The organism is Cellulomonas xylanilytica, from assembly GCF_007989805.1.
Lineage (GTDB): Bacteria > Actinomycetota > Actinomycetes > Actinomycetales > Cellulomonadaceae > Cellulomonas > Cellulomonas xylanilytica.
The window spans coordinates 1-54,349 of sequence record NZ_BJUB01000016.1; the positions used below are offsets into that span (position 1 = coordinate 1).

The following is a 54,349-nucleotide window of genomic DNA, read 5'->3' on the forward strand; positions in this document are numbered from 1 at the left end:
GACGTCTACCGCGGCACCACCCTGGTGGGCACCTCCACCACGACGAGCTACACCGTGACCGGCCTGACCGCCGCCACCGCGTACTCGTTCACGGTCCGTGCCAAGGACGCCGCCGGCAACGTGTCGGCAGCGTCGGCGGCTGCCACGGCCACCACGCAGCCCGGTACCTCCACGGGTGCGTGCTCGGTCAAGTACACGGCGAACAGCTGGAACTCGGGCTTCACGGCCTCGGTGAAGGTCACCAACACCGGGACCACCGCCCTGTCGGCCTGGAGCCTCGGCTTCTCGTTCGCCAACGGCCAGAAGGTCACCCAGGGCTGGAGCGCCGACTGGTCGCAGTCGGGGACGACCGTGACGGCGAAGAACGCGGCCTGGAACGGCACGCTCGCTGCCGGCCAGTCCGTGGACATCGGCTTCAACGGCTCGCACTCCGGCACCAACAACGCACCCACGGCCTTCACGGTCAACGGTGCAGCCTGCACCAACGCCTGACCCAGTGGCACGACGAGCGGGGGTCCTCCACGGAGGGCCCCCGCTCGTCATGCCGGGACACCCAGCCGTCAGAACCTGAGGAGAACCGTGTCTTCCACCCACCGCCTGCGCGCGATAGCCACGAGCGTCGCCGCCACGGCCGCGCTGGCCGCACCACTCGTGCTCGGAGCCGTTCCCGCCTACGCCGCCCCGGGCGACGACTGGCTGCACGTCTCCGGCAACAAGATCGTCGACGAGTCCGGCAAGGAGGTGCTGCTCACCGGGACCAACTGGTTCGGGTTCAACGCGAGCGAGCGCGTCTTCCACGGGCTCTGGTCCGCGAACATCACCACGATCACCAAGAGCATGGCCGACCGCGGCATCAACACCGTGCGCGTGCCGATCTCGACGCAGCTGCTGCTCGAGTGGAAGGCGGGGACGTTCCTCAAGCCGAACGTCAACACGTACGCCAACCCCGAGCTCGAGGGCAAGAACAGCCTGCAGATCTTCGACTACTGGCTGACGCTCTGCGAGAAGTACGGCATCAAGGTCTTCCTCGACGTGCACAGCGCCGAGGCGGACAACGCGGGCCACGTGTACCCGGTCTGGTGGAAGGGCGCCATCACGACCGAGGACGTGTACGCGGGCTGGGAGTGGGTGGCCGAGCGCTACAAGAACAACGACACGATGATCGGCGCGGACCTCAAGAACGAGCCGCACGGCACGCAGGGGTCCGCCGAGCGGGCCAAGTGGGACGGCTCGACCGACAAGGACAACTTCAAGCACTTCGCGGAGACGGCCGGCCGCAAGATCCTGGCCATCAACCCGAACTGGCTGATCTTCGTCGAGGGCGTCGAGGTGTACCCGAAGGAGGGTGTGCCGTGGACGTCGACGGGCCTGACGGACTACCACGGCACGTGGTGGGGCGGGAACCTGCGCGGTGTGCGGGACTTCCCGATCAACCTCGGGGCCAACCAGGACCAGCTCGTCTACTCCCCCCACGACTACGGACCGCTCGTCTTCGAGCAGAAGTGGTTCCAGGGCACGTGGGACCGCTCGACCCTCGAGCGCGACGTGTGGGACCCGAACTGGCTGTACCTGCACAAGGAGAACACCGCACCGCTGCTCATCGGCGAGTGGGGCGGCTTCATGGACGGCGGCCGCAACGAGAAGTGGATGGTCGCCATCCGCGACCTCATCGTCGACCGTCGGCTGAGCCACACGTTCTGGGTGCTCAACCCGAACTCCGGTGACACCGGCGGTCTGCTCGGCTACGACTGGGCCACGTGGGACGAGGCGAAGTACGCGCTGCTCAAGCCGTCGCTGTGGCAGGACGGTGGCAAGTTCGTCGGCCTCGACCACCAGGTGCCGCTCGGTGGGGTCGGGAGCACCACCGGCAAGTCCGTGTCGGACGTCGGCGGGCAGCCCGGTGACACCACCGCGCCGTCCGTGCCGGCGAACCTGGCCGCCGGCACCGCGACGGCGACGAGCATCCCGCTGACGTGGTCGGCCTCGACCGACAACGCCGGGGGCTCCGGCGTCTCCGGCTACCAGGTGTACCTGGGCACGGCGCTGGTCGGCAGCACGACGTCGACGAGCCTGACGGTCACGGGGCTGGCGGCCGACACGGCGTACCAGTTCTCGGTGCGCGCGAAGGACGTCGCCGGGAACGTGTCCGCGACCTCCGCCGCCGTCACCGCACGGACCGCGGCCGGCTCCGGGTCGGACACCGTCGCGCCGAGCGTCCCGACAGGGCTCGAGGCGGGGACCGCGACGACGACGTCGATCCCGCTGCGGTGGACCGCGTCGACCGACAACACGGGCGGCTCGGGTGTGGCCGGCTACGACGTGTACCGCGCCGGCACCCTGGTCGGCAGCAGCGCCACCCCCAGCTACACGGCCACGGGTCTGGCCGCGGGGACGTCGTACGTGTTCACCGTCGTCGCGAAGGACGCAGCCGGCAACCGGTCGGCCGCGTCGTCGGCACTGACGGCGTACACCGCCCCGGACGTGGCCACCGGCTCGTGCTCGGTCACGTACACGGCGAACAGCTGGAGCACCGGGTTCACCGGCGCGATCCGGATCACGAACACCGGGACCAGCCCGCTGGCCGGGTGGTCGCTCGCGTTCACCTACGCGAACGGCCAGAAGGTCACGCAGGGCTGGAGTGCCACGTGGGCGCAGACCGGCTCGGCGGTCACCGCGACCGGGGTCGCGTGGAACTCGACGCTGGCGCCGGGCGCGAGCACCGAGATCGGCTTCAACGGCACCCACTCCGGCACGAACACGGCACCGACCGCGTTCACGGTGAACGGCGCCACCTGCACGGTGCGGTGACCGGTCGACGCGCGGGGGTCCGTCACCGGACCCCCGCGCGTCAGCCCACCGCGTCGGCGACCGCGGCCACGAGCTCCTCGACGTCGGTCTCCGTGGTGTCGAACGAGCACATCAGCCGGACCTCGCCGGTCTCGACGATCCAGTCGTAGAAGCGCCACCGCCGGCGCAGGATGTCGGCGACCCCCGGCGGGAAGATCACGAAGACGCCGTTCGCCTGGGTCGGGCGGGTCACCTGCACGCCCGGCAGGTCCGCGATCCCGGCACGCAGGCGCGCCGCCATCGCGTTGGCGTGCTGGGCGGACCGCAACCACAGGTCCCCCTCGTACAGGGCGACCAGCTGGGCGGACACGAAGCGCATCTTCGAGGCGAGCTGCATGTCCATCTTGCGCAGGTAGGTCAGGCCCCCGTCCGCCGTGGGGTCGAGGACCACGACCGCCTCGCCGTACAGCAGGCCGTTCTTGGTGCCGCCGAGCGACAGCAGGTCGACGCCCGCGTCGGTGGTGAACGCGCGCAGCGGCACGCCGAGGCTGGCGGCCGCGTTCGAGATCCGGGCACCGTCGACGTGCAGGCGGAGCCCGTGCTCGTGCGCCTGGTCGGCCAGGGCGCGCACCTCGTCGGGGGTGTACAGCGTGCCCAGCTCGGTCGACTGGGTGATCGACACGACCCCCGGCTGGGCGCGGTGCTCGTCGCCGAAGCCCCATGCCTGCGTCGCGACGAGCTCCGGGGTCAGCTTGCCGTCGGGCGTCGGGACGGTGAGCAGCTTGATGCCGCCCATCCGCTCCGGGGCGCCGTTCTCGTCGGTGTGGATGTGCGCCGTGTCCGCGCACACCACGGCGCCCCACCGCGGCAGGACGGACTGCAGGGACAGCACGTTGGCGCCGGTCCCGTTGAAGACGGGGAAGACCGTGGCCCCCTCGCCGAAGTGCTGGGCGACCACCTCGTGCAGGCGGGAGGTGTAGACGTCCTCGCCGTACGCGGTCTGGTGGCCGCCGTTGGCCTCGGCGATCGCGGCGAGCACCTCGGGGTGCACCCCCGCGTAGTTGTCGGAGGCGAAGTCGCGGCGGTCGGCATCGTGCAGTCGGGTCACGGGAACAGTCTCTCCGACGTCTGCCGTTCACCTGCGCACGACGGGCGAGTGCGGCATGATCCGTGCAGACCTGAGGAGGACGACGTGCACGAGCACGAGGCGCAGCCGGGCGACGACGGCCGGGACGAGACCCACAACGAGCGAGCGGACCGCAACTGGAACGAGCTGCTCCAGGAGCTGCGCGTCACGCAGACGGGCACGCAGATCCTCACGGGATTCCTGCTCACCATCCCGTTCCAGCAGCGGTTCGAGGACCTCGACGCCTACCAGAAGGATCTCTACCTGGTGCTCGTCGTCCTCGCGGTGCTGGCGACAGCGCTGTTCGTCGCGCCGGTGAGCCTGCACCGGGTGCTCTTCCGCCGCCGGCTCAAGCCCGAGCTCGTGACCGCCGGGAACCGGTTCGCGCGAGCGGGTCTGGTGGTCCTCGCGCTCGTGATGGCGGGCAGCGCGATGCTGATCTTCGACGTCGTGCTGACGCGTGAGGCCGGCATCACCGTCGGGATCTCCTCGATCGTGCTCCTCGTCGCGTCCTGGTGGGTGGTGCCCAAGCTGCTGGCCAGGCGCGCGCCGGACTGACTCGCGGCCGTCAGGACGCAGCGGCCGCCCGGCACGTGGAGCAGGTGCCGACCAGCTCGATCGTGTGGTCGACGTCGTCGAACCCGTGCGCGGCACCGACCTGCGCAGCCCAGGCCTCGGCCTGACCGGCCTCGATCTCGACCGTGCGCCCGCAGCTGCGGCAGACCAGGTGGTGGTGGTGGCTGCGCTGCTCGCAGCGGCGGTAGACCGACTCCCCGTCCTCGGTGCGCAGCACGTCGACGTCGCCGTGCTCGGACAGGCTCTGCACGGCCCGGTACACGGTGGCCAGCCCGACGCTCGACCCGCGGGCCCGGAGCATCTCGTGCAGCTGCTGGGCACTGCGGAACTCGTCGACGTCCTCCAGCAGATCCAGGATCTCCGCCCGCTGCCGGGTCTGACGTGGGATCACGACCATGGTGCCGCTCTCCTTCCTGAGAGTGGTTCCCACTATAGCGCGAGCGAGCCCCCGACCCGTGAGGATCGGGGGCTCGCTCGAGGTGCTGAGGTCAGCCCTGGACGGCGCGCTTGAGGGCGCTGCCGGCGGTGAGCTTCACGCGGTAGCCCGCGGGGATCTCCAGCTTCTCGCCCGTCTGGGGGTTGATGCCGGTGCGAGCACCACGCTCGGCGCGGGCCACGGCCAGGAAACCGGGGATCGTGACGGCCTCGCCGGCGGCGAGGTTCTCGACGAGAACCTCCTGGAAGGCCTTGAGGGCCTTGTCCGCGTCGGTGTTGGTCAGGCCGGTCTTGGCCGCGACGGCCTGGACGAGCTCGGTGCGGTTCACGCTCACTGGATGTGCTCCTCTGTGTTCACTCGGACATGCAGACCCTCTACCGGGCCGTTCCCTGCGCGCGCGGCAGTAGCCGCGAGCAACGGGGGCGATCGGCTGACACTAACCCGGGAACCGCAGGAATTCCTGCATAGGGCGTGTCGCGTCACCGGTGGGTACGCGCCAGGAGGTCCTCCACCGGCCAGGTCGTGATCACCCGCACGGGGTCCAGGTCGTGCTGCGCGGCACGCTCGCACCCTGCCCCCAGCCAGTCCAGCTGGCCGGGCGCGTGCGCGTCCGTGTCGATCGAGAAGTCGCAGCCCGTCTCGATCGCGATGGCCAGGAGGTCGTGCGGCGGGTCGAGGCGGTCCGGGCGGCAGTTGATCTCCACGGCGACACCGTGCTCGGCGCACGCGTCGAACACCGCGCGCGCGTCGAACTCGCTCTGCGGACGGCTCTTGCCCTTGACCTGGCGTCCCGTGCAGTGCCCCAGGACGTCGGTGCGGGGGTTGCTCACCGCCGCGATCATCCGGCGGGTCATGGGCCCGGACTCCATCCGGAGCTTGGAGTGGACCGACGCGACCACGACGTCGAGCTCGTCGAGCAGGTCCGGGTCCTGGTCCAGACCGCCGTCGTCGAGGATGTCGCACTCGATGCCGGTGAGAACGCGGAACGGGCCCACCACGCCGTTGAGCGCCCGGACCTGCTCCAGCTGGGCGCGCAGCCGGGCGGCGGAGAGCCCGTTGGCCACCGTCAGCCGGGGCGAGTGGTCGGTGATCGCCAGGTACTCGTGCCCGAGCTCGAGGGCCGCGAGGACCATCTCCTGGATCGGCGTGGCGCCGTCGGACGCCTCGGTGTGCGCGTGGAGGTCGCCGCGCAGCCGATCGCGGAGAGCGGCCGCGCGGGCGTCCACGTCCTGCCCCGCCGTCGCGTACTCCCGCTCGAGCGTGTCCAGGTACTCCACCGGCTTGCCGCGCATCGCGTGCGCGATCACGTCCGCCGTGCGCGCCCCGACCGCCGGGAGGTCGGTGAGCGACCCCGACGCCGCCAACGCAGCCAGCCGGTCGGCGTCCTGGCGCTCGATGCTGCGCGCCGCCCCGCGGAACGCCTCGGCCCGGTAGCGGCTCGCCTGGGCGCGCTCCAGCAGGAACGCGATGCGGCGCAGGGCCGCGACGGCCTGCGACTGCCGGTCCGCTGACAGCCCGCTCACGACGCCTTGCGGCGCGTCTTGCGCGGCGTCGGCTCGTCCTCGTCGGCGTCGGCCTTCGCCTTCTTCGGCTTCGCCTTGGCCTTCGGCTTCTCGTCGGCCTCGGCCGCCGGCTCCTCACCGCGAGAGCCGCGGGCCTTCTCGACGCTGCGCTGCAGGGCCGCCAGCAGGTCGACGACGTCGCCCCCGCCGTCGCCCGCACCCTCCTCGCCGGCCGGCACGGGGACGGCCCGGGTGCTGCCCGACGAGACCTTGGCCTCGATCAGCTGCTCGAGCGCACCCGCGTAGCGGTCCTCGTACTGCGACGGGTCGAAGTCGGCGGCGAGCGACTCCACCAGCGACGCCGCCATCGCGAGCTCCTGGGGACGCACCGAGACGTCCTCCTCGAGGACCGGGAAGTCGGCCGCCCGCACCTCGTCGGGCCACAGGAGCGTCTGCATGACGATGACGTTGTCGCGCACCCGCAGGATCGCCATCGACTCGCGCTGCCGCAGCGCGACCTTCACCACGGCCACCCGGTCCGCCTGCTCGAGCGCCCCGCGCAGGAGCGCGTACGGCTTGGCGGCGGTCTTCTCCGGCTCCAGGTAGTACGTCTTCTGCAGGAGGATCGGGTCCACCTGGTCCACCGGCACGAACTCGAGCACCTCGATCTCGCGCTCGGTGGACAGCGGGAGCGACTTGAAGTCCTCGTCCGTGAGGACGACGAGCTCGCCGTCGTCCGTCTCGTAGCCCTTCGCGATGTCCGACATCTCGACCGGCTCGCCGTCGATGCTGCAGAACTTGCGGTAGCGGATGCGCCCGCCGTCCTCCTTGTGGACCTGGTGCAGCGTGACCTCGTGCTCCCCCGTCGCCGAGTACAGCCGCACCGGGACGTTGACCAGCCCGAAGGCGACCGCGCCCTTCCAGATCGCTCGCATGGCCGTGTCCTCCAGTGATGGCTGCTGGGCGGGTTGGGACGAAGCCGCGCCCGGCGCGGCTCGCTATGGGCAGGATGGACCCGTGGAGCCCATGCTCGCCACCCCTGCGGCCGGTCCGGCGGAGCTTCCGCGCGGGCCCGCGTGGGCGTACGAGGTGAAGTGGGACGGGGTCCGCGCGCTCGCGGACACCACGTCGGACCGACTGCGTCTGTGGAGCCGCAACGAGCGCGAGATCACGGCGGCGTACCCGGAGCTGCAGGGTCTGGCGGCGCTGCCGGGCGCGCTTCTCGACGGCGAGATCGTGCTGATGGCGGACGGGATCCCGTCCTTCACCGCCCTAGCGGAGCGCATGCACGTGCGGGATCCACGCCGTGCGGAGGCCCTCGCCGCCCAGCGACCGGTCACGTTCCTCGTGTTCGACGTCCTCCGGCTGGACGGCATCGACCTCACCCGGAGCACCTACGACGAGCGCCGCGACACGCTGGCCCGGCTCGCGCTCCCCGACCGGGTCGAGCTCTCCCCCGTCTACCCGGACGGGCAGGAGCTGTGGGAGGTCACCAAGCAGCTCGGGCTCGAGGGCGTCGTCGCCAAGCGCCGCTCGTCGCCGTACGTGCCCGGACGACGTTCACCCGACTGGGTCAAGGCACCGCACCGCCGCACGCGCACCGCGCTCGTCGGGGGCTGGCGCGAGGAGACGAACGGGTCGGGCCGCATGGGTGCCGTGCTCTTCGGCGCCCGGGACGCCGCCGGGGACCTGCGCTTCCTCGGCCGTGCGGGCAGCGGCCTGACGGGCCGACGTGCCGCCGAGCTGCAGAAGCTCCTCGTGCCGCGCGACAACTCCCCGTTCGACGACGAGGTGCCGGCCGTCGACGCCCGGGGCACGCGGTGGTGCGAGCCGACCGTCGTCCTCGATGTCCTCTACCTCGCGCGCAACCCGACCGGTCGGCTGCGCCAGCCGGTCGTGCGAGCCGTCCGCACCGACACCGACGCCGACCCGTGGGAGCAGCAGTGACGCCAGAACGCCAGATGGTCGACGTCGAGGGTCGCCAGGTCCGGGTGAGCCACCTGGAGAAGGTCATGTACCCGGAGACGGGGCTGACCAAGGCCGAGGTCATGAACTACCTCGTCCGGGTGGCCCCCGCGCTGCTCCCCCAGCTGCGCGACCGCCCGGTCACCCGCATCCGGTGGCCCGACGGCGTGGGCGGCGAGAAGTTCTTCGAGAAGAACACGCCGCGAGGAGCGCCCGACTGGGTCCGGCGGCAGACGCTGCGCGCAGCGCCCGGGGCCGACGACGAGGGTGCCCAGCTGGAGCTGCCGTTCCTGGACGACCTCGCGGGCCTGGTGTGGGCGGCCAACCAGGGTGCGCTCGAGCTGCACACCCCGCAGTGGCGGGTCGGACCGCGCGGGAAGATCCACAAGCCCGACCGGCTCGTCGTGGACCTTGACCCGGGTGCACCCGCCGGGCTGGCCGAGTGCGCCGCGGTGGCGCACCTCGTGGCGGACCGGCTGCGCCAGGACGGCCTGGGCACGACGGTGCCGGTCACGTCCGGCAGCAAGGGCATGCAGCTGTACGCGCCGCTGCCCGGGAACCAGACGGTGATGGAGATCCGCCAGTACGCGCGGGACATCGCCTACGAGATCGCCGCCGCGCACCCCGACCAGGTGGTCGCGATCATGAAGAAGGACCTGCGCGGGGGGAAGGTGCTGATCGACTGGTCGCAGAACCACCCCGCCAAGACGACCATCACGCCCTACTCGCTGCGGGGTCGTGATGTCCCCCACGTCGCCGCGCCGCGCTGGTGGGACGAGGTGGGACCGGGACTGCAGCAGCTGACTCCCGACGAGGTGGCGGACAGGCTCGCCGACCGCGGCGACCCGTTCGCCTGACCTGTTCCGATGGCGACATCGGCGCAGGTGGGGCAGCGTGGGTGCGAGTCGGGATCGACCCGCACGAACCGAGAAGGAGCAATCGATGGCGCTGCCGAAGTACACCGTCCCGTCCCTCACCCTCCAGCAGGGTGCTGACGTCGCCGCAGTGCTGCAGCAGCGGCTGGACGCCCTGAACGACCTGGCGCTGACGCTCAAGCACATCCACTGGAACGTCGTCGGCCCGCACTTCATCGCGGTCCACGAGATGCTCGACCCGCAGGTGGACGCGGTGCGCCTCATGGTCGACGCGATCGCCGAGCGCATCGCGACCCTCGGTGTGGCGCCCGTCGGCACGCCCGGCGCGCTGGTGGCGAACCGCACGTGGGAGGACTACTCGATCGGCCGTGACGGCGCCATCGCCCACCTGGGCGCCCTCGACGTCGTGTACATCGGCGTGATCGAGGACCACCGCAAGGCCGCGAAGGACGTCGAGGAGATCGACGACGTGACCAACGACCTGCTCGTCGGGCACCTGCACGAGCTCGAGCTGTTCCACTGGTTCGTCCGCGCCCACCTGGAGTCCGCGGGCGGCACCCTGACGACGGGCAACGCGCAGAGCGAGAAGGCCGCCGCGCGGAAGGCGTCCGTCAAGGACGACGCGTGACGTCTCCCCCCAGCGCCCGGCCCGTCGTCGGCTCGTCCGACGGCGGGCCGGTGCTTCGTACCGCCCGCCCCGGCGGACCCTCGACCGCCTCGGCCAACCCCGCGTCGTCCGTCCCGCGCACGCACCTCGCCGCGCGCCTGGAGAACGGGTTCGACCGAGCGGTCGCGCACCAGCTGCGCCGCCGCGGCTGGACCGTGCGGATCGAGCCGTACGCCGGCTACGGCTCGACCGGGTGGGTGCGCGTGCTCGCCCGGACGCTCCTGGCGGCGCCGCAGGTGCGGGACGACGAGCTGCCCGGCGCGGGCAGCAGCGCGCAGGCGGGCGCACGGTCCGCCGCCGCGCTGCGCGGCTGGCGCAGCTTCGCGACGGCCCAGGTGTCGGGCGCCGAGCTCGAGGTGCGGGTCGGGGACCGGACGCACCACGTCGTCACCGACCGAGGCGGGTACGTCGACGCGATCCTCGAGTCCGACCTGACACCCGGCTGGCACGACGTCCGGCTCACGACGAGCGACGGGTTCACGGCGACCGCCCCGGTGCACGTGATCGGCCCGGACGTGCGGTACGGGATCGTGAGCGACATCGACGACACGGTCATGGTGACCCGTCTGCCCCGACCCTTCGTCGCCGCCTGGAACGTCTTCATGCGGCACGAGAGCGCGCGCGAGGCGGTGCCCGGGATGGCGCGGCTGTACGCGGAGCTGCGGGCGGGCGGGCAGGACGTGCCGGTGGTCTACCTGTCGACGGGAGCCTGGAACGCCGCGCCCACCCTCGCGCGCTTCCTGCGCCGGCACCGGTACCCCGCCGGACCGCTGCTGCTCACCGACTGGGGGCCCACGAACAGCGGCTGGTTCCGCAGCGGGCCGACCCACAAGGTCACGCAGCTCAAGCGGCTCTTCCACGAGCTGCCCGACATCGAGTGGGTCCTGGTCGGCGACGACGGCCAGCGCGACCCGCAGATCTACGCCGGTGCCGCACAGCGGTTCGGTGACCACGTCCGCGCGATCCTCATTCGGCAGCTGACCTTCGGTGAGCACGTGCTCGCGCACGGCGTGCCCATGCCGACCGTCGACTCCGTCCGGGCCGAGGAGCAGGCGGCGCGCAGGCCGGACGGCATCCCCGTCCTGCAGGGGGCCGACGGCCAGGAGCTGCTGCGCGACGTCCGCGCGGAGGGGCTGGACCTCTCCTAGAGGCGCTCGGGGTCGTCCCAGTCGTCGCTGCTGGCGATGGCCTCGTCGTCGGCCGCGAGCTCGACGGCGTGCAGCGAGCGGGGCGCGTTCTCGGGGTTGCCCCCGGACCGCGCGTCGGCGGCGTCGAGCTCGGCCTGCCGGAGCTCAGGGTCGGCGAGGTGCTCGGCGGACGGGTCGGACGTCAGGTCGCGGTCGCGGCTCATGGTCCGGTTCTACCGCTCCGCGCGCCCCGGTGCACGCGCGGACCACGCCGTGGTCGGCGGCGTCCCGCCCTGCGCCCGTGACGGACTAAACGATTCGCGCCCTGCTGCGTTCTCGAAGCGCTTCGATACGGTCGCGGCGGCCGTCGCTCAGCGCCGGTCCGCAGGGCTCCCGGCACCGTCGCCGGGAGCCCTCCGCCCGCCTTCACGAAGGAGTGCCGCGGATGTCCGCCCCCTCGCTCGTCCCCCGCGCACCAGCCCGGCTCGCGGCGCTCGCCGCCGCCGGCGCCCTGGTGGCCAGCGCGTTCGTCGCCCTCTCCGGCCAGGAGCCAGCCCACGCCGCCGACTCTCCCTACTCGTGGGGCAACGTCGAGATCGTCGGCGGCGGGTTCGTCCCCGGCATCGTCTACAACCAGTCGGAGAAGGGGCTCGTGTACGCCCGCACCGACATCGGTGGCGCGTACCGGCTCGACAAGGCGACCCAGCGCTGGATCCCCCTGCTCGACCACGTCGGCTGGGACGACTGGGGCCACAACGGCGTCCTGTCGCTCGCGACCGACCCGGTGAACCCGGACAAGGTGTTCGCCGCCGTCGGCATGTACACGAACAGCTGGGACCCGAACAACGGCGCGATCCTGCGGTCATCGGACCGCGGAGCCACGTGGTCGAGGACCGACCTGCCGTTCAAGGTGGGCGGCAACATGCCCGGCCGCGGCATGGGCGAGCGCCTCCAGGTGGACCCCAACGACAACCGCGTCCTGTACTTCGGCACCGAGGGCGGCAACGGCCTGTGGCGGAGCACCGACTCCGGCGTCACCTGGGGCAAGGTCTCCAGCTTCACCAACGTAGGCAACTACGCGCAGGACCCGACCGACCCCAACGGGTACCTCACCACGAACCAGGGCGTGGTGTGGGTGACCTTCGACCCGACGAGCGGCACGAAGGGGTCCCCCACCAGGACGATCTACGTCGGGGTGGCCGACAAGGAGAACACCGTCTACCGGTCGACCGACGCGGGCGCGACGTGGTCGCGGATCGCCGGCCAGCCCACCGGGTACATCGCGCACAAGGGCGTGTTCGACGCGGTCGGCAAGCAGCTCTACATCGCGACCAGCGACACGGGCGGACCGTACGACGGCGGGCACGGCGACCTGTGGCGGCTCGACGCGGCGACCGGCGCCTGGACGCAGATCAGCCCGGTGCCGTCGTCCAGCACGGACAGCTACTTCGGGTACTCGGGCCTGACGATCGACCGTCAGGACCCGGACACGATCATGGCGGTCACGCAGATTTCGTGGTTCCCCGACATCCAGGTGTTCCGGTCCACCGACCGCGGTGCCACGTGGTCCCGGATCTGGGACTGGAACGGCTACCCGGACCGCACGCTGCGGTACACGCTCGACATCTCCGGGTCGGGCTGGCTGACGTTCGGCAAGCAGCCGGCCCCGCCCGAGCCCAGCCCGAAGCTCGGCTGGATGACGGAGTCCTTCGAGATCGACCCGTTCGACTCCGGCTCGTTCCTCTACGGCACGGGCGCCACCATCTACGGCGGCTCCAACCTCACCGCCTGGGACACGGGCGGCAAGGTGGCGATCGGCGTCCGGGCGCAGGGCCTCGAGGAGACGGCCGTGCTCGACCTGGCCGCTCCCCCGGGCGCCGTCCAGCTGGTCTCCGGCCTCGGTGACATCGGCGGCTTCGTGCACACCGACATCACGAAGGCACCGTCGGCGTACTCGGCCACCGCTCCCTTCATGGGCTCGGTCAACGGCACCGACTTCGCCGAGAAGACGCCGGCCACCATGGTCCGCGTCGGCTCGGGAGACGCCGGCAGCTCCCACATCAGCGTCTCGACCTCGAGCGGCAGCTCGTGGTGGGCCGGGCAGGAGCCGGGCGGCGTGACCGGCGGTGGCACCGTCGCCCTGAGCGCCGACGGGAGCCGGATCGTGTGGAGCCCGGACGGCGCCGGCGTGCACACGTCCTCGACGCTCGGCTCGAGCTGGGCGAGGTCCACCGGCGCGCCGACCGGCGCACGCGTCGAGGCCGACCGCGTCAACCCGCTGAAGTTCTACGCGTTCTCCGGCGGCACCTTCTCCACCTCGACCGACGGCGGCGCCACGTTCACGGCCTCGTCGGCCACGGGCCTGCCCACGACCGGGAACGTGCGGTTCGCCGCGGTGCCGGGCCGGGAGGGCGACATCTGGCTCACGGGCGGGACCACGAACGCGACCTACGGCATGTGGCACTCGACCGACTCGGGGAAGTCCTTCACCAAGGTCACCGCGGTGGACGAGGGGGACGCGATCGGTTTCGGCAAGGCGGCACCGGGAGCGTCGTACCCGGCGATCTACACGTCGTCGAAGATCAACGGGGTCCGTGGGATCTTCCGGTCCGTCGACGCGGGCGCGACCTGGGTGCGCCTGAACGACGACAAGCACCAGTGGGGCTGGACCGGGTCCGTCGTCATCGGCGACCCGGACGTCTACGGACGGGTCTACGTCGGCACCAACGGTCGCGGGGTGATCGTCGGCAACCTCACCGGCACCGACCCGACGACGTCGCCGACACCGACGCCGACCACACCCACCCCCACGCCCACCACCCCGACCCCGACTCCCACACCGACACCGACAGCGACACCGACGCCGACGCCGACGGCGCAGCCCGGCGTGTGCTCGGTGCGGTACACGACGTCCGACTGGAACACCGGCTTCACGGCGACGGTGCGGATCACCAACGGCAGCACGTCAGCGATCACCGGCTGGTCGCTCGGCTTCACGTTCCCGGCCGGGCAGAAGGTCACCAACCTCTGGTCGGGTGCCGTCACGCAGACGGGAGCAGCGGTCACGGTGACCAACGCCCCCTGGAACGGGACGATCGCCGCCGGCGGCAGCGTCGAGCTGGGCTTCAACGGGACCCACACGGGGACCAACACGAGGCCGACCGCGTTCACGCTGAACGGCACCACCTGCACCGCCGGGTGAGCCGCGGTGCGGGCGGCGTGTGACACGGACACGGCCGCCCGCCCCGCACCGGCCCGGCCTGCCGCACCGACCCCGCGGCAGGTCGGGCCTTCTTTCCTCCCCGGTGTGACGCAGCAGCGTGCGCAACGTCACACATCCCAGGACTGGAGGTATCTCGACGTCAACATACGATCGATCTCGTGCCAGAACGCGAAGAGACTGTCGACGTCGTCCTCGTCGGGGGCGGGATCATGAGCGCCACCCTCGCCGCTCTGATCACCACCCTCGAGCCCACGTGGACCGTCGAGATCCACGAGCGCCGCGCCGAGCTGGCGCAGGAGAGCTCGAACGCCTGGAACAACGCGGGCACCGGCCACGCGGCCCTCTGCGAGCTCAACTACACGCCGCAGCGGCCCGACGGCTCGATCGACATCACCAAGGCCGTGACCATCAACGAGCAGTTCGAGCTGTCGCGCGAGCTGTGGCACCACCTGGACACCCACGACCGCCTCCCCGGCGGCGAGGGCTTCCTGTCCACCACCCCGCACATGACCTTCGTGCGCGGTGCCGAGAACGCCGAGTACTTGCGCCGTCGCTTCGAGACGCTGCGCAAGCACCCGCTGTTCTCCGACCTGGAGTTCAGCACGGACCCGGCCCAGATCGCGCAGTGGGCACCGCTGCTCGTGGACGACCGCGACCCCGACGAGGTCATCGCTGCCACGCGCTCGGCCGCCGGCACGGACGTCGACTTCGGCCGCCTGACGCGCGCGATGATCGGCGACGCGGTGGACCGCGGCGCACGGCTGCACCTCGAGAGCGAGATCACGGGGCTCCGGCAGAAGAAGGACGGCACCTGGTCGCTGCGGGTGGCCGACCGTCGCTGGAACGGGCACCTGCGCAGCCGCAGGGTCCGCGCGCGCTTCGTCTTCGTCGGGGCCGGCGGTGGCGCCCTCCCGCTGCTGCAGAGCTCCGGCATCCCCGAGGCCAGGGGCTACGGCGGGTTCCCGATCAGCGGCCAGTTCCTCAAGACGACGAACCCGCAGATCGTCGCGCAGCACCAGGCCAAGGTCTACGGCAAGGCCGACATCGGCGCTCCCCCGATGTCGGTGCCGCACCTGGACACCCGCGTCGTGGACGGCGGGACCGCGCTGCTGTTCGGGCCGTACGCCGGATGGAGCATGAAGTTCCTCAAGCACGGCTCGTGGACCGACCTGATCCGCTCGATCCGGCCGGGCAACCTCATCCCGATGCTCGCCGTCGGCGTGCGGAACCTGGACCTGGTGAAGTACCTCGTCGGCGAGGTCACCGCGACGGACACGGACCGCCTGCGCACCCTGCGCGCGTTCATGCCCACCGCGCACCCGCGCGACTGGGAGCTCGTCACGGCCGGTCAGCGCGTCCAGGTCATCAAGAAGGACGAGGCCAAGGGCGGCATCCTCGAGTTCGGCACCGAGCTGGTGACGGCGGCGGACGGCTCGATCGCCGGGCTCCTGGGTGCCTCTCCCGGCGCCTCGACGGCCGTGGCGACGATGCTCGACCTGCTGGAGCGGTGCTTCCCCGACCGCGTCGACGGCTGGCAGCCGCAGCTGCGCGCCATGATGCCGAGCCTCGGCGGCGGCGAGTGGGACGAGTCGTTCGAGCTGGAGCAGCTGGTGGACGACGAGCAGGTCGGGTCCGAGCGCTGATCGCTGCTCCCACCGTGCGGCACGATGGGACCATGAGCGACCCTGTCGAAGCCGTCAGCGCGGAGATGCGCCACGCGAAGGTCCGCGCAGCCACCGAGCACACGACGGTCGGTCAGGTCACGACGACCGGCGACGGTCGCGTCTCGATCGCGTGCGCGTGCGGCATGGACCTGACCAACGGGCCGACGTGGTCCCTCGACGAGCACATCCGGCTGCACCGCGCCGAGGCCCGGTTCCTCGCGCTCGCCGCGGTCGCCCCGGCGGGGATCCCTCGGCTGGTGCGCTGGCCGCTCTAGACCGACGCGTGCTCGTGCTCGTGCGCCTCGTCGTCCTCGTGCTCGTGCGGCAGGCCGAGCTCGTGCGCCCGCTCGTGCGCCTCCCGGGCCGCGATCCTGGCCTGCACGTCGGCCCGCCGCAGGGGCGGGACCGTGGTCGGCGGCTGCCGACGCGCGGGCAGGTCGTCCAGCAGCCGTGCGGTGATCTCGGCGACCTGCCGTACGGCGTCCTCGAACGGCTCGCGGGTGGCGTCGCTGAGCGACTGCACCCCCGTCACCTTCCGGACGTACTGCCGCGCGGCGGCCTCGATCTCCTCCGAGGTGGCGGGCGGCTCGAGCCCTCGGAGCGTGGTGATGTTCCGGCACATGCCTCCCGACGTTACGCCGCCGCTCCGACGCGCGTCTCGAGGTCCAGGAGCGTGAGCTTGGCCGCGGCTCCGCCGGCGTACTGGCCGGGCGTGCCGTCCGAGCGGACCACGCGGTGGCACGGCAGCACCACGGGCAGCGGGTTGAGGGCGCACGCGGTGCCGACCGCCCGCACCGCCCGAGGGCTCCCCGCCAGGCCGGCCATCTGCGCGTAGCTGGCGGTGCGCCCGTACGCGATGTCGGGCAGGTGCAGGACGACGTCACGGCGGAACCCGCGCAGCAGCTGCAGGTCGAGCGGCAGGTCGAAGGCGGTCCGCCGGCCGGCGAAGTACTCGTCGAGCTCGCGTGCGGCGTCGTCGAGCTGTCCGGGTGCCTCGAGGACCCGCGGGCTGACCTGCTGGGCGAGCGTGGTCAGGACGGCCTCGTGGTCCTGGACCCCGAAGGCCACGCGGACCAGCCCGGCAGGCGTGCGTGCCAGCAGGAGCGGCCCGACCGGGCTGTCCACCGTCCGGTAGGCGACGTCGAGCAGGCCGTCGGCGGCTGCCCGTGCGACGAGGGTGGCGCGCAGACGCCGGAGATCGGTGTCGGCCACGTCCGGGAGGTAGGTCATGACTGCTCCTGGTCGATCGTCGGGTAGGTCCGCCGCAGGGTGGCGACGCCGTCGGAGCCGGCGCGGCGGGCAGCGGCGGCGGTGCCACCGACGAGCGCGGCGACGTCGTCGTAGGGCAGCCCGCCGAGGTGGTGGTAGGCGACGACCTGCCGCTGCTTGGTGGGCAGCGCGGCGATCGCCGCCCACAGGTCCAGGTCCCGGCCCTGCGGAGGCAGCACCCGGTCCGGCACGTCGGCCACGGGCACCGCGTGCCGGGCGGCGCGACGCACGACGTCGATCGCCTTGCGGTGCGCGATGGTGACGAGCCAGGCCTCGACGTTGGCGTCGGCCGGCAGGTCCGGGTAGGCGCGCAGGGCGGCCAGGAACGTCTCCGACCAGGCGTCGTCCGCGTCGACCGGCCCGACCACCGCGCGGCAGACGCGCAGGACCGTCGGGCCGTGCACGACGACCACGCGCTCGAAGGGTTGCTTCACCGTCACAGTGTGCAGACGCGCCGGGTCTCCCGGGTGTGAGGTCGGGCTCCTACAGTGGCCCGATGACGAACCTCGAGGTGCGGCCGGTGCCCGAGCTCTGCGACCTGGTGCCGTCCCTCGGTCCCGTGGTGGAGCTGCACGAGGCTCGCGACGTCCCGCTGGGCGGCGTGCGGGCGATGCGCGTGCGCAGGACGCTCCCGCAGCGCGCCCTGCCGATGGTCGGTGCCTGGTGCTTCCTCGACGAGTTCGGCCCGCAGCACGTGGACATGCGGGTGCTCCCCCACCCGCACACCGGTCTGCAGACGGTGACGTGGCCCGTCGCCGGCGAGATCCTGCACCGGGACAGCGTCGGCTCCGAGGCGGTGGTGCGGCCCGGTCAGCTCAACCTCATGACGGCCGGGCGCGGTGTGTCCCACTCGGAGTTCTCGCTCGGTGCGCAGCCGTTGCTGCACGCGGTGCAGCTGTGGGTGGCGCTGCCCGACGGGGTGGCCCAGGGCGCTGCGGGCTTCGAGCAGGTGAGCGACCTGCCGGTGTGGGAGGCGCCCCGCGCGCGGGCCACGGTGTTCGTCGGTGACCTCGACGGCACCTGGTCGCGGGCCCACGTGCACACCCCCCTGCTCGGTGCGGAGGTCGTGCTGGACGCGCACGCGGACGTCGAGATCCCGCTGGTGCGCGGCTTCGAGCACACCGTTCTCCTGCTCGGCGGGACGGCGGAGGTCGCCGGCACGCCGCACACCACCAGCGGGCTGCTCTACCTCGGCGACGGACGCGACCACGTGCGGGTCACGTCGCACGACGGTGCCCGCCTGCTGCTGCTGGGCGGCGCACCGTTCGCGCACGACCTGGTGATGTGGTGGAACTTCGTCGGCCGGACGCACGCCGACATCGCCCAGGCGCGTGCCGACTGGGAGTCCGACGGACGAGCGGACCGCTTCGGCGTCGTCGCCGGCCACGACGGGGCCCGCATCCCCGCACCCGAGCTGCCCAACATCCGGCTCCAGCCGCGCCGCCGCCTGCCCCGGACCCCGAAGGAGCCGTCGTGACCGACCTCTCCCACCTGCCCGCCCGGTCCCAGGTCGTCGCCGCCGCGCTCGCCGACGCCGGGGTGCTCGGCGAGGTCGTCGAGCTGCCCGACTCCGCGCGCACGGCGGCCGAGGCCGCGGCGGCGCTGGGCACGGAGGTGGGGGCGATCGCCAACAGCCTGGTCTTCTGGGCCGACGACCGGCCGCTGCTTGTGCTGACCTCCGGGAGGCATCGCGTGGACACCGTGGCGCTGGCCCGCCTGCTCGGCCGGGCGCACATCGGGCGCGCGACGCCCGAGCAGGTCCGGGCGGCCACCGGCCAGGCGATCGGCGGCGTGGCGCCCCTCGGGCACCCGGGACGCGTCGAGACCGTCGTCGACGTGGCGCTCGCCGACTACCCGCAGGTCTGGGCGGCCGGCGGCACGCCGCACACCATCTTCCCGACGACGTTCGACGAGCTGGTGCGGATCACCGGCGGCGCCGCGCTCGTGGTCGGCGACTGAGCAGCGCACACTGAGCCAGCCCGCACACCAGCCCGACGAAGGGGACCACGTGGAGGACGCTTCCACCCGCAAGCCCGTGCTGCTGACGGTCGACGACGACCCCGCGGTGTCGCGCTCCGTGGCCCGCGACCTGCGACGCCGCTACGGCGACACGTACCGCGTGGTCCGTGCCGACTCGGGCACGCTCGCCCTCGACGCGCTGCGGGAGCTGCGCCTGCGCGGCGACCAGGTGGCGGTGCTGCTGGCCGACCACCGGATGCCGGGGATGACGGGCATCGAGTTCCTCGAGCAGGCGATGGACATCTACCCGCAGGCCCGCCGCGTGCTGCTGACCGCGTACGCCGACACCGACGTCGCCATCGACGCGGTGAACGTGGTGGACCTCGACCACTACCTGCTCAAGCCGTGGGACCCGCCGGAGGAGAAGTTCTACCCGGTGCTCGACGCGCAGCTCGAGGCGTGGACCGCGAACCCGCCGAGGGCGGTGCCCGAGACCAAGCTCGTCGGCCACCGGTGGTCCGCGCGGTCGTCGGAGGTGCGCGAGTTCCTGGCCCGCAACCAGGTGCCGTACCGCTGGTACACCAGCGACAGCCCGGAGGGGCAGGTCCTGCTGGACGTGGCGGGAGCGGACGGGTCGTCGCTGCCGGTCGTCGTGACGAGCGAGGGCGGGGTGCTCGTGGCGCCGAGCGACGGCGAGCTGGCCGAGCACGTCGGCCTGTCGGTGAACCCGTCGGAACGCTTCTACGACCTGGTTGTCATCGGCGGCGGCCCGGCGGGCCTGAGCGCCGCGCTGTACGGCGCCTCCGAGGGCCTGCGGACCGCGCTCGTCGAGCGGACCGCGACGGGCGGGCAGGCGGGGCAGAGCTCACGCATCGAGAACTACCTCGGCTTCCCCGACGGCGTCTCCGGGGCGCAGCTGACCGAGCGGGCGCGCCGGCAGGCCCTGAAGTTCGGCGCCGAGATCGTCATGACGCGCGACGCCGTCGCGCTCGAGGTGCGGGGTGCCGCGCGGTCGGTGCGGTTCGACGACGGCAGCACCGTCGACGCGCACACCGTGATCGTGGCCAGCGGGGTCGCCTACCGGGAGCTCGCCGGTCCGGGGATCGGCGCCCTGACCGGCCGCGGGGTGTACTACGGCTCCGCCCTCACGGAGGCGACCGCCTGCCAGGACGAGCACATCTACGTGGTCGGCGGTGCCAACTCGGCCGGGCAGGCCGCGATGTACCTGTCCCGCCACGCGAAGACGGTGACGCTGGTGGTGCGCGCGGGCTCGCTGGACCAGTCGATGTCGCGGTACCTCGTGGAGCAGGTGGAGCAGAACGACCGGATCCGCGTCCGCACGCGCAGCGAGGTGGTCGAGGCCGTGGGCGACGACCACCTCGAACGGATCGTGCTGCGGGACACGGTCACCGGTGAGCAGGAATCGGTGGACACCGGCTGGTTGTTCGTGTTCATCGGGGCTGCACCCCTGACCACGTGGCTGGACGGCACCGTGACCCGTGACGACCACGGGTTCGTCCGCGCCGGGCACGACCTGCTGGTCGAGGGCAAGGTGCCCGACTCGTGGCCGCTCGACCGACCTCCGTACCACCTGGAGACGAGCGTCCCCGGGGTCTTCGCGGCCGGCGACGTGCGCGCCGAGTCCGCCAAGCGCGTGGCGTCCGCCGTGGGCGAGGGCGCCATGGCCGTGATGCTCGTCCACCGCTACCTGGAGCAGCTGTGACCACGACGGAACCGACGGTCGACCCGACCGCAGACGTGCTGGCGACGACGACGCGTACCCACCTGGCGTGCGACATCGACGAGCTGCGGCGCCTCTTCCTGTTCGAGCACCTGAGCGACGAGCAGCTCCTCTGGCTGTGCTCGCACGGGCACGTCGAGCACATCGAGCCGGGCGTGCTCTACCGCGAGGGCGACCCCGCGACCGACTTCTACGTGCTGCTCGAGGGCTCGCTGGCGATGTACCGCCGCGTGGGTGCCGACGACGTGGAGATCTCCCGCACGGGTCAGGTGGGCGTGTACGCCGGCGCGTGGGGCGCGTACCTGGGTGACCGGGTGCCCCAGACGTACGCGCAGACGCTGCGCGTGCTGGAGCCGTCCCGGTACTACGTGCTCGCCGCCGCCGACTTCGCCTCCTTCATGACGGACTGGTTCCCGATGGCCGTCCACCTGCTGGAGGGGCTCTTCTTCGGCCAGCAGAGCACGCAGGCCGCGACCGGTCAGCGGGAGCGCCTGCTGGCGCTCGGGTCCCTGTCCGCGGGTCTGACGCACGAGCTGAACAACCCCGCGGCCGCCGCGACCCGCGCGACCGCGACCCTGCGCGAGCGCGTCGCGGGCATGCGGCACAAGCTCGCGCTCATCGCGTCCGGACCCTACGACCGCGAGCAGCTGGCGCAGATCATCCACCTGCAGGAGAAGGCGGTCGCCGCCCTCGCCGAGGCGCGGGCGTCCGACGTGGTGCCGTCGGTGATGGAGGTCTCCGACCTCGAGGACGCGCTCGGTGAGTGGATGGACGACCGCGACATCGCGGGCGGGTGGGAGCTCGCGCCCAGCTTCGCCGCCGCCGGGCTGGGCACCGCCTGGCTCGACATGGTGGCGTCCTGCGTGGGTCCGCAGGTGCTCGAGGGCGCCGTCCGGTGGCTGGCGTACACCCTCGAGACCGAGTCGCTGATGAACGAGGTCGAGGACGCCACCGGGCGGATCTCCGCACTCGTGGGCGCGGCCAAGCAGTACTCGCAGATCGGCCGCGCACCCGACCAGACCGTCGACATCCACGAGCTGCTCGACAGCACCGTCACGATGCTCGAGCGCCAGCTGGGCGACGGCATCACGGTGGTGAAGGACTACGACCGGACGCTGCCCCCCATCCACGTGTTCGGAGCCGAGCTCAACCAGGTGTGGACCAACCTCATCGACAACGCGGCGCAGGCGATGGCCGACGAGCCGGACGGGTCCAAGACGCTGACCCTGACCACGCGGCGCGTCGACGACTGGCTCGAGGTGGAGGTCGCCGACACCGGTCCGGGCATCCCGGACGACGTCGTCGGCCGGATCTTCGAGCCGTTCTTCACCACCAAGCCGGTCGGGTCGGGGACGGGCCTCGGGCTCGACATCTCGTGGCGGATCGTGGTCGGCAAGCACCACGGTGACCTGACCGTGCGGTCGGTCCCCGGCGACACCCGCTTCCTCGTCCGGCTGCCCTACTCCCCCACGGAAGGACCCACGCCATGACCGAGACCGCCATCGACCCGACGGTGCCGCCCAGCGGGACGGGCTGCCTGGAGTGCGACGCCACCGACGGCTGGTGGTTCCACCTGCGCCGCTGCGCCACCTGCGGCCACGTGGGGTGCTGCGACACGTCGCCCTCGCAGCACGCGACCGCCCACTTCCGCGAGACGGGGCACCCGGTGATGCGCACGTTCGAGCCCGGCGAGGACTGGTTCTGGGACTACACCTCGGACGACTACGCGCAGGGCCCGGCGCTCGCCGCACCCGAGCACCGCCCTGTCGAGCAGACCGTCCCCGGACCCGCCGGGCGCGTCCCCGACGACTGGCGCAGCCGCCTGCACTGACGCGCTCGACGCGCTGCGCGCCGCGACCTGACATACGCTGCGGGTCGCATCTGCGGGCCCCCCGGCCCGACCACACCGGGCTCGGCGACGAGCCCACGGAGAGCTCAGGCCCCGCGTGCGGGGCGTCGTGGAGGTCGTCGTGCCCACCCCTCATCCCAGACCCGCGCAGGTCGGCCGCTTCGAGTACACGGCGTCCACGGGCCGCTGGTGGTGGTCGGACGGGATGTTCCAGATCCACGGCATGTCGCCCGGGGACGTCGTGCCCACCCTGGCGATCATGTCGCGCCACATCCACCCCGACGACCGCGGCCGCGTCCTGGACACCCTGGGTCAGTGCGGCGTGGACGGCAAGCCGTTCGGCTGCCAGTACCGGCTGCTGGACCTGAGCGGCGCGCAGAGGTTCGTCACGCTCACCGGGGCCGGTGGCTCGGACGACGACGCCCTGCGCACCGTCAGCGGGTTCCTCGTCGACACCACGGCGGCGCAGCGGGACGCCGTCGCGCACCAGGTCAACGAGGAGCTCACGCAGGCGTTGCGCTCGCACGCCGTCATCGACCAGGCCAAGGGCGCGTTCATGCTCGGCTACGGCATCGACGGCGACGCGGCGTTCGAGCTGCTGCGGTGGGGCTCCCAGCAGCGCAACGTCCGGCTCCTGACGCTCGCGGAACGGCTCGTGGCAGCAGTCGAGTCGGGTGGCGGGCTCGGCTCGGACACGCGCCAGCGGCTCGACGACTTCTACTTCGCGAGCCTGCAGGACGGCGTCCCCGAGCAGCCCGTCGCCCGCACCACCCCCGGTCTCGACATCACGTTCGACACCTCCGGCGACGAGCCCGTCGTGCGGGTCGAGGGTCCGGTGGACCTGGCGACGGCGCACGAGCTCACCGCAGCGGTCACCCAGCTCATGATCAAGGCCCGGGAGGTGGGTGCGATGGTCGTCGACCTGCGCCAGGTCACCCACCTGGGGTCCGTCGGTGTCTCGGCGCTCAGCGCGGCCCACCGGCGCAGCGCGGCCGCAGGTGTGAAGATGCGTATCGTGCTCTCCCCCGGCACCAGCCTCGGCCTGGCGGGAGCCCACGGCCTCGACGTCGTCAGCGCGGCGGCGGACCAGCCGACACCGAGCAGCTGAGGAGGCACCGCGGATGGCGACCGACGGCATCGTCGACGAGTCCGCCGTCCTGCAGGCCTTCGACGGCTCTCCAGGGTTCCAGGTCGTGGTGCGCGCGCCCGACCTCGAGATCGTCGCGGCCAACCGCGGTGCGCGCGACCTCCTGCAGCGCGCCCGCCTGGTCGGCGTGCGGCTCCGGGACCTGCGCGATCCCGGGATCCAGACGATCGTGACCGCGATGTCCGAGGTGGTCCGCACGGGCATGCGGTTCCACGAGGAGACCATCCCGGTCGTGGCCGACTGGTCCGACCCGGCGTCCGGCGTGTGGGTCGACCTGGAGGTCACCCCGTGGGTGGACGAGGCAGGCGCGCTGGTGGGTGCGATCGCCGCCGGCACGGACGTGACCGCCCGGGTACGTGCCGCCAGCCTCGAGCGCTCGGGCGCGGCCACCGCGGACGAGCGGCTGGCCCGTGCGCGCGAGGTGGTGCTGCGCCTGCAGGGCGCGCTGCTCCCGTCGACCGTGCCGCTGCTGCCGCGCGTCGACGTCGCGGCGTCGTACCTCGTCGCAGGGCTCGAGCAGGCGGCCGGAGGTGACTGGTTCGACTCGGCGACCCTCCCGGACGGGCGCGTCGCGCTGACGGTCGGTGACGTCGTCGGCCACGGGGTCGAGGCGTCCGCGATCATGAGCCAGCTGCGCGCGGTCCTCGCGGCCCGGCTGCTCGAGGGCGCGACCGTGCTCGACGCGCTCAGCGCCGTGGAGGCCTTCGCCGGACGCGTCTCGGGAGCGTTCGCCGCGACGGTGTGCGTGTCGCTGCTCGACCCGCACACCGGGGACCTGGAGTACGCCACCCGGGGGCATCCCGCACCGCTGGTGGTCGGCCCGCAGGGCGCGCGGCCCCTCCCCACCACCGGCGACGGACCGCTCGGGTCGCGGACCGAGGGCCGCGTCGCGACGGCTCGGCTGCAGGACGGCGACGCGATCGTCCTGTACACCGACGGTCTGGTCGAGAACCTGCACCGGCCGCTGCGCGACGGGCTGACGGTGCTCGAGGCCACCGCCGTCGAGGCCTACCGGGGGGCGGACGACGCGGTCCGTACCAACCCGTCGGTCGCGAGCCGGATCTGCCAGCTGGTCCCCGCGGTGCTCACCGACGGCGGCTTCACCGACGACGTGACCGTCCTCGCGGCGCACCGGCGCGAGGCCCCGGCCCCGCTCCACCTCGACGTGCCCGCCGACCCGGGACGCCTGGCGGAGGTGCGCGGTGAGGTCGACGCGTGGGGTCGCGGCGTCGGTCTGGGCACCCGCGACCGCGCCGCGCTCGTCCTCGGTGTCAGCGAGGTCATGGCCAACGCGGTCGAGCACGCGTACCGCGACGCCCAGCCGGGCGACACCCGCACCGTCGAGGTCGACGCGACGATCCGCGACGACGCCATCATCGAGGTCGTCGTCCGGGACCACGGGCGCTGGCGTGAGCCCGACGTCGATCCGGGCGAGCGCGGGCGGGGGTTCAGCATGATGGCGTCCGCGGGCCTGCAGGTGGCCGTCGACACGACCGACGAGGGCACCACGGTGACGCTCGAGTGCCCGGCCCGTCGTCCGGCGCCCGTCGACGTCGCGGACGTCGTCGTCGGCGTCGGCCAGCGCGAGAAGGCACCGGTCGCCGTCACGACCGACCCGGAGGGCGCACGCGTCGTGCGGGTCGGCGGCGCGGTCGACCACCGCGCCGCGGCGGCCCAGGTGCAGGCCGAGATCCTCCGGCTGTCCCGCAACGGGCTCGTCCCGGTCACCATCGACCTGCGGGACGTCGTGCACCTCGGGAGCGCCGGCGTTCGCGTCCTCGAGTCGCTGCTGCTGACGATCGACCGGCTCCAGGTCATCGCTCCCTCGGGGACGCCGGCCGCACAGACGCTGGAGGTCTCGGGCACGCCGTTCGTCGCGTCGGACGCCTGACCCGCCGCACGTATCGGGGGGCGCCCCGAGCACTCCTTCCAGGCGTCGCGAGGCCCTCGACCCTCGCGCCGACGGAGGAGACGTCATGGACGACCTGAGCGGCGGCCGCCTGCCGGTGATCTACGTGCGCGGCTACGCCGGAGGCCCGTCGGGCATCAGCGCCGCGGTCGACGACCCGTTCTACGGGTTCAACGAGGGGTCGGTCCAGGTGCGGGTGGACGACACGGACCGCCCGGCGTTCCACCAGTTCGAGAGCCCGTTGCTCCGTCTGATGATCGACCACGGGTACCAGCTGCTGGTGCAGGGCAACCAGCGGGGGTACCTCGACCAGCGCGACGACGGCACGATCGACGCGGCGTCGATCTGGGTGCACCGCTTCTACGACGAGTTCGCCCCGCAGCTCACCCGGGACCCGAACCCGTTCAGCATCGAACGGGCCGCGCAGAGCCTCTTCGACCTCATCCGCCTGGTCCGCCGGAAGACGGGTGCGCCGCGCGTCTTCCTGGTCGCGCACTCCATGGGCGGGCTCGTCGTGCGTGCCATGCTGCAGAAGACGATCCCGGACGCGACGGACGGCCGGCCGGACGCCGCCACGGACTTCGTGGACCGGGTCTTCACCTACGCCACCCCGCACGGCGGGATCGAGTTCTCGATGGGCTTCGGTGCGCTGGAGAAGCTGCGGGACCTCACGGGGGTCGCCGGCGCGGACATCTTCGGGCCGGATCGCATGTACCGGTACCTGACGCCTCAGGCCTCGGCGCTGGCGACGGTCCCGAAGGGCTGGGACGCGACCGCGATGCCCGCGGACGGCTTCCCCGCCGACCGTATCTTCTGCCTGGTGGGAACCAACTCGAGCGACTACGCAGCCGCGCTCGGGCTGGCCAGCCGTGCCGTCGGTGCCCGCAGCGACGGGCTGGTCCAGGTGGAGAACGCGTACGTGAAGGGCGCACCCCGGGCACTCGTGCACCGCAGCCACTCGGGCCGGTTCGGCATCGTGAACTCCGAGGAGGGGTACCAGAACCTGCAGCGGTTCCTGTTCGGTGACGTCGAGGTCCGGGCGCAGCTGACCGACATCCACCTGCCCGGCACCGAGCAGGACGACACCGTCTGGCAGCTGGAGGCGGCGCTCTCGATCCGCGGCCTGCCGGTGGTGCTGCACGAGCAGAGCACCGCCCACCTGTGCCCGATCCAGATCGAGCGCCCGAAGACCGCGGACGCGGCGGCCACCCCGGTCCCGCTGGTGCGCACGTTCCTCTCGACGCGCGCGACCAGGCCGACCGCGCGGGGCAGCGCGCGGGAGGTCACCACCATGCGGCACGTCCTGCAGCTGCGGCTGCTGTCGCTGCGCAAGCAGGGCGGGCTGCTGTCGTTCCTCGACCACCTCGAGCAGACCGCGGACTGGTCCGACGTCCTGGTGGTCGACATCGAGTTCCCGCAGGACGGCACCCCGCCCCGGTCGTGGGCCGTGTGGAGCTCGTCGCTGGGCACGGCCATCCGCGACTGGGTGCCGGACACCGCGACCGACGAGGAGCTCCAGGACGTCGACACGGCGACCGGGAGCTGGCTGGCGCGCATCCAGCTCCCCGTCGCCGCGCGCGAGCTGCTCGGAGCGTCCGCGGCGGTCACCGTCGCGGTGTCGGGCCGGGCACCCCTGCCGGCCTGACGATCAGGTCTGCGCGGCAGCCAGGACCGCGTCGGTGCCCTGCACACGGATCTCCACGCGCCGGATCGTGTCCGTGACGATGCTGGACGAGGCACCCAGCCCGCGCGCGCCGGTGCTGCCACCGGTCCAGGTGGCGACGACGGTGCTCGTGCCGTCGTCGTCGACGAGCACCAGCTCGTAGGTCGGGACCGTCGGGTAGGCCCCGTCGTCGGACGGGTAGCTGCACTCCCAGTCGATCCGGGTCCCCCAGCGCTTCTCCTGCAGGGTGAGGTCCGCGGTGACCGCGGCGGCACCGACCGGTTCGAGCTGCAGGGCGGACACCTGGGACGACGTCGTCGTCGCGGTCGCCTGCGGGACGCCCGTCGGACGCCCGAGGAGCACGCCGGCCACCCCACCGAGCACCAGCAACGCCGCAGCGGCGCCGGTCAGGACGGCGGTCCGCCGCCGACGGTCCCTCTGCACGGCCCGAGCCACCACCGCCAGCTCGACCACCTCGGCGGCCGGCGGCCCGCCGAGCGTCGTCGCCTCGGCGGCAGGCACCATCCGGAGCAGCCCAGGCATGCCCGCCAGGTCGGCCACGGCAGCCCGGCACGCCGCGCAGGTGCGCAGGTGGTCCTCGAAGACCCGGCGGTCCGCCGGGTCGAGCGAGCCGAGGACGTAGGCCGCGTCCCACTCGCGGAACGGGTCCTCGCCCGTCGTCCGCTGGTCGTCCGTGTCGCGGCCGGTCATGCCGAGACTCCCCTCTCCTGGAGCGCGAGCCGGAGCGCGCGCAGGGCGTAGTGCATGCGGGACTTCACGGTCCCCTCCGGGATCTGGTGCTCGTGGGCCAGCTCGGCGACGGACCGTCCGCCGTAGTAGGCGCCGACCACCACCGCCCGGTGCTCCGGCGTGAGCTGCAGGAGCGCGTCCGCGACCAGCCAGCTGTCGAGGACGGCCTGGGTGGCGTCCGGCTGCGGCGTGTCCGGCGCGGCGTCCGTGCTGCGCTCGCGGGTGTGCCGTGCGCTGCGCCGGTCGTCGATGACCAGGTTGCGCACGACGGTGTACAGCCACGCGCGGGTCGCCCCCTCGTCGCGCGCCAGGACCTCCGGGTGCTTCCACGCCCGCACCATCGCCTCCTGCACCACGTCCTCGGCGAGCGCGTGGTCGCCCGTGAGACGCACGACGTAGCCCTGCAGGGGTCGCGCGTAGGCCTGGTGGAGCGCGCGCAGGAGCGCGTCGGGTTCCTCGGCCACCACGCCTCCTTCCGGGTCACGTGCCGTTCCTACATCGTCAACGCAGGAGCCGGGCGGCAGGTTCAACCCGCGGTGAACCCGACGGCCGCCGCCCTCGTAGTCCCCCGTAGCGGGTCCCGAGGGACCGGCAACCGACCAGAGGAGAGCATCGTGCGACGGACCATCCTGTACTCGATCACCGCGCTCGTGGCTGCGGCCACCCTCGCCGCCTGCGGAGGCGGCTCCGAGGACGACACGCCGGCGGCCGCCGACGACTCGGCCTCCACCCAGGAGTCCCCCGCGGAGTCGCCCTCGGAGTCGCCCGCCGAGTCGCCCGCCGAGGCGATGTCGACGGACCTCGCGACGGCCGAGACCTCGCTCGGCACCGTCGTCGTCGACGGCGAGGGCATGACCGCGTACTACTTCTCCAAGGACGTCAAGGACTCCGGCACCAGCGCCTGCGCGGGCGACTGCCTCACGGCGTGGCCGCCCATCACCACGGAGTCCGGCACCCCGACGGTCGAGGGCGTGACCGGCGAGGTCGGCACGATCACCGGGACCGACGGATCGACCCAGATCACGATCGACGGCCGCCCGGTCTACACGTTCGCGCAGGACGCCGCGCCGGGAGACGTCAACGGCCAGGGCGTGAACGACGTCTGGTGGGCGATCGCCCCGGACGGCTCCGAGATCACCGACTGACGCCCGCACCGGCACGGCGGTCACGTCGGCCGCCGTCCGGTGGGCTGCGGCCGTCAGCCGCCGTCGCGCCCGTCCGTCTCCACGTTGAGGACGTTGCCGTCCGGGTCGGTGAACCAGGCGGCCCGCATGGAGCCGTCGGACAGGACGCCGTCCGTCCACGTCGCCTCGCCCGGCAGGTCGAAGGTCTGGAACTGGATCCCGGCGGTCCGGAGGGCCGCGACCTCGGTGTCGAACGCGTCGGCGGACAGCTGGAACGAGATCGCCGTCGCCTTGTTGGTACCCGCGTAGGCGGAGGGGTAGACCAGGAAGCCGCCGTTGGACGTGCGGTACAGGACCCCTTCGGGGACCTCGGGCCCGCTGGAGAACCCCAGCGTGCCCTCGTAGAACGCCCGTGCCCGGTCCAGGTCGGTGACGGCGAGGACGGGCATGGCGGCGTGGTCGGCGAGCATGGTGCCTCCCGTGCGGGCCAGCCGTCCGTCGGCGGGCCGGCACCCCGACGCTACGACCGGCACGGACGACCGTCCAGGACCTGTGCACATCTGTGCACCACCTCACCCGGTGCGGCTCCGGGCTTCCCCGCCGGCCCGGCGCGCGCCACCATCGACGGGTGAGCACCGACGCGCGCGCGCCCGACCGGCCGTCGCAGTGGGGGCTGGCGGTGCTCGGCGCGGTCGGCCTGGCCGTCGCCGCGGCCCTCGCGGCCTACGCCGAGAGCCACCCCGGCGACGGCGCCGCCCTGACGGCCCTCGGGTTCAGCAGCATGCTGGAGATGAAGGCGTGGCTGACCACGGCGGCCGCCGCCCTCGTCGTGGTCCAGGTGCTCTCGGCGCTCGCGATGTGGGGCCGGCTCCCCGGGGTGCACGACACGCCCGGCTGGGTGTCCGGTCTGCACCGGTGGTCCGGGACGGTGGCCTTCCTGCTCACGCTGCCGGTCGCCTTCCACTGCGTCTGGTCGCTCGGCTTCGAGGACGAGTCCACCCGGGTGCTCGTGCACTCCGTCGCCGGGTGCGTGCTCTACGGCGTGTTCGCCGCGAAGATGCTCGCCCTGCGCCTGCGCGGCCTGCCGTCCGCCACCGTGCCCCTCCTGGGCGGGCTGCTGGCCGGGGTCGTCGTCGTCCTGTGGTTCAGCTCCGCGCTGTGGTTCTTCAGCCGGTCCGGTGAGGTGGGCTACTGACATGGGCGATCCCGTGGTCGGCCGCCGGTCCGTGCTCGAGGGTGCGGGCGTCGCGCTCGCGGCCGGGACGCTCGGGTACGTCGGCTTCGTGGCGATCGGGCCGCCTCCCGGGACGGACGAGGACGACACCGAGCGCGACGAGGACTCCTCCGGCAGCGGTTCGGGGGGCGACGGGCAGGACTCGCACCGACTGGCAGCCGTCGACGACATCCCCGACGGGGGCGGGATCGTGCTCAGCGACGACAAGCTCGTGCTCACCCGCGACGGTGGTGCGGTCCGCTGCTTCTCGGCGGTGTGCACCCACCAGGGGTGCCTCGTCGGCGGGGTGCAGGACGGTGAGATCCGGTGCCCGTGCCACGGCAGCGCGTTCGACGCGGCGACGGGAGCCGTGGTCCGGGGACCGGCGACGGAGCCGCTCGAGGCGGAGGAGATCGAGGTCACCGACCAGGGCGAGGTGCTGCGGACATGAGGTCCTTCTGGGGACGCCTCCCCACCCTGGTCTGGGTCGCCGGAGCGGCCGTGACGGTCGGCGCGATGCTGGCGGCGCTGCGGGTCTGAATCGACCTCCGCGTACCCCCTGGACACGCCTGACCTGGGTGGTACGTTCCAGACGAAGGGCACGAAGGCGGCGGCGACGAAGCCGGCGCCGAGGCGGTGGGGGACGTGACGGGTCCTCCGTCGTGCAGCGATGTCGACCGACAGCAGCGAGAGGACGGCCCGAATGACGCAGGACCTGGCGGGGCTCGAGGAGACGGGCCCCATCGACTACCTGGTGATCGCTTTTCCGAACGCCCACTTCACCGGTGAGGCGTTCCCGCTCCTGGTCGACCTGGTGGAGCGCGGCATCATCCGCATCCTCGACCTGACCTTCATCCAGAAGGCGCAGGACGGGTCGGTCTCCGGCCTCGAGCTCAGCGAGCTGGCCGACGGGGGTGTCGACCTCACCATCTTCGAGGGCGCCTCGTCCGGGCTGCTGGGCGACGATGACCTCGAGGAGGCGGCGAACGCGCTGGAGCCCGGGGACGCCGCCGGGGTGTTCGTGTACGAGAACGTGTGGGCCGCTCCGTTCGCCGTCGCGCTGCGTCGCGCCGGTGGACAGCTCGTCGCCAGCGGACGCATCCCGGTGCAGGCGGTCATCGCTGCCCTGGACGCCGCCGAACCCGTCGCCTGAAACCGTCTGAGGAGGAGCTACCGATGCCAGGACTGATCCGCGGGGTCGCCAGGACCGCCGTCATCGCCGGAACCGCCACCAGCGTCTCGAACCGGGTCTCCCGGCGACAGGCCGGACGCTGGGCGGCACAGGACCAGCAGCAGCAGCCCGCAGCGCCGCCGCCCCCGCAGTACGCCGCTCCGGAGCCGGTCTACGCACCGCCGCCGGCAGCACCTGCCGCACCCGACATGGACGCCAAGCTGGCCCAGCTGGCCCAGCTCGGCGCGCTGCGGGACTCCGGCGTGCTGAGCGACATCGAGTTCGAGGTGCAGAAGAACCGCATCCTGTCGAGCTGACCGACGAGCCGACACAGACCGGTCCCGGCACGCACCGCGTGCCGGGACCGGTCTGTCTCTGTCCTGCGCCCGTTCTGCTGCGTCAGGCGAGCGCCTTGGCCTTGAGCGTCGCGAACTCGTCGGCGTCGATGGCACCGGAGTCCAGCAGGGCCTTCGCGGCGCCGATCTGGTCGGCCGGCGACTTGCCGGCGACGGAGCGGATGTACGTGTCCTGGGCCGCCTTGGCCTCCACGAACGCCCCCCGCTGCCGCTCGGCCATGCCCCTGCCCCGTGCGATCAGGTAGATGAGCGCCACGAGGTACGGCATGAAGACGAGCCCGATGACCCACACGGCCTTCCACCAGCCGCTCAGGGCGTGGTCCCGGAAGAGGTCACCGATGATCTGGAACAGGATGACGAGGTAGACGAAGAACAAGAAGAACCAGACCAACATCCAGATCCACTGCCCGAGCGTGTCCATGGAACCGTCCTTGGTGCTGACCCCGCCTCTGCTTGGGGGGTTCGTGGATCCGAGGCTAGCCACTGCGGCACCCGAATCCGCCCGAATCGGTCCCCGACACGGCCGCGGTTCTCAGCCGGCCAGGGCCGCCCGCAGGAACCCGATGTCCTGTGCCTGCGTCTCCGCCGGGGTCTCGACCAGGGCGTCGCAGCCGGCTTCCCGGACCACGTGCGCGATGAGCTCGGGCGGGATCGTCCCCGACGCGAACCCGGCGTGCCGGTCGCGCGCCGAGCCCTGCGCGTCGCGCGAGCTGTTGGCGTGCACGAGGTCGACCTGCCCCGTGATGGCCCGCACCCGCTCCACGACCGTCTCCAGGTCCTCCCCGGCCGCCCAGGCGTGGCACGTGTCGAGGCACAGCCCGACGTCGTAGCCGCCGATCGCGTCCCAGAGCATCGCGAGGCCGTCCAGGGTCCGCGCGCACGCGTTCTCGCCGCCCGCCGTGTTCTCCACGAGGACCTTCACGGGGAAGGTCGCGCGCTCGAACGTCTTGCGCCAGTTCTCGATGCCGACGGCGAGGTCGTCACCGTCGCCGACGTGCCCCCCGTGCACGATGAGCGCCCGCGCGCCGAGGGCCGCGGCCGCGGCGGCGTGCTGGGCGATCATGTTCCGGCTCGGGATGCGGATCCGGTTGTTGGTCGACGCGACGTTGACCAGGTACGGCGCGTGCGCGTAGATGCTGAGGCCCGAGGACACCAGGGCGTCGGCGTCCGCGCGGGGCACCGGCTTCTTCCACCCCTGGGGGTCCGCCAGGAACAGCTGGACACAGCCTGCGTCGAGCTCGGCGGCGGTCGCCACCGGGTCGTCGCCACGCACATGGGCGCCGATGAGCACCACGTCGGTCTCCCTCCGGTCGGGCACGCGCCAGGCTAGACCGGACCGGTGACAGGCGCACGGGCGGGTCGGTGCACGCCGCGGGCGAGCGGACGGCGGGTCACGGCGCGACGTCCCCCTGCCGCGGCACGGGACTGCCGGCCCGCCGCGCCCGGTACGCGGCGACGTGCGCGCGGTTGGCGCAGCCGTTGACGTCGCAGAACCGGCGCGAGCGGTTGCGGGACAGGTCGACGAGGACGGCGTCGCAGTCGTCGGCCTCGCACCGCTGGAGCCGGTCGTACTCGGCGCTGCGCACCACGTCGGACATCGCCATGGCGGTCTCGACGAGCAGGACGGTGGCCAGCGGGGCGCCCGGCGCCGTGCCGTGCAGGTGCCAGTCCAGGTCGTCGTGCCGGGTGAGGTACGGCACCGCTCCCCCGCGCGCCAGCATCTCGTTGAGCACGCCGGCCGCCGTGTCGCGGTCCACGTCCCACAGGTGCGCGATCTGGTCGCGGGCGTCGCGCATCGCGGCCAGCTCGGCCTCGTCGCCGTCGTGCCGGGCCGTGTAGCCCCACCGCGTGTAGAACTCCGTGACGTCGTCGGTGGTCGCCATGGCGTCGTGGCCGTCGCGTCGTCGGGCCGTGTTCACGATCTCGACGGCGGCCGCGATGCTCATCTCGGTGTCAGGTGCGAAAACCACTTTGACTCCTGTTGCCCTTCCTGCGTACTGTCACGAGTGTAGTAACACTTCACTCCTTACATCTGCCGGCGGGAGCACGACGATGTCCCAGACCACCACGTCGAACCGCTCCGTCGGCATCGTCGCAGGTCTCGTCGCCGCCGTGGCCTTCGCCACGAGCGGGCCCGTGGTCAAGCCGCTGCTGGTCGCCGGGTGGTCCCCCGGGTCGGCGATCCTCGTGCGCCTGTCCGTGGCCGCGCTGCTGCTGGCCGGGCCGGCGGCCTGGGCGGTGCGCGGCCGCTGGCACGTCGTGCGGGACGAGTGGCGCACCATCCTCGGCTTCGGCGTGCTCGGCGTGGCCACCGCCTCGACCATGTACTACCTCGCGGTCGACCGGCTCCCCGTCGCCGTCGCCCTGCTCATCGAGTACACCGGCCCGCTCCTGCTCGTCGCCTGGCGCTGGGCCCGCGACCGGCAGGCGCCCACCCGGGCGACCCTCGTCGGGGCCGCGCTCGCGACGGGTGGGCTCGTCCTCGTGCTCGACTTCACCGGCTCGCTGGAGCTCGACCCGGTCGGCCTCGTGTTCGCGCTCGTGTCCGCGATCGGCAACGCCGGGTACTTCGCCTTCACCGGCCGGCCCTCCGCGCTGCCGCCGATCAGCCTGGCCGGCGCCGGGATGGCCGTCGGCGCCCTGACGGTCGCGCTCGTCGCCGCCGTCGGGGTGCTCCCGCTGGCCGCACCGGACGTCCGCGTCGACCTGCTCGGGTGGCAGGTGCACTGGGTCGTCCCGCTGCTCGTGGTGGCCACCGTGCCGACCGCCTTCGCGTACGGCGTGAGCGCCCTGTCCGTGCGGCTGCTCGGGGAACGTCTGGCCTCGTTCCTCGCGCTGTCCGAGGTGCTCGTCGCCGTCCTGCTCGCATGGGCTCTGGTCGGCGAGGCGCCCTTGCCGGTGCAGGCCGTCGGCATGGTGCTGGTGGTGGCCGGGATCGCCCTGGTCCGGCGCGGGACGGCCCCGCCGGCCGTCGAGCCGGCCCTGCCGCCCGCTGCCCTGGCGGACACTCCCGCCTACGCCGCGCGCACGAGCGACTGACCGCGCGTCAGCCCACGAAGATGCAGAACGGGTGTCCCGCCGGGTCGGCGTAGACGCGCAGCGGCTCCTCGGGGTCGTCGGACCGGTCGTACAGGAGCCGGGCACCCAGCGCGACGGCCCGCTCGTGCTGCACGTCGAGCTCGCCGGCGTCCGGCACGGTCGTGTCGAGGTGCAGCTGCTGCGGGACCGGGCCCTCCGGCCAGGTGGCCGCGGGCAGGGCGTCGACCTGCTGGAAGGCGAGCGGGACGCCCGACGGCGACCGCAGCACCAGCCAGTCGCGCTCACCGTGCTCGGGCTCGTCGCCCGGGCGGTACTCCAGGCCGAACAGCTCGCGGTAGAACTCCGCCAGCGCCCGGACGTCGGTCGTGTCGAGGACGACCTGCGCGATCGTGGGGAACGTCGTCATCAGCCATCACCTCGCACGCCATCGTGCCCGCCGGGCTCACCGGTCGCACGTGGACCACCCGTCGCCGCGTCGCTCCGGCACCCCGCCGACCAGCCGTAGGCTCCTCTGCAGACGCCTCACCTGACGACGTGAAGGAGATCGTGTGGCAACCGACGTGCTCCCCCAGGCCACGGTCGGCGACGTGCTCGCCCGGCTCGCGGCGCTCGAGGACCCGAAGATCCGGACGGTCAACGAGCGCCACGGCGACGACCACGGCGTGAACCTGACCCAGCTCCGGGCGGTGGCCAAGAGCCTGCGCACCGACCACGACCTGGCCGGCCGGCTCTGGGAGACCGGCGACACGGCGGCCCGGCTCGTGGCCATCCTCATCAGCCGTCCGAAGGCCTACTCCGCGACCGAGCTGGACGCGATGCTCCGTGACGCACGCTTCCCGAAGGTCCACGACTGGCTGGTGGGCTACGTCGTCAAGAAGAGCCCGCACGTCGAGGAGCTGCGCGTCGCCTGGTTCAGCGACCCGGACCCGGTCGTCGCCAGTGCGGGCTGGGCGCTGACCAGCGACCGCGTCGCCAAGGCTCCGGGCGGGCTCGACCTGGACGGGCTGCTCGACCTCGTCGAGTCGCAGATGAAGAACGCGCCGGAACGCCTGCAGTGGGCCATGAACGAGTGCCTGGCCACGATCGGCATCCACCACCCCGCGCACCGTGCGCGGGCGCTCGCCATCGGCGAGCGGCTCGAGGTGCTCAAGGACTACCCGACGCCACCCGGGTGCACGTCGCCGTTCGCGCCGACCTGGATCGCGGAGATGGTCCGACGGCAGGGCGCCTAGGTCAGCGCGCGCGGTCAGCGACGCGCGGTCACGAGCCAGGCGCGGGAGTCGAACCAGACGCCGTCGTCGTGCAGGTGCTCCTCCAGCGTCTCCCGCAGCCGTGCCAGACCCCGTTCCGCAGCCTCGGGACCGAGCTGCTCGACCAGCTCGCGGGTGCTGGTGAAGCCGCGGACCCACGCCTCGGCGGACGCGACGTCCGGGCCGTACCAGACCGGTTCGTGGACCTCCGCGTGATCGACGTCGACGAACCCCGCTGAGCCGAGGAGGTCCGCCGTCCGCGCCGGGTCCCCGAGCGAGAACGCCGGCGAGACGCCGGCGGCCGGCGTCGCTCCGGAGAGAGCCTCACGGAGGGCGACGTCCCACTCGTTGCGGTCGGCGGACTGCCAGACCAGCATCACGAGGCGCCCGTCCGGGCACAGCGCGCGGGCGAGGTTGCCGAACGCCGCTCCCGGGTCGGTGAAGAACATCGTCCCGAACCGGCTGATCAGCAGATCCGCACCCTCCGGCGCGAACGGGTGGACCTGGGCGTCCACGCACTCGAAGGTGACGTTGCGGGGGCCCCGCGCCGCCGCGACGGCGCGGGCGCGCTCGACCGCCGACGCGGAGACGTCCACGCCCAGCGCGCCGCCCTCGGGCGCAGCGTGAGCGGCCGCGCGGGTGGTCGACCCCGTGCCGCACCCGACGTCGAGGACACGGTCCGACGCGCGGACGTCGCACGCCCGACGGAACACCGGGTCCAGTCGTCGCAGCTCGGCGTCGTAGCCGGGCGCGTGCTCGTCCTCGCCGTGGCTCACGCAGCAAGTTGACCCGCGGAGCACGCGGTGCGCAACGCGGCGGTGCTGTCGCGGGCGTGCCGGAGCCTGCCTACGCTCGACGGAGGTCCGGAGAACGGCCGCGCGGTGCCGCCCGGTGGCGGCCGAGCAAGGAGGTGCACCATGCCCGCACGCGACCCAGGACCGAGCGTCAAGGACCCGAAGGTCTACGAGGCGCTCCGGGACGAGGGCAACAGCAAGGAGAAGTCGGCGCGGATCGCGAACGCCGGAGCGCGGTCGGGCCGGAGCACGGTCGCGTCGAAGGGCGGCAGCTCGGGCTCCTACGACGACTGGACCCTGACCGACCTGAGGAAGCGGGCCGGCGAGCTCGACATCGAGGGCCGCTCGTCGATGAACAAGTCCCAGCTCGTCGACGCCCTGCGCAACCACTGAACCTGCCGGAGAAGGAGCCACCATGACCGAGATGACGACGAGCGACCCCGACGACACCCCCTCCCTGCCGGATCCCGCGGCCGAGGAGGGACAGCCCGACGTCGGAGCCAACCAGGACGTCGGTGCCCGCAAGATCTACCCGACCGACCCCACGGGTGACGACCCGGCATGAGCCGCGGCGGGCTCGGCATGCGCTGCCCCGGGGGCCGGGTTAGCGTCGGGGCGGCGTGGAGCCACCGGCGCCGACACTGCCCGACGAGGAGACCTCGGTGCGCGCACTGACCTGGCAAGGACGCGAGAACGTCAGCGTCGAGAACGTTCCCGACCCGACGATCCAGGAGCCGACCGACGCGATCGTGCGCGTGACGTCGACGGCCATCTGCGGCTCCGACCTGCACCTGTACTCGGTGCTCGGCGCCTATCTCGACGCCGGGGACATCCTCGGGCACGAGGCCATGGGCGTGGTGGAGGCCGTCGGCGCCGCGGCCGGGTCCCTGCAGGTGGGCGACCGCGTCGTCGTGCCCTTCGGCATCGCGTGCGGCACGTGCTGGATGTGCACGCGGGGGCTGCACTCGCAGTGCGAGACAACACAGGTCCGGTCCCAGGACAAGGGCGCAGCCCTCTTCGGGTACACCAAGCTCTACGGGCAGGTCCCCGGCGGCCAGGCCGAGTACCTGCGCGTCCCGCAGGCCCAGTTCGGCCCGGTCGTGGTACCCGACGACGGGAGCCCCGACGAGCGGTACCTCTTCCTGTCCGACGTCCTGCCGACCGCCTGGCAGGCGGTCGAGTACGCCCAGGTGCCCGCAGGCGGCACGGTCGGCGTGCTGGGTCTGGGGCCCATCGGCCAGATGGCGGCCCGCATCGCCGCGCACCGCGGGGCGTCGCGCGTGATCGGGATCGACCTGGTCCCCGAACGCCTCGCGATGGCCCGGCGGCACGGGATCGACGTCATCGACCTGGGCAGCACGGACGACCTGGTGGGCGCGGTGCGCGACCTGACCGACGGGCGCGGGGTCGACTCGGCGATCGACGCCGTGGGCATGGAGGCGCACGGCTCCCCCGTGGCGGCGGCCGGTCAGCGCGCGGCGACCCTGCTCCCCGACGCGCTGGCCGCTCCCCTGATCGAGAAGGCCGGCATCGACCGGCTCAACGCCCTGCGCTCGGCCATCGACATCGTGCGCCGCGGCGGCACCGTCTCCATCTCCGGCGTGTACGGCGGCGCGGTCGACCCCATGCCGATGATGTCGCTGTTCGACCGGCAGATCACCCTGCGGATGGGCCAGGCCAACGTCCGGCGCTGGATCGACGACCTGATGCCGCTCGTCACCGACGACGCCGACCCGCTCGGGGTGCTCGACCTGCGGACCCACCGGGTCGGCCTCCACGAGGCACCCGCCGCCTACGACATGTTCCAGAAGAAGCACGACGGGTGCATCAAGGTCGTGCTCGACCCGCTCGTGGTGCCGTGAGGTCCCGCGCCTCGGCGCTCGCGAGCTGGCTGGCAGACGTCCGCGCGCTCTGGCGGTCGCAGAGCGTGCGCGCGCTCCGCCGGCGCCGGCGTCGCGGCTAGGTCGTCACGACCCGGCGGGGTCGTGCAGGAGGCGGTCCCAGACGGTGCGGGCGAGAAGACGGCGCGCGGCACCCGTCGGGCCCGAGGCGCCGAGCGCCGCACGTGCCGCGTTCCAGCCGGGCGCGCCGTGCACGCCGCCCCCGGGGTGGGCGGACGCGCTCGCCAGGAACAGCCCGTCGACGGGTGTCTCCGGGCGCCCGAGACCGGGGGTCGGTCGCAGGAAGAGCTGCTGGTGCACCGCGGACGTCCCGCCGTTCACCGCCCCGCCCATCAGGCTGCCGTCGGCCGCCTCCAGGTCCGCGGGGCTCTGCACGTGCCGGCCCACGACGGCGTCGGCGAACCCGGGCGCGACCCGGGCGATCGCCTGCTCCATGCGGTCGACCTCGGCGGCGACCTCGGCGTCGGTCCAGCGGACGCCGTGCGGGACGTGGGTGTACGCCCACGCGGACTCGGTGCCGGCGGGAGATCGGCTCGGGTCGGCGGTGGTCATCTGACCGAACAGCAGGAACGGCCTCGGCGGGATCACGCCGGTCGACAGCTGCGCGGCGACGTCGACGAAGCCGGCCGTGTCCACGCCCAGGTGCACGGTGCCGGCGCCGTGCCCGCCCTCGGAGCTCCACGGCACCGGGCGGTCGAGCGCCCAGTTGACCTTGAACGTCGGGTGGTCCCACTGGAACCGGTCCAGGTCGCGGACGAGCCGGCTCGGCAGCGCGGAGGGCTCGATCAGCTGCCGGTACAGGACGGGCGCGGTGACGTCGGCCAGCACGGCACGCCGGACCCGGACGTGCTCTCCGCCCGCGGTGCGGACGCCGACGGCCCGCCGACCCACGACGTGGACCCGGTCGACCCGCGCGTTCGTCTCGACGCGCCCGCCGCCGGCCACGAGCCTGGCGACGAGGGCGTCCGCGAGGACCCCGGCGCCTCCCTCGGGAACGGGGAAGCCGACGTCCTGGCCGAGCATCGCCAGCAGCCAGCCGAACACGCCGCTCCCCGCGGCGTCGGGTGGCACGTCCGCGTGCATCGCGTTGCCGGTGAGCAGCAGCCCGCCGCCGTCCCCGCGGAAGCTCTCGTCCGCCAGCCGCCGGACCGGGAGCAGCGCGAGCCGCGCCAGGTCGACACCCCCGGCGACCCCGAGGCGACGCAGCAGCCGCACGGCGGAGACCACCGGGGGGAACGGCGTGAAGAGGGCGTCCAGCAGCGGGTCGCGGATCCGCTGCCACTCCTCGACCATGCCCAGCCAGGCGTCCCCGTCACCCGGCGCGAACGTCTCCAGGTTCGCCGCCGTGTCCTCGGCCCGCCGGTTCAGGACGGCGGCGCGGCCGTCGTCGAGGACGTGCGCCAGGACACGCGGCGCGTGCACCCACCGGAGCCCGTGGTCCTCCAGGTGCAGCCCGCGGATCACCGGGGAGCCCGCGGCCAGCGGGTAGAAGGCGCTGAAGAGGTCCGTGCGGAAGCCCGGCGCCGCCACCTCGGCCGTGCGCACCGCCCCGCCCGGTGCGTCCTGCGCCTCCAGGACCAGGACGTCCCACCCGGCGTCCACCAGCGCGTTCGCCGCCACGAGCCCGTTCGGCCCGGCACCGATGACCACCGCGTCGACCGTCCGTACCGCCATGTCCGCTCCTCAGCTCCGCGGGTCGCGCCGCTGGGCGACGAGCCCTCGCACGACCACCGCGCCGCCCAGCACCGCCGCGGCGCCCACGCCTCGCAGCCAGTGCCGGCCCCACCGACCGTGCATCGCCTCGCCGGCCGGGGTGGGCTCCCAGAGGTTGCCGGGATGCGGCTCGACGTGGCGCGGCGACAGCCCGGCGACCGACATGAGCGGCGTGACGAGCCGGTCGTAGACGCCGGGCAGGTAGCGGAACCCCGCCTCGGTCAGCGGGTTGGTGGGCCCGACCGACGTGAACCGCCGGGGCCGGTCGACCGCCCGCACCACGGCGCGCGCGACCGCCTCCGGCCGGCTCACCGGGGGCGGCGGCCGCCCGTTGCGACCCCCGTACGAGGCGGCCTGCGAGTAGATGGGGGTGTCGACGCCACCCGGGCTGATCAGCGACACGTCCACCCCGGGCATCCGGCGCGCCTCGATCTGCAGCGTCCGGGCGAGTCCGTGCACCGCCCACTTGCTCGTCACGTACGTGCTCATCCAGGGCGTCGCGATCCGGCCGAGCAGGGAACCGACGACGACGAGCCGTCCGCCACCCTGGTCGGCGAACAGCCGCAGCGCGCTGCGGGCGACGTTCGCCGCACCGAGCAGGTTGACGTTCATGACCTGGTCGAACGCCTCGGCCGGCACGACGTCGAACCGGCCGTAGGCGACGACGGCCACCGTGCTGACCACCGCATCCACCCGGGGGTGCCGCGACCGGGCCAGCGTCATCAACGCGTCGACCGCGTCCCGGTCGGTGACGTCGACCCGGGCGACCGAGACGATCGGCCGGCCGACGCCCGCGCTCGTCGCGACCGCCCGGCACTCCACGGCCACCGCCTCGAGCGTCTCGAGGGACCGCGACGCGAGCACCAGGGGGCGGCCCTGTGCAGCGAGCGCGTGCGCCGTGGCACGACCGATGCCGCTCGAGGCCCCGATGACGACGACCGCACCGCCGGGGAGCTCGCGGTGACGCCGGGTCATGTGCTCCGCCCGTCCAGGTCGCGGCGCCCGGCTCGGTACAGCGCCCACCCGCCGAGCAGCAGCGCCGCCCCGAACGCCAGGAACCCGAGGTCCCACGACAGCGGGCCGCCCAGGTCGTCCCGGACGTGGTGCACCCCCAGGACGTGGTGGTCGATGATGCCCTCCACGAGGTTGAACAGCCCCCACCCGGCGAGCAGCAGACCGATGTGGAATCGCCACGTCGGGGCGAGCCGGCCCTGCCGCCACGACACGATGGTCAGCAGCGAGCCCACCAGCACGAACACCCAGGTGGCGGCATGGAACAGCCCGTCGGCGAAGGTATTGACCTGCAGGCCCGCCAGGGTCGTCATGGGGTGGTCCTCCGTGTGGCTGACCATGTGGTGCCACTGGAGCAGTTGGTGGATCACGATGCCGTCGACGAACCCGCCCAGACCGAGGCCGAGGAGCAGGCTGCCGGCGACGCCCGGAGGCCTGGTCGGTGCGCGCCCCGGCATGCCGTCGCCGGTGGCCACCTGCGGGCGCCCGGTGACCCCGCTCACGGGCGCGGCCGGGTGCGCACCCAGGGGCGCTCGTCGCGACGTCTGCCCATGCCGGCCGCACAGCGCGGACACACCCGTGCGACCTCGTCGGCGTGCGCGCCCGTCGCGGGCTGCACGTCGTCCCAGGTCACGTGCGGGAACCGACCGAGCCGGCTGCGGTGCAGGCTCAGCCCGCACACCGTCTGGTTCGTGCCACCGCGCCACGCATGCACCTCACCGGCGGGCCGCCGGACACCGTCCGGGTCCGTCCAGGTGCCCGTCGCTGCCACCGCGGCGAAGGACGTCGTCGATCGCACCCCACCACCACCTCACCGAGCAGTCGCGGCTGGTTCTCAACGCGGTCCCAGAGTCGCACGGCGGGGCCGGGACCGCCTTCTCACCGTGGCCGTGCGGGGACCGACCCGTCGTGTGATCCTGAGGGCGGCTGGAGGAGGTCGGCCCGTCGCACGAGAGGACGGACCACCGTGACCACCGACATCGTGACGTCAGCCGACTGCCCGGGTGCCCCGGACGCCGTGTGGCTGTCGCTCGTCGCCCCCGGACGCTACGACGAGAGCCGACGCACCCTGGCGCTCGACCACGCGGACGTCCGGCTGCGCTCGCTGACGCCCGGGCTGGGCGTCCGCGGCACCGCCCGGTGGCTCGGCGTCCCCTACCGCGTGAACGCGTACCTCGTGCCGGTCGAGACCGGCACCCGGCTGCTGGTGACGGCCCGCGACAAGGGCACGACCCCGGTGCCGTCCTGGCGCCGTCGCCTGTCCCGCCGCCTCGCCGGCAGGGACCTGCGACGCCTCGTCGACGAGGCGTCGCGCCACGCGGCCTGAGGTCACGCGGCCCGCACCACCCGAGACAGGTCCAGGATCGGCCGTCGAGCACCCGCACGATCGAGGTTCCCATGGACCTGAACCCACTCGTGGAGCAGAACCGGCCGGTGACCGCCGCCAGTGCCGGCGGCATGGCGCTCGTCGAGCACCTGGACGAGCTGACCGAGCTGGTCGGCGCGGCCGGGCCGGCGTACGTGCGGTTCAGCGCCGGTCCCGAGGCAGACGCGCAGGGCACCAGCCGGGACGGCGAGAGCGGAGCGACGCTGCCCGGGCTCAGCGTGAACCGTCTGCAGCCGGAGCCGTGGTGGGACCGGCCGCCTCGCGTGTGGGTCGCCCGGCAGCTCATGCAGTACGCCCACCTCGGCGCGGGCGACGGGCGCGTCGCCTGGGTGCTGACCGGGCGCGAGGTGGGGCGCGGGCCGGACAGCGAGCCGCTCGTCGCCGACGTCGTCCCGATGGCGCTGCTGGCTCCCGGCGTCCTCGACGAGGCTGTCAGTGTCTACCGCGAGAACCTCGCCACCGGACGGCTGCCCGATGGACCGTGACCGCTCCCCCGTGCGCGTCGACGCCGAGTACGTGCTGCCCCTGCGGTGGGAGACCGACGACGAGCTCGACGAGCTGACCTCGTACCTGCAGGAGCTCGCCGCGCACCTGCGGGTGACGGTCGTCGACGGGTCGCCAGGCGCGCTCTACGACGCCCACGCGCGTCGATGGGGAGCGACCGTGCGGCACGTCCGTCCCGCTCCCTGGCCCGGGCGCAACGGCAAGGTCGCCGGTGTCATGACCGGCGTGCGCGCCGCCCGCGCCGAGGCCGTGGTCATCGCCGACGACGACGTCCGCTGGCGCGTCGACCAGCTGGCCGCGGCGGTCGACCTGCTGCAGCAGGGGGACGTCGTCCGGGTGCAGAACGTCTTCGAGCCGCTGCCGTGGCACGCGCGGTGGGACAGCGCCCGGAGCCTGGTGAACCGCGGGCTGGGCTCCGACTTCCCCGGCACCCTGGTGGTCCGGCGCTCCGCGCTGCTCGCGGCCGGGGGGTACGACGGCGACGTGCTGTTCGAGAACCTGGAGCTGCTCCGGACCGTCCGCGCGCACGGCGGCACCGAGATCCGGGCCGACGAGATCTGCGTACGCCGGCTGCCGCCGACGACCCGGCACTTCTGGTCGCAACGCGTCCGGCAGGCCTACGACAGCTTCGCCCAGCCCGCACGGCTCGGGGCCGAGGCCGCGGTGCTGCCCCTGCTGCTGTGGTCCGCCATCCGGCGCCGTCCCGGTCCCGCCGTGTCGGTGCTCGCCGCCGTCACGGCCGTCGCCTCGGTCGGACGGGTCCGGCACGGCGGTCGCGCCGCGTTCCCTGCGTCGTGCGTCGCGTGGGCGCCGCTCTGGCTCCTCGAGCGGGCGGTCTGCTCCTGGTGCGCGCTCGGGCTTCGCCTCACGGGCGGTGTCCCCTATCGGCACCAGCGCCTCGTGCGGGCGGCGTCCAGCACGGGGACGCTGCGTCGTCGGGCCACCCTCTGAGGGCTCCCCGCTAGAACCAGAGGTCCGGTTCCAGCGCGAGCTGACCCTTCGTCGTCCAGTGGACGACCAGCAGCGTCGCGTCGTCCTGCAGGACGCCGCCCTGGTGCTCGAGGATGCGGCGGCGCACCCGTCGGAGCACCTCGGGGATCGCGATGCCGTCGTCCGACGCCCGTTCGAGCTGACCGACGAACCGCTCCAGGCCGAACGCCTCCCCGGCGGCGTCCCGTGCCTCGACGATGCCATCGGTGTACAGGACGAGCGCGTCACCCGGCTCCAGGCGCTCCTCGGCCACGGTCGTCCGCCGGGACTCCAGGCCGAACAGCGACCGCCGTCCGCGCCCGATCTCCTTGACGACGCGGCCGTCCCGGACCAGCAGCGGCGCAGGGTGCCCGGCGTTGACGTAGCGGAGGTCCCCGGTGTCGAGGTCGAGCGACGCGACCACCCCGGTGGCGTACAGCGTGCCGCCGAACTGCTCCGTGATGACGTCGTCGATCGCGTGGACCTGCTGCACCAGGCCGTGCCCCTGGCGGCGCGCGTGCCGGTAGGCGGCGAGGGCCGCCGTGGCGGCCAGACCGGCTCGCAGGTCGTGGCCGGTGGCGTCCGCGATCGCGAACTGGATCGCGTCGGTGGCGATCGCGTAGTCGAACACGTCCCCGCCGACGGCCTGCGCCGGTTCCAGCCGTCCGCTGATCAGGACCTTGTCGGACCCCGCGGTCAGGGGAGGGAGCAGGGCGCGGACGAGCTCGGCCTGCACCTCGCGCGGCCGCTGCCGACGCACGTCGTCGATGCTGTCGCCGTACGCGTCCAGGACGGTGATGAGGTGCCCCAGGTAGTGGGTGAACCACCAGCCCTGACGCCGCAGGACCGGGTCCTCGAGGTCGGCCGGGTCGGCGACCTCGACCTCCAGGACGCCCAGCCGCTCGGCCCCGTCGATGATCGGGATCCACAGCCGTGGCCCCCCGACGGTCGTCTCCTGGGTCTCGAGCAGCCGGTACGCACGCCCGGCCAGCGAGCCCTCGACGCTCCGCAGGGACCGGTCGGCGCCCGCCCCGACGGGGACGAGGTGCTCGTCGGAGTCGTCCACGAGATACGCGACCGCGCGCACCCCGAGCTCCTGGGCGCCGGTGTCGACGGCACGCGCCAGCGTGTCCGGGGCGGCCAGGTGGGTGGCTCGCAGCAGCTGGGTCAGCGCGGCGAGCGGGCCGCCGGGCCGGTCGAGGTGGCGCACCGTGCGGACGTAGGGCACGCGGTGGCGTCCGTGCAGGTCGTCGAGCCGCTCGTTCACCGCCAGCGCGACCCGGTCCGTCTCCGACGACGGCAGGGTGAGCGAACCGTCGAGGTAGGCCGTCAGGTCGGTCGGGCCGATCGTGGCACCGAGCGCGAAGCTGCGCTGCCAGAGCTCGTCGGGGGTCAGCTCGGCCCGCGCGAGTCCCACCTGGATCAGCCGGCGCTGGCGGGCTGTCGTGGTGGCACCGCCCGCGCGGCTCATCACGACCTCGTGGCACTGCGACGCAGCAGGGTCGTCGCGGCGTCGTGCACGCTGCGCCCGTCCCGCTCGGCGATGCTGATCAGGACCGTCATCGCCGTCTCCGCCGAGACGCCCTCCCGCTGCATGATGACGCCGCACGCGCGGTTGAGGTCGTCCCGCTGCTGCAGCAGCAGCGGCAGGCTCTCGCCCACGGCCGCCGCGCGGCGGTAGGACTCGGCGTGCGCGAGGAGGATCGCGGCATGCGCTCCGAACAGGCGCAGCGTCGCCTCCTCCTGCGCGCCGAACCGGCCGGGGTGCTCCGCGTAGACCTTGACGGCGCCGAGCGCCGAGTTGCCGAACACGAGGGGGGCGCTCAAGGAGCTGACGACCGGCGTCCCGGCCGCGGCGGCAGCCCACCGGGGCCACCGGCGCTCGGTCGCGACGTCGTCCACCCGGATGACGTCACGATCCCGCCACGCGGTCACGCACGGGCCCTCACCGAGCTCGTACTGCAGGGCGTCGAGCTCCTCGACCAGCGGATCGGTCGACGCGACCGAGGCGAACCCGCTGCCCGTGCTGACGGTCGTCAGCCCGGCGCCGGCCGCGCTCACCACGATCCGTGCGGCCGCCGACGTGAGCAGGCGCAGGAGCGTCTCGACGGTCTGGTCGGTGATCATGCCCGCCGACGTCCGTGTCACCACCTGCCGGAGCTCGTCGGGCGCTGCGGGGAGGGTCATCCTGTGCTCCTTCGGCGGCGGAGGAGCACCGAGGTGCGTCCCGTCGGGGCACGGGCCGGTGTCGGTCCGAGGTCCAGGACGGCGCCCTTCCTCGACGCGGCACCTCCAGCATCTCCCCCGCTCCCCAGGGGCGCACCTGCAGAGGAACCACCGAGTTGCGCCGAGCGGAGAGCGGTCTAACGTCGCCCTACCGGCCTCGGGCAGCACCCGAGGACGACGAGTACCGATGCAGCAGCGTGTCGGAACCCAGGTCGACGGACCTGCGGCGCTGCCGGTACGACGGGTGCGCGACGCGGGACGAACCAGCCCAGCCTGCAGTCACCGCGGCTGGCGGTGCGCGACCGACGTCGGACCACCACGCAGGAGGCTCCCATGCACGCACAACCACCCGACCCCGGACGATGCCGGCTGTGCGGGAAGGCGCACCCCGACCCCGCCATGGCCCGCGCGTGCGAGAGCCGGCACGAGCGCGACGCCGACGCACGAGGAGGCCCCAGGTCGTCGCCCCCCGTCCCGGTCGAGCGTCGCTGAGCGTCCGGGCGCGCCGACCGTCGGGTCCGGTTGCGGGCGCCACGAATCGATCTACCGTCGTGGGACGGGTCCAGCAGGCGGCCGCTCCCGCCGCCGCAGGCATCGTCCCCTCCTGGAGACCCTCGTGAAGCTCACCCGTCGCCTCACCCTCACCGTCATGGTGGCCAGCGCCGCCGTCGTCCTCGCCGCCCCGGCGGCACTCGCCGCGCCGTCCGCGCAGGACCAGTCCTGGATGGCGGCCGCCCACCAGGGCAACCTCGCCGAGATCGCCGCCGGCCAAGCCGCGGTCGCCCAGGCGTCGACCGACACCGTCCGCCAGTTCGGCCAGATGCTCATCGACGACCACACGGCGCTCGACGCGAACCTGACCGCCGCCGCCAACCAGCTCGGCGTGACCCTGCCCGGGTCCCCGACGCCCGAGCAGCAGGCGGAGCTGGCCTCCGTGACCGCCAAGACCGGGGCCGCGTTCGACACCGCGTGGATCACCGTGCAGATCCCGGCGCACCGCGCGACGCTCGCCGCGAGCCAGGCCGAGGTGGCGAACGGGACGGACCAGACGGTCAAGGACCTCGCCGCCGCGTCGACGCCGGTGGTCGAGCACCATCTCCACGAGCTCGTGGCGGCGGCGCCGGACTACGGCGTGCCCACGTCGGTGTCCGCGGGGGACGGCGGACAGGCGGCGCACTCCGGGCGCGGCCTGGGTGTCGCCCTCGTGGCGCTCGGTTCCGCAGCCGCGGTGCTGACCGGGTGGCGGCTGACGCGCCGCCGCGCGTGACGTGACCCGTCGGGAGGTCGTGCGACGCCGGGCAGGCCTGGTGGTCCTCGTGGTGGCTGCCGCGGTGGTCGCGGCGGGGACCCACCTGCTGCTGCGACCGCCCGCGGTCGCCGTCGCCGACGCGCTCGCCGCTCCCGCGACGACCCCGGCGACGGTCGTGGCCCCTCCCGCACCCCAGGCCGCGGCGCCTGCGACCGAGCAGGTGCCGGTGAGCCTGACGGTGGAGGCGATCGGCATCCAGGCGCCCGTCGTGCCGGTGCTCGCCGCACCCGGCGGAGCGCTGACGATCCCGGAGGATCCCGGCACCTTCGGGTGGTGGGCCGCGGGAGCGGCACCGGGCTCCCCCACCGGCAGCGTCGTCGTGGTCGCCCACGTCGACGCTGCCGCGTACGGCGCCGGTCCGATGTCGGACCTCATCAGGGCGCCGATGCAGACGGCCATCACCGTCCAGGACGCCGCAGGAGGCCTCACCCGGTACGCGTTGTCCGAGCGCCGGTCGCTGCCGAAGTCGGAGCTCCCCGCCGACCTCTTCACCCTGGGCGGCGCTCCCCGCCTCGTCCTCATCACGTGCGGCGGCACCTTCGACCGGGCGACCGGCCACTACAGCGACAACGTCGTGATGATCGCGACCCCGGCCTAGCCGTGCCGGGCCGGCGACGCCGGTGCACCGGAGCCGGCGCGACGAACGAGGTCACGGGCCTGGAGGGTCGCGGGCGACACGGGCCGTCGCGCGCGCACGGCAGCCGGCACGTCGCCGAGCGCTGCCCGCAGACCTCGTCGACCGTCCGCGGTCCGAGCGGCGCCCGCGGCCGTGCGGGCGACGTCGCGCCACGGGAGCCGCAGGACCGCCGTGAGGACGGCCGACCTCGTGACGGCGGCCGATCGGTCGCCGGGTGCGTGGCGCCGCGGGGACGGGTGGTGGTGCACGACCGCCTCGGGCGCGTGCACGAGCGACCATCCGGCGTCCACCAGGTCGAGCGCGACCCGCTCCTCCTCCCCCGGGAAGCGCACGACCTCGTCGAACCCGCCGACGCCCAGGAACGCGTCGGCGCGGACCATCGCACCGCAGGCCATGAAGCCCAGCAGCGCAGGGCGACCCCCGACGCGCGGCAGGGGTGACCGCGCCAGCACCTCGTCGAACGGGTCGACGCGCTCGTCGGCTCCCAGGAGCACCCGGGCGTGGACGACCGCGACGTCCGGCCGCTCGGCCAGGACGTCGGCCGCGGTCCGCAGCGATCCCGGTGCCCACCAGGAGTCGTCGTCGGCGAACGCGACGAACGGGGTCCGTGCGCGGCGGACGCCCTCCGTCCGGGCCGCCGCGCCGACGTTGCGCGGCAGCTCGACGACCTCCGCGCGCGGGAGGGCGGCCCGGACGGCGGCGGCGGTGCCGTCGGTGGACGCGTTGTCGACCAGGACCACCGGCGCGCGGTGGCGTGCCAGTGACCCGAGCAGCTCCTCGCGGCGGTCGCGGCTCATCACCACGACCGTCACGCGGTCGTCCTCGGGCTCGGGCTTGCTCACGTCGGTCAGCCGCCGGGCAGGAAGACCGAGCGGATGTTCTCGTCCTGCTTCTCCTTGAACATCGTGTAGCCACGGGGGCCGTCCGTCAGCGGCATGGTGTGCGTGGCCAGGTGCTCGGTGACCAGCTCGCCGCGCTCCATGCGCTCCAGGAGCATCGGGATGTAGCGCTGCCCGTGCATCTGGGCGCTGCGCAGCGTGAGGCCCTTGTTCATGACGGCGCCGAGCGGGAACTTGTCCACGAGACCGGCGAAGACGCCCAGGACGAAGACCGTGCCCCCCTTGCGGCAGTTGTAGATCGCCTGGCGCACGGCCGTCGGCCGGTCGGTCTGCATCCGCAGCTGCTGCTTGACCTGGTCGTACGCGTGCACCGCGGACGGGCTGTGGGCCTCCATGCCGACGGCCTCGATGCACACGTCGGGTCCCCGGCCGCCCGACCGCTCCCGCAGCTCCTCGACGACCTCGACGCGCTCGTAGTTCAGCGTCTCGCAGCCGACGTGCTGCTCCGCCGACCGCAGCCGGTAGTCGAACCGGTCGATGAGGATGACGCGCTCGGCACCGAGCAGCATCGCCGCCCGCGCCGCCATCTGGCCGACCGCCCCGGCACCCCACACGGCGACGACGTCACCGGGCCGGACGTTGCCCAGGTCGGCGCCCATCCATCCCGTCGAGGCGGAGTCCGACGCGAACAGCGCGCGCTCGTCGCTGACCCCGTCGGGCACCCGGAAGGCCCCGACGTCGGCGTAAGGCACGCGGACGTACTCGGCGTGGCTGCCGGCGAAGCCGCCCATCGCGTGCGAGTACCCGAAGCAGCCCCCTGGGTTGGCCCCCCACAGCGCCTCCGTGATGCCGGGGTTGGTGTTGCCGTTGTCGCACAGCGAGAACAGCTCGTTCTTGCAGTACCAGCAACGACCGCAGGAGATGAACGAGCAGACCACGACGCGGTCCCCCACCTGGTGCCGACGGACGTCGGGGCCGACCTCCACCACCTCGCCCATGAACTCGTGGCCCAGCACGTCGCCTTTCTGCATGAACGGGATGTACCCGCCCAGCAGGTGCAGGTCCGACCCGCACGTGACGGTCCGCCGGACCCGCACGATCATGTCCTCGGGGTTCTGGACCTGCGGGTCGGGCACCTCCTCCACGGAGGTCTCGTTGATCCCGGTCCACAGCAGCGCCTTCACAGCAGCCCCGCCCCTCGTGCCGTCGAGATCGCCTTGCGCAGCGGAGCGTTCAGCACCGTGTCCTCGGTCGTCGTGTGGCGTCCTGGTTCGAGGACCCAGCCCACCTCGAGCAGCTGCTTGGAGCCCCGGAGGGCGCGGCGCAGCACCTGGGCGGGATCCTGGTCGTCGGGCAGGTCGGCGCCGTCGCGCCAGCGGGCCCACAGCTCGCTGCCCTTGTCGCCGGGCGCGGCGTGCACCCGGACCTCGACCGCGTCGCCGAGGTCGGCCAGCGGTGCCGGCGTGCCGGCGACGACGTCGTCGAGCGGTCGGTTCACCGTGACGACACGCCACCTGGTGACGTCCTCGTCGGCGGCGTTCGACGTGCGGTCCGCGACCGTGCGTGCCGCGGCCACCGCCGCGGCGCCCACGGCGGCCGCGGACAGGATCTTCTTCTGGCTCGTACTCATCGGCTGTGCCTCTCGAGCTCCGGCCGGCCTCGGCCGCGGTGCGGCACGGTGTGGAGACCCACCCGGGGAGGAGCAGCCCCGTCTTGGCTGCAGCGTGCGCTCGACCGCCGGCTGCGGACGGCCCCGGGGCCGGGGCTCGTCACGATCACCTCGTGGGCGTCGCGGGTGGCCCTCGAGCGCAGGACTTCCACGCTACGACCGCTCGCCACGGCCCGCGAGCCCGGGGGCCACGCCCGTCCTCCGTGCGACGACGGGCCGCTCCTGCGATGCTCGGAGCAGGTGGAGAAGCCGCCGTCGACCCCCGTCCGACAGGACGTGCCATGAATTCTGCCGCCACCTCCCTGCCCCGCCGCCTCGCCGAGGCGGCCGAGGTCTCTCCCACGCTCGAGGCGTTCGCCCGCTCGTTGCGACCGGTCGCGGACGCCGTCGCTGAGGCACCGGGCTGGCGCTCGCTGCTCCGCGGTGAACCGGTGGGCCACGCGCTGCACCCCACGATGACGGACCTGCCCCTGGGGCTGTGGATCAGCAGCACGGTCCTGGACCTGGTCGGGACGGACGACGGTCGCTCTGCCGACCGCCTGCTCGGCCTCGGCATCCTTTCGGCCGCACCGACGGCGCTGACCGGTCTGGCCGACTGGCGACGCGGCGGCGACCGGGTCCGCCGCGTCGGTGTCCTGCACGCCGCCCTGAACACCGGGGCGCTCGCCCTGTACTCCGCGTCCTGGGTGCTGCGCCGCCAGGGCCACCGCGGTGCCGGCGTCGCGACCAGTCTCGCGGCCGGTGCCGTCGCGGGGGTCAGCGGCTACCTCGGTGGCCACATGACCCTGGTGCTCGACTCCCCGCACGAGTCGACGGACGCCGACACCGACCTGCCCTGACCACCCGAGAGGACTGCCATGGACAAGAAGCACGACACCGAGGGCGCCGACCTGCCGCCCGTCCCCGGCCCCGACTCGTGGTCGTCGGCTGAGGCCTCCGAGTGGGACCCGGACGAGGAGGCGCAGCCGTCGGGAGACGGCGACGCCGGGTGAGCGACCCCGTCCGGGTCCACACCTCCTCCGACGCCTCCCGCGTCGGCGTGGCGCCCGTGTTCGTCCTCGTGCACGGCATCGGTGCCTCGCACCGCTACTTCGGACGCCTCCACGACGAGCTGGCGCGGCACGGGGACGTGCACGCCGTGGACCTGCCCGGGTTCGGCGGTCTGCCCCGGCCCGACGGACCCCGGTCGATCGCCCAGCTCGCCGACGCGCTGGCGTCCCGGCTCGATGCCCTCGGTGTCGCGGGGGCGGTGCTCGTCGGGCACTCGATGGGTGCCCAGGTCGTCGTCGAGCTGGCGGTCCGGCACCCGGCGCTCGTCTCGCACCTGGTGCTGCTCGGCCCGGTGACCGATCCCGAGCGCTCCTCGCCCGTCGTCCAGGCGTGGGACCTGTTCCGGGACATGCTGCGCGAGCCGCCGTCGGCGAACGTGCTCGTGCTCGCGGACTACCTGCGCTGCGGTCCGCGGTGGTACCTCACCGAGCTCCCGGCGATGCTCCGGTACCCGACGCTCGACGCCGTCCGGCGTGCGCCCTGCCCCGTCCTGGTGGTGCGGGGCGCTGACGACCCCGTCGCCCGGGCCCGCTGGGCCGCGCGAGTGGCGGCGGCGGCCGCCGACGGCCGGCTGCTCGAGGTGGCAGGAGCCCGGCACGTCGTGCAGCACCGCCGCCCGCAGGAGACGGCGACGGCGATCACCGCGTTCGTCGGCCGACGGGCACCGTCCGGGCGCAGCGCTACCGGCCGCCCGCGGGATCCCGGCGGCGACGGGCACGCAGCGCCAGCGTGAGGACGATCCCGGCGGTGACCACGACCACCGCCCCGATGAAGACGAGCCGCCCGGTGGAGACCGCCTCGCCCACGCGCTCGTCCGGCGTGTCCTGGTGCGGCCCGCCGACCTCCCCGTCGTAGTCGGTGGACGTGAGCGGCGTCGGTTCGGGCACGTCGGTCTCGACGGAGCCCCCGCTCGGCGTGGTCCCGGGGGTCGCGGCCACGGCGGTCGCCGCGCTGCTCGCCGAGACCCACACCGCCGGCACGATCATCAGCAGCGCGACCGCGAGGGCGGCGAGGACGGGGCGGCGACGGGAAGTCGTGAGAGACATGGGGCCTCCGAGCGGCCGACGCCGGGCGCCGGTGACGCAGGAGCGACGCTCCTGCACTCTCGACGGCCCCGACGTCTCCAGGGCCCGGGCGGACGCGACGGCTTCCGGGAGGCGCCGGGGTCCTGTGGACAGGCTATGCACCAGGGCGACGTGCTGCGCGCCCAGTCGGGGACGGGTCGGGGCGAGACCGCCGCGCGCCGCCGTGCTCAGTCGATCAGGCCGGCCGCGTAGCCGACGAGCATGAGCATGACGGACGCGACGAGGAGCCCGATGAGCCCGTAGACCACCCAGCTCACCGAGCGGCGCGGCAGCCGTGGCTCCCGAAACGAGACGCCGGCCGTCGTGCTGGCCTCGCCGGGTGGCGTGTCCCCCACCGGCTGCGCCCCACCGGCATCCAGACCCGGCGTGCTGGCCGGGTCCGGGTCGGGTGTCGTCATGTCAGGACCGGCTGACGAGTGCCCGGCGGTCGGCCTGGTGCACCGGTTGCCGCACGGCACCGCTCGGCGCGCTCGGCATGTCCGCACCGACGACCTCCATCGTGACGCCCCGGGCCGCGCTACGACGCTGCGCTGCCTGCAGGACGACACGGGCGACCGCACCGACGTCCTCGACCCCGCCGAGGTCCACCACGACGCGGCGCTCGTCGCGCCCCGAGGCCGTGAGCCGCCCGAGCGTCGCGGCGAGCTCCGCCATCGAGGTGATGTCGACGTGCCCGTGCACGTGCAGCGTCGGGATCGGGGCGCGGTGGTCGACCCGCACCTCCAGGCGGTGCTGCTGGGGCCGGGGGTCCGGCAGCGGGGCATCGCTCATGGACGCGACGACGAGCTCGTCGACCGCGTTGCGCGTCCGCTGACCCATGCCGCCGGTGGAGCGCACCGCGTGCACGAGCCTCTCGGCCAGCACGCG

At 73.4% G+C, this 54,349-nt stretch carries 65 protein-coding genes (1 of these 65 cut by a window edge); 36 read left to right on the forward strand and 29 right to left on the reverse strand.

The features are described 5' to 3' along the window. Positions 1-492: cellulose-binding domain-containing protein (locus CXY01_RS19545; protein ID WP_186813476.1), on the forward strand; the 492-nt coding region annotated here is incomplete at its 5' end. 87 nt (positions 493-579) lie between these two features. Beyond that, complete coding sequence (locus CXY01_RS19550) at positions 580-2,808, forward strand: cellulase family glycosylhydrolase (RefSeq protein ID WP_146931162.1); 2,229 nt, start codon at positions 580-582, stop codon at positions 2,806-2,808. A 40-nt stretch (positions 2,809-2,848) separates the two neighbouring features. Here CXY01_RS19550 and CXY01_RS19555 read toward each other — a convergent pair whose 3' ends face one another. Next, on the reverse strand, positions 2,849-3,895 hold the full coding sequence (locus tag CXY01_RS19555) for a threonine aldolase family protein (protein WP_146931166.1): 1,047 nt from the start codon (positions 3,893-3,895) through the stop codon (positions 2,849-2,851). A gap of 84 nt (positions 3,896-3,979) precedes the next feature. On the opposite strand from CXY01_RS19555, the gene CXY01_RS19560 reads away from it, so the two are divergent. Then, the gene (locus CXY01_RS19560; RefSeq protein ID WP_146931169.1) at positions 3,980-4,471 is read left to right on the forward strand and encodes a DUF6328 family protein; all 492 of its coding nucleotides are present in this window, start codon (positions 3,980-3,982) and stop codon (positions 4,469-4,471) included. A 10-nt stretch (positions 4,472-4,481) separates the two neighbouring features. Here the strand turns inward: CXY01_RS19560 and CXY01_RS19565 are convergent, their stop codons facing one another. The 4 genes from CXY01_RS19565 to ku all read right to left on the reverse strand — a co-directional run bounded on the left by CXY01_RS19565 (position 4,482) and on the right by ku (position 7,362). Next, complete coding sequence (locus CXY01_RS19565; protein ID WP_146931172.1) at positions 4,482-4,886, reverse strand: Fur family transcriptional regulator; 405 nt, start codon at positions 4,884-4,886, stop codon at positions 4,482-4,484. A gap of 91 nt (positions 4,887-4,977) precedes the next feature. Then, on the reverse strand, positions 4,978-5,259 hold the full coding sequence (locus CXY01_RS19570) for an HU family DNA-binding protein (protein ID WP_055914607.1): 282 nt from the start codon (positions 5,257-5,259) through the stop codon (positions 4,978-4,980). Between the two features lie 145 nt (positions 5,260-5,404). Next, positions 5,405-6,448: a PHP domain-containing protein gene (locus tag CXY01_RS19575; protein WP_146931175.1), complete on the reverse strand. Its 1,044-nt coding sequence runs from the start codon at positions 6,446-6,448 to the stop codon at positions 5,405-5,407. Beyond that, complete coding sequence (ku, locus tag CXY01_RS19580) at positions 6,445-7,362, reverse strand: non-homologous end joining protein Ku (RefSeq protein WP_146931179.1); 918 nt, start codon at positions 7,360-7,362, stop codon at positions 6,445-6,447. Before ku ends, CXY01_RS19575 begins: the two co-directional genes overlap by 4 nt. A 91-nt stretch (positions 7,363-7,453) precedes the next feature. Between ku and ligD (CXY01_RS19585) the strand changes: the two genes are divergently transcribed. The 4 genes from ligD (CXY01_RS19585) to CXY01_RS19600 all read left to right on the forward strand — a co-directional run bounded on the left by ligD (CXY01_RS19585) (position 7,454) and on the right by CXY01_RS19600 (position 11,082). Continuing rightward, the gene (gene ligD / locus CXY01_RS19585; protein ID WP_307724417.1) at positions 7,454-8,374 is read left to right on the forward strand and encodes a non-homologous end-joining DNA ligase; all 921 of its coding nucleotides are present in this window, start codon (positions 7,454-7,456) and stop codon (positions 8,372-8,374) included. Between the two features lie 14 nt (positions 8,375-8,388). Next, complete coding sequence (gene ligD / locus CXY01_RS19590; RefSeq protein ID WP_246125503.1) at positions 8,389-9,249, forward strand: non-homologous end-joining DNA ligase; 861 nt, start codon at positions 8,389-8,391, stop codon at positions 9,247-9,249. Between the two features lie 85 nt (positions 9,250-9,334). After that, positions 9,335-9,895 carry a Dps family protein gene (locus CXY01_RS19595; RefSeq protein ID WP_146931188.1) on the forward strand — a complete coding sequence of 187 codons (561 nt, stop codon included), beginning with the start codon at positions 9,335-9,337 and terminating at the stop codon, positions 9,893-9,895. Continuing rightward, a complete protein-coding gene (locus tag CXY01_RS19600; protein ID WP_246125504.1) occupies positions 9,892-11,082 on the forward strand; it encodes an App1 family protein phosphatidate phosphatase in 1,191 nt (396 codons plus the stop codon). Before CXY01_RS19595 ends, CXY01_RS19600 begins: the two co-directional genes overlap by 4 nt. Here CXY01_RS19600 and CXY01_RS19605 read toward each other — a convergent pair. Next, on the reverse strand, positions 11,079-11,285 hold the full coding sequence (locus CXY01_RS19605; RefSeq protein ID WP_146931191.1) for a hypothetical protein: 207 nt from the start codon (positions 11,283-11,285) through the stop codon (positions 11,079-11,081). The two genes, CXY01_RS19600 and CXY01_RS19605, sit on opposite strands and share 4 nt — an antisense overlap. Positions 11,286-11,506: 221 nt before the next feature. On the opposite strand from CXY01_RS19605, the gene CXY01_RS19610 reads away from it, so the two are divergent. The 3 genes from CXY01_RS19610 to CXY01_RS19620 all read left to right on the forward strand — a co-directional run bounded on the left by CXY01_RS19610 (position 11,507) and on the right by CXY01_RS19620 (position 16,223). Next, positions 11,507-14,263: a cellulose binding domain-containing protein gene (locus tag CXY01_RS19610; RefSeq protein ID WP_146931194.1), complete on the forward strand. Its 2,757-nt coding sequence runs from the start codon at positions 11,507-11,509 to the stop codon at positions 14,261-14,263. A 179-nt stretch (positions 14,264-14,442) separates the two neighbouring features. Continuing rightward, the gene (gene mqo / locus CXY01_RS19615) at positions 14,443-15,927 is read left to right on the forward strand and encodes a malate dehydrogenase (quinone) (RefSeq protein WP_186813477.1); all 1,485 of its coding nucleotides are present in this window, start codon (positions 14,443-14,445) and stop codon (positions 15,925-15,927) included. Positions 15,928-15,959: 32 nt separating this feature from the next. Further along, positions 15,960-16,223 (forward strand): hypothetical protein, encoded by a 264-nt coding sequence (locus CXY01_RS19620; protein WP_146931200.1) that lies wholly within the window; start codon positions 15,960-15,962, stop codon positions 16,221-16,223. On the opposite strand, the gene CXY01_RS19625 is transcribed toward CXY01_RS19620, so the two are convergent. Genes CXY01_RS19625 through CXY01_RS19635 form a run of 3 tightly spaced genes read right to left on the reverse strand, consistent with a single transcriptional unit; the run spans position 16,220 to position 17,651 of the window. Further along, on the reverse strand, positions 16,220-16,570 hold the full coding sequence (locus CXY01_RS19625) for a DUF2277 domain-containing protein (protein ID WP_146931203.1): 351 nt from the start codon (positions 16,568-16,570) through the stop codon (positions 16,220-16,222). The genes CXY01_RS19620 and CXY01_RS19625 overlap by 4 nt on opposite strands. An 11-nt stretch (positions 16,571-16,581) precedes the next feature. Continuing rightward, a complete protein-coding gene (locus tag CXY01_RS19630) occupies positions 16,582-17,178 on the reverse strand; it encodes a methylated-DNA--[protein]-cysteine S-methyltransferase (RefSeq protein ID WP_146931207.1) in 597 nt (198 codons plus the stop codon). Further along, the gene (locus tag CXY01_RS19635) at positions 17,175-17,651 is read right to left on the reverse strand and encodes an RNA polymerase sigma factor (RefSeq protein WP_222594599.1); all 477 of its coding nucleotides are present in this window, start codon (positions 17,649-17,651) and stop codon (positions 17,175-17,177) included. Before CXY01_RS19635 ends, CXY01_RS19630 begins: the two co-directional genes overlap by 4 nt. Positions 17,652-17,713: 62 nt before the next feature. Between CXY01_RS19635 and CXY01_RS19640 the strand changes: the two genes are divergently transcribed. From CXY01_RS19640 to CXY01_RS19675, 8 genes are all read left to right on the forward strand, one after another. Next, positions 17,714-18,694, forward strand: coding sequence for a pirin family protein (locus CXY01_RS19640; protein WP_146931213.1), 981 nt, complete (start codon positions 17,714-17,716; stop codon positions 18,692-18,694). Next, positions 18,691-19,176 carry a YbaK/EbsC family protein gene (locus tag CXY01_RS19645; protein ID WP_146931216.1) on the forward strand — a complete coding sequence of 162 codons (486 nt, stop codon included), beginning with the start codon at positions 18,691-18,693 and terminating at the stop codon, positions 19,174-19,176. Before CXY01_RS19640 ends, CXY01_RS19645 begins: the two co-directional genes overlap by 4 nt. A gap of 49 nt (positions 19,177-19,225) precedes the next feature. Next, positions 19,226-20,899, forward strand: coding sequence for an NAD(P)/FAD-dependent oxidoreductase (locus CXY01_RS19650; RefSeq protein WP_146931219.1), 1,674 nt, complete (start codon positions 19,226-19,228; stop codon positions 20,897-20,899). Further along, complete coding sequence (locus tag CXY01_RS21335) at positions 20,896-22,407, forward strand: ATP-binding protein (RefSeq protein WP_281285338.1); 1,512 nt, start codon at positions 20,896-20,898, stop codon at positions 22,405-22,407. The genes CXY01_RS19650 and CXY01_RS21335 overlap by 4 nt, the downstream gene beginning before the upstream one ends. Continuing rightward, positions 22,404-22,748 (forward strand): UBP-type zinc finger domain-containing protein, encoded by a 345-nt coding sequence (locus CXY01_RS19660; protein WP_146931222.1) that lies wholly within the window; start codon positions 22,404-22,406, stop codon positions 22,746-22,748. Before CXY01_RS21335 ends, CXY01_RS19660 begins: the two co-directional genes overlap by 4 nt. 139 nt (positions 22,749-22,887) lie before the next feature. Beyond that, entirely contained in the window at positions 22,888-23,874 is a 987-nt protein-coding gene (locus CXY01_RS19665; protein WP_146931225.1) for an ANTAR domain-containing protein, read from the forward strand. A 13-nt stretch (positions 23,875-23,887) separates the two neighbouring features. Next, on the forward strand, positions 23,888-25,804 hold the full coding sequence (locus CXY01_RS19670) for a SpoIIE family protein phosphatase (protein ID WP_146931228.1): 1,917 nt from the start codon (positions 23,888-23,890) through the stop codon (positions 25,802-25,804). A gap of 85 nt (positions 25,805-25,889) precedes the next feature. Next, a complete protein-coding gene (locus tag CXY01_RS19675) occupies positions 25,890-27,467 on the forward strand; it encodes an esterase/lipase family protein (RefSeq protein ID WP_146931231.1) in 1,578 nt (525 codons plus the stop codon). A 3-nt stretch (positions 27,468-27,470) separates the two neighbouring features. Here CXY01_RS19675 and CXY01_RS19680 read toward each other — a convergent pair whose 3' ends face one another. After that, positions 27,471-28,196 carry an anti-sigma factor family protein gene (locus tag CXY01_RS19680; RefSeq protein ID WP_146931234.1) on the reverse strand — a complete coding sequence of 242 codons (726 nt, stop codon included), beginning with the start codon at positions 28,194-28,196 and terminating at the stop codon, positions 27,471-27,473. Beyond that, entirely contained in the window at positions 28,193-28,699 is a 507-nt protein-coding gene (locus CXY01_RS19685; protein ID WP_146931237.1) for a sigma-70 family RNA polymerase sigma factor, read from the reverse strand. The genes CXY01_RS19680 and CXY01_RS19685 overlap by 4 nt, the downstream gene beginning before the upstream one ends. 150 nt (positions 28,700-28,849) lie before the next feature. Here CXY01_RS19685 and CXY01_RS19690 point away from each other — a divergent pair, with 150 nt between their 5' ends. Then, positions 28,850-29,380: a COG4315 family predicted lipoprotein gene (locus CXY01_RS19690; protein ID WP_146931240.1), complete on the forward strand. Its 531-nt coding sequence runs from the start codon at positions 28,850-28,852 to the stop codon at positions 29,378-29,380. A 53-nt stretch (positions 29,381-29,433) separates the two neighbouring features. Here CXY01_RS19690 and CXY01_RS19695 read toward each other — a convergent pair whose 3' ends face one another. Next, positions 29,434-29,829: a VOC family protein gene (locus tag CXY01_RS19695; protein ID WP_146931243.1), complete on the reverse strand. Its 396-nt coding sequence runs from the start codon at positions 29,827-29,829 to the stop codon at positions 29,434-29,436. 158 nt (positions 29,830-29,987) lie between these two features. On the opposite strand from CXY01_RS19695, the gene CXY01_RS19700 reads away from it, so the two are divergent. The 4 genes from CXY01_RS19700 (at position 29,988) to CXY01_RS19715 (ending at position 32,060) form a co-directional block, all read left to right on the forward strand. Continuing rightward, positions 29,988-30,554, forward strand: a complete 567-nt coding sequence (locus CXY01_RS19700) for a DUF6529 family protein (RefSeq protein WP_146931246.1) — start codon at positions 29,988-29,990, stop codon at positions 30,552-30,554. Position 30,555: 1 nt separating this feature from the next. Then, a complete protein-coding gene (locus CXY01_RS19705; RefSeq protein ID WP_146931249.1) occupies positions 30,556-31,023 on the forward strand; it encodes a Rieske (2Fe-2S) protein in 468 nt (155 codons plus the stop codon). A 252-nt stretch (positions 31,024-31,275) separates the two neighbouring features. Next, entirely contained in the window at positions 31,276-31,725 is a 450-nt protein-coding gene (locus CXY01_RS19710) for a DUF6325 family protein (RefSeq protein WP_146931252.1), read from the forward strand. A gap of 23 nt (positions 31,726-31,748) precedes the next feature. Next, positions 31,749-32,060 (forward strand): SHOCT domain-containing protein, encoded by a 312-nt coding sequence (locus CXY01_RS19715; RefSeq protein ID WP_146931255.1) that lies wholly within the window; start codon positions 31,749-31,751, stop codon positions 32,058-32,060. Positions 32,061-32,142: 82 nt separating this feature from the next. Here CXY01_RS19715 and CXY01_RS19720 read toward each other — a convergent pair whose 3' ends face one another. From CXY01_RS19720 to CXY01_RS19730, 3 genes are all read right to left on the reverse strand, one after another. Continuing rightward, positions 32,143-32,520, reverse strand: coding sequence for an SHOCT domain-containing protein (locus CXY01_RS19720; protein WP_146931258.1), 378 nt, complete (start codon positions 32,518-32,520; stop codon positions 32,143-32,145). A 111-nt stretch (positions 32,521-32,631) separates the two neighbouring features. Then, a complete protein-coding gene (locus CXY01_RS19725) occupies positions 32,632-33,393 on the reverse strand; it encodes a deoxyribonuclease IV (RefSeq protein ID WP_222594602.1) in 762 nt (253 codons plus the stop codon). A 97-nt stretch (positions 33,394-33,490) separates the two neighbouring features. Next, positions 33,491-34,069 (reverse strand): CGNR zinc finger domain-containing protein, encoded by a 579-nt coding sequence (locus CXY01_RS19730; protein ID WP_146931261.1) that lies wholly within the window; start codon positions 34,067-34,069, stop codon positions 33,491-33,493. 82 nt (positions 34,070-34,151) lie between these two features. Here CXY01_RS19730 and CXY01_RS19735 point away from each other — a divergent pair, with 82 nt between their 5' ends. After that, positions 34,152-35,138, forward strand: a complete 987-nt coding sequence (locus CXY01_RS19735; RefSeq protein WP_146931264.1) for an EamA family transporter — start codon at positions 34,152-34,154, stop codon at positions 35,136-35,138. A gap of 7 nt (positions 35,139-35,145) precedes the next feature. Here CXY01_RS19735 and CXY01_RS19740 read toward each other — a convergent pair whose 3' ends face one another. Continuing rightward, the gene (locus CXY01_RS19740; protein ID WP_146931267.1) at positions 35,146-35,544 is read right to left on the reverse strand and encodes a VOC family protein; all 399 of its coding nucleotides are present in this window, start codon (positions 35,542-35,544) and stop codon (positions 35,146-35,148) included. Positions 35,545-35,686: 142 nt separating this feature from the next. Here CXY01_RS19740 and CXY01_RS19745 point away from each other — a divergent pair, with 142 nt between their 5' ends. After that, positions 35,687-36,370 carry a DNA alkylation repair protein gene (locus CXY01_RS19745; RefSeq protein ID WP_146931270.1) on the forward strand — a complete coding sequence of 228 codons (684 nt, stop codon included), beginning with the start codon at positions 35,687-35,689 and terminating at the stop codon, positions 36,368-36,370. A gap of 14 nt (positions 36,371-36,384) precedes the next feature. Here CXY01_RS19745 and CXY01_RS19750 read toward each other — a convergent pair whose 3' ends face one another. Then, positions 36,385-37,164 (reverse strand): class I SAM-dependent methyltransferase, encoded by a 780-nt coding sequence (locus CXY01_RS19750; protein ID WP_146931273.1) that lies wholly within the window; start codon positions 37,162-37,164, stop codon positions 36,385-36,387. A gap of 141 nt (positions 37,165-37,305) precedes the next feature. Between CXY01_RS19750 and CXY01_RS19755 the strand changes: the two genes are divergently transcribed. The 3 genes from CXY01_RS19755 to CXY01_RS19760 all read left to right on the forward strand — a co-directional run bounded on the left by CXY01_RS19755 (position 37,306) and on the right by CXY01_RS19760 (position 39,044). Beyond that, positions 37,306-37,575 (forward strand): DUF7218 family protein, encoded by a 270-nt coding sequence (locus tag CXY01_RS19755; RefSeq protein ID WP_146931276.1) that lies wholly within the window; start codon positions 37,306-37,308, stop codon positions 37,573-37,575. 22 nt (positions 37,576-37,597) lie between these two features. After that, the gene (locus tag CXY01_RS20975) at positions 37,598-37,747 is read left to right on the forward strand and encodes a hypothetical protein (RefSeq protein ID WP_186813478.1); all 150 of its coding nucleotides are present in this window, start codon (positions 37,598-37,600) and stop codon (positions 37,745-37,747) included. A gap of 97 nt (positions 37,748-37,844) precedes the next feature. After that, positions 37,845-39,044, forward strand: a complete 1,200-nt coding sequence (locus CXY01_RS19760) for a zinc-dependent alcohol dehydrogenase (protein WP_146931279.1) — start codon at positions 37,845-37,847, stop codon at positions 39,042-39,044. Positions 39,045-39,149: 105 nt separating this feature from the next. Here CXY01_RS19760 and CXY01_RS19765 read toward each other — a convergent pair whose 3' ends face one another. Genes CXY01_RS19765 through CXY01_RS19780 form a run of 4 tightly spaced genes read right to left on the reverse strand, consistent with a single transcriptional unit; the run spans position 39,150 to position 42,606 of the window. Then, on the reverse strand, positions 39,150-40,757 hold the full coding sequence (locus tag CXY01_RS19765) for a phytoene desaturase family protein (protein ID WP_146931282.1): 1,608 nt from the start codon (positions 40,755-40,757) through the stop codon (positions 39,150-39,152). A 9-nt stretch (positions 40,758-40,766) separates the two neighbouring features. Beyond that, positions 40,767-41,771 carry an SDR family NAD(P)-dependent oxidoreductase gene (locus tag CXY01_RS19770; protein ID WP_146931285.1) on the reverse strand — a complete coding sequence of 335 codons (1,005 nt, stop codon included), beginning with the start codon at positions 41,769-41,771 and terminating at the stop codon, positions 40,767-40,769. Continuing rightward, the gene (locus CXY01_RS19775; RefSeq protein ID WP_246125506.1) at positions 41,768-42,310 is read right to left on the reverse strand and encodes a DUF2243 domain-containing protein; all 543 of its coding nucleotides are present in this window, start codon (positions 42,308-42,310) and stop codon (positions 41,768-41,770) included. Before CXY01_RS19775 ends, CXY01_RS19770 begins: the two co-directional genes overlap by 4 nt. Continuing rightward, positions 42,307-42,606: a hypothetical protein gene (locus tag CXY01_RS19780; protein WP_146931288.1), complete on the reverse strand. Its 300-nt coding sequence runs from the start codon at positions 42,604-42,606 to the stop codon at positions 42,307-42,309. The genes CXY01_RS19775 and CXY01_RS19780 overlap by 4 nt, the downstream gene beginning before the upstream one ends. A 168-nt stretch (positions 42,607-42,774) precedes the next feature. On the opposite strand from CXY01_RS19780, the gene CXY01_RS19785 reads away from it, so the two are divergent. The 3 genes from CXY01_RS19785 (at position 42,775) to CXY01_RS19795 (ending at position 44,649) form a co-directional block, all read left to right on the forward strand. Next, on the forward strand, positions 42,775-43,134 hold the full coding sequence (locus CXY01_RS19785) for a hypothetical protein (RefSeq protein WP_146931291.1): 360 nt from the start codon (positions 42,775-42,777) through the stop codon (positions 43,132-43,134). Positions 43,135-43,205: 71 nt separating this feature from the next. Then, a complete protein-coding gene (locus tag CXY01_RS19790; protein WP_246125507.1) occupies positions 43,206-43,679 on the forward strand; it encodes a DUF6098 family protein in 474 nt (157 codons plus the stop codon). Beyond that, positions 43,669-44,649 carry a glycosyltransferase family 2 protein gene (locus CXY01_RS19795; protein WP_246125508.1) on the forward strand — a complete coding sequence of 327 codons (981 nt, stop codon included), beginning with the start codon at positions 43,669-43,671 and terminating at the stop codon, positions 44,647-44,649. The genes CXY01_RS19790 and CXY01_RS19795 overlap by 11 nt, the downstream gene beginning before the upstream one ends. Before the next feature lie 10 nt (positions 44,650-44,659). Here the strand turns inward: CXY01_RS19795 and CXY01_RS19800 are convergent, their stop codons facing one another. Beyond that, positions 44,660-46,138 carry a PP2C family protein-serine/threonine phosphatase gene (locus CXY01_RS19800; RefSeq protein ID WP_146931294.1) on the reverse strand — a complete coding sequence of 493 codons (1,479 nt, stop codon included), beginning with the start codon at positions 46,136-46,138 and terminating at the stop codon, positions 44,660-44,662. After that, positions 46,138-46,854: a GAF and ANTAR domain-containing protein gene (locus tag CXY01_RS19805; protein WP_146931297.1), complete on the reverse strand. Its 717-nt coding sequence runs from the start codon at positions 46,852-46,854 to the stop codon at positions 46,138-46,140. The genes CXY01_RS19800 and CXY01_RS19805 overlap by 1 nt, the downstream gene beginning before the upstream one ends. Before the next feature lie 655 nt (positions 46,855-47,509). On the opposite strand from CXY01_RS19805, the gene CXY01_RS20980 reads away from it, so the two are divergent. Next, positions 47,510-48,160: a DUF4142 domain-containing protein gene (locus CXY01_RS20980; RefSeq protein ID WP_186813479.1), complete on the forward strand. Its 651-nt coding sequence runs from the start codon at positions 47,510-47,512 to the stop codon at positions 48,158-48,160. Between the two features lie 19 nt (positions 48,161-48,179). Further along, positions 48,180-48,800 carry a class F sortase gene (locus CXY01_RS19815; protein ID WP_186813480.1) on the forward strand — a complete coding sequence of 207 codons (621 nt, stop codon included), beginning with the start codon at positions 48,180-48,182 and terminating at the stop codon, positions 48,798-48,800. On the opposite strand, the gene CXY01_RS19820 is transcribed toward CXY01_RS19815, so the two are convergent. From CXY01_RS19820 to CXY01_RS19830, 3 genes are read right to left on the reverse strand one after another with little or no spacing between them, the layout of a single operon-like run. Then, on the reverse strand, positions 48,797-49,681 hold the full coding sequence (locus tag CXY01_RS19820; protein ID WP_222594600.1) for a glycosyltransferase family 2 protein: 885 nt from the start codon (positions 49,679-49,681) through the stop codon (positions 48,797-48,799). The genes CXY01_RS19815 and CXY01_RS19820 overlap by 4 nt on opposite strands. 5 nt (positions 49,682-49,686) lie before the next feature. After that, positions 49,687-50,862: a zinc-dependent alcohol dehydrogenase gene (locus tag CXY01_RS19825; protein ID WP_146931306.1), complete on the reverse strand. Its 1,176-nt coding sequence runs from the start codon at positions 50,860-50,862 to the stop codon at positions 49,687-49,689. Beyond that, positions 50,859-51,308, reverse strand: a complete 450-nt coding sequence (locus CXY01_RS19830) for a hypothetical protein (RefSeq protein WP_186813481.1) — start codon at positions 51,306-51,308, stop codon at positions 50,859-50,861. Before CXY01_RS19830 ends, CXY01_RS19825 begins: the two co-directional genes overlap by 4 nt. A gap of 320 nt (positions 51,309-51,628) precedes the next feature. Between CXY01_RS19830 and CXY01_RS19835 the strand changes: the two genes are divergently transcribed. Genes CXY01_RS19835 through CXY01_RS19840 form a run of 3 tightly spaced genes read left to right on the forward strand, consistent with a single transcriptional unit; the run spans position 51,629 to position 53,130 of the window. Then, positions 51,629-52,186: a DUF2231 domain-containing protein gene (locus tag CXY01_RS19835; RefSeq protein WP_146931308.1), complete on the forward strand. Its 558-nt coding sequence runs from the start codon at positions 51,629-51,631 to the stop codon at positions 52,184-52,186. Positions 52,187-52,204: 18 nt separating this feature from the next. Beyond that, complete coding sequence (locus tag CXY01_RS21340) at positions 52,205-52,339, forward strand: hypothetical protein (RefSeq protein ID WP_281285339.1); 135 nt, start codon at positions 52,205-52,207, stop codon at positions 52,337-52,339. Continuing rightward, positions 52,336-53,130 carry an alpha/beta fold hydrolase gene (locus CXY01_RS19840; protein WP_186813482.1) on the forward strand — a complete coding sequence of 265 codons (795 nt, stop codon included), beginning with the start codon at positions 52,336-52,338 and terminating at the stop codon, positions 53,128-53,130. Before CXY01_RS21340 ends, CXY01_RS19840 begins: the two co-directional genes overlap by 4 nt. Here CXY01_RS19840 and CXY01_RS19845 read toward each other — a convergent pair. The 3 genes from CXY01_RS19845 to CXY01_RS19855 form a co-directional block, all read right to left on the reverse strand. Further along, a complete protein-coding gene (locus tag CXY01_RS19845; RefSeq protein WP_146931312.1) occupies positions 53,078-53,443 on the reverse strand; it encodes a hypothetical protein in 366 nt (121 codons plus the stop codon). The two genes, CXY01_RS19840 and CXY01_RS19845, sit on opposite strands and share 53 nt — an antisense overlap. 206 nt (positions 53,444-53,649) lie before the next feature. Next, positions 53,650-53,880 (reverse strand): DUF6480 family protein, encoded by a 231-nt coding sequence (locus CXY01_RS19850; protein ID WP_146931315.1) that lies wholly within the window; start codon positions 53,878-53,880, stop codon positions 53,650-53,652. 1 nt (position 53,881) lies between these two features. Continuing rightward, a protein-coding gene (locus CXY01_RS19855; protein WP_146931318.1) for an ANTAR domain-containing protein crosses the window boundary here: on the reverse strand, positions 53,882-54,349 show its end. Its footprint extends 504 nt past the window's final position; 468 of the gene's 972 nt are visible here — the last part of the coding sequence; its start codon lies beyond the right edge, outside the window — the gene reads right to left on this strand; the stop codon is at positions 53,882-53,884.

Coding starts and splice junctions, on each gene's coding strand:
- CXY01_RS19850 (WP_146931315.1), bottom strand. CDS start 53,880: ATGACGACACCCGACCCGGACCCGGCCAGCACGCCGGGTCTGGATGCC.
- CXY01_RS19835 (WP_146931308.1), top strand. CDS start 51,629: ATGAATTCTGCCGCCACCTCCCTGCCCCGCCGCCTCGCCGAGGCGGCC.
- CXY01_RS19705 (WP_146931249.1), top strand. CDS start 30,556: ATGGGCGATCCCGTGGTCGGCCGCCGGTCCGTGCTCGAGGGTGCGGGC.
- CXY01_RS19795 (WP_246125508.1), top strand. CDS start 43,669: ATGGACCGTGACCGCTCCCCCGTGCGCGTCGACGCCGAGTACGTGCTG.
- CXY01_RS21340 (WP_281285339.1), top strand. CDS start 52,205: ATGGACAAGAAGCACGACACCGAGGGCGCCGACCTGCCGCCCGTCCCC.
- CXY01_RS19710 (WP_146931252.1), top strand. CDS start 31,276: ATGACGCAGGACCTGGCGGGGCTCGAGGAGACGGGCCCCATCGACTAC.
- CXY01_RS19805 (WP_146931297.1), bottom strand. CDS start 46,854: ATGACCCTCCCCGCAGCGCCCGACGAGCTCCGGCAGGTGGTGACACGG.
- CXY01_RS19740 (WP_146931267.1), bottom strand. CDS start 35,544: ATGACGACGTTCCCCACGATCGCGCAGGTCGTCCTCGACACGACCGAC.
- CXY01_RS19595 (WP_146931188.1), top strand. CDS start 9,335: ATGGCGCTGCCGAAGTACACCGTCCCGTCCCTCACCCTCCAGCAGGGT.
- CXY01_RS19660 (WP_146931222.1), top strand. CDS start 22,404: ATGACCGAGACCGCCATCGACCCGACGGTGCCGCCCAGCGGGACGGGC.
- CXY01_RS19735 (WP_146931264.1), top strand. CDS start 34,152: ATGTCCCAGACCACCACGTCGAACCGCTCCGTCGGCATCGTCGCAGGT.
- CXY01_RS19610 (WP_146931194.1), top strand. CDS start 11,507: ATGTCCGCCCCCTCGCTCGTCCCCCGCGCACCAGCCCGGCTCGCGGCG.
- CXY01_RS19675 (WP_146931231.1), top strand. CDS start 25,890: ATGGACGACCTGAGCGGCGGCCGCCTGCCGGTGATCTACGTGCGCGGC.
- CXY01_RS19715 (WP_146931255.1), top strand. CDS start 31,749: ATGCCAGGACTGATCCGCGGGGTCGCCAGGACCGCCGTCATCGCCGGA.
- CXY01_RS19630 (WP_146931207.1), bottom strand. CDS start 17,178: ATGACCTACCTCCCGGACGTGGCCGACACCGATCTCCGGCGTCTGCGC.
- CXY01_RS19770 (WP_146931285.1), bottom strand. CDS start 41,771: ATGACCCGGCGTCACCGCGAGCTCCCCGGCGGTGCGGTCGTCGTCATC.
- CXY01_RS19800 (WP_146931294.1), bottom strand. CDS start 46,138: ATGAGCCGCGCGGGCGGTGCCACCACGACAGCCCGCCAGCGCCGGCTG.
- CXY01_RS19640 (WP_146931213.1), top strand. CDS start 17,714: ATGACGAACCTCGAGGTGCGGCCGGTGCCCGAGCTCTGCGACCTGGTG.
- CXY01_RS19625 (WP_146931203.1), bottom strand. CDS start 16,570: ATGTGCCGGAACATCACCACGCTCCGAGGGCTCGAGCCGCCCGCCACC.
- ligD (WP_307724417.1), top strand. CDS start 7,454: ATGCTCGCCACCCCTGCGGCCGGTCCGGCGGAGCTTCCGCGCGGGCCC.
- CXY01_RS19790 (WP_246125507.1), top strand. CDS start 43,206: ATGGACCTGAACCCACTCGTGGAGCAGAACCGGCCGGTGACCGCCGCC.
- CXY01_RS19765 (WP_146931282.1), bottom strand. CDS start 40,757: ATGGCGGTACGGACGGTCGACGCGGTGGTCATCGGTGCCGGGCCGAAC.
- ligD (WP_246125503.1), top strand. CDS start 8,389: ATGGTCGACGTCGAGGGTCGCCAGGTCCGGGTGAGCCACCTGGAGAAG.
- CXY01_RS19670 (WP_146931228.1), top strand. CDS start 23,888: ATGGCGACCGACGGCATCGTCGACGAGTCCGCCGTCCTGCAGGCCTTC.
- CXY01_RS19605 (WP_146931191.1), bottom strand. CDS start 11,285: ATGAGCCGCGACCGCGACCTGACGTCCGACCCGTCCGCCGAGCACCTC.
- CXY01_RS19695 (WP_146931243.1), bottom strand. CDS start 29,829: ATGCTCGCCGACCACGCCGCCATGCCCGTCCTCGCCGTCACCGACCTG.
- CXY01_RS19565 (WP_146931172.1), bottom strand. CDS start 4,886: ATGGTCGTGATCCCACGTCAGACCCGGCAGCGGGCGGAGATCCTGGAT.
- CXY01_RS19845 (WP_146931312.1), bottom strand. CDS start 53,443: ATGTCTCTCACGACTTCCCGTCGCCGCCCCGTCCTCGCCGCCCTCGCG.
- ku (WP_146931179.1), bottom strand. CDS start 7,362: ATGCGAGCGATCTGGAAGGGCGCGGTCGCCTTCGGGCTGGTCAACGTC.
- CXY01_RS19720 (WP_146931258.1), bottom strand. CDS start 32,520: ATGGACACGCTCGGGCAGTGGATCTGGATGTTGGTCTGGTTCTTCTTG.
- CXY01_RS19755 (WP_146931276.1), top strand. CDS start 37,306: ATGCCCGCACGCGACCCAGGACCGAGCGTCAAGGACCCGAAGGTCTAC.
- CXY01_RS19680 (WP_146931234.1), bottom strand. CDS start 28,196: ATGACCGGCCGCGACACGGACGACCAGCGGACGACGGGCGAGGACCCG.
- CXY01_RS19830 (WP_186813481.1), bottom strand. CDS start 51,308: ATGAGTACGAGCCAGAAGAAGATCCTGTCCGCGGCCGCCGTGGGCGCC.
- CXY01_RS19620 (WP_146931200.1), top strand. CDS start 15,960: ATGAGCGACCCTGTCGAAGCCGTCAGCGCGGAGATGCGCCACGCGAAG.
- CXY01_RS20975 (WP_186813478.1), top strand. CDS start 37,598: ATGACCGAGATGACGACGAGCGACCCCGACGACACCCCCTCCCTGCCG.